Annotated in this window: 49 protein-coding genes and 1 pseudogene; 30 read left to right on the forward strand and 20 right to left on the reverse strand. The window is 69.9% G+C overall.

The window, feature by feature from the left end:
• Positions 1–92 precede the first annotated feature (92 nt).
• Positions 93–317, reverse strand: coding sequence for a helix-turn-helix domain-containing protein (locus tag DEI86_RS17040; protein WP_375342178.1), 225 nt, complete (start codon positions 315–317; stop codon positions 93–95).
• A gap of 85 nt (positions 318–402) precedes the next feature.
• Here DEI86_RS17040 and DEI86_RS14405 point away from each other — a divergent pair, with 85 nt between their 5' ends.
• On the forward strand, positions 403–921 hold the full coding sequence (locus DEI86_RS14405) for a GrpB family protein (protein WP_181439797.1): 519 nt from the start codon (positions 403–405) through the stop codon (positions 919–921).
• Between the two features lie 178 nt (positions 922–1,099).
• Here DEI86_RS14405 and DEI86_RS14410 read toward each other — a convergent pair whose 3' ends face one another.
• The 4 genes from DEI86_RS14410 to DEI86_RS14425 all read right to left on the reverse strand — a co-directional run bounded on the left by DEI86_RS14410 (position 1,100) and on the right by DEI86_RS14425 (position 3,814).
• On the reverse strand, positions 1,100–1,510 hold the full coding sequence (locus tag DEI86_RS14410; RefSeq protein WP_111048202.1) for an ester cyclase: 411 nt from the start codon (positions 1,508–1,510) through the stop codon (positions 1,100–1,102).
• 78 nt (positions 1,511–1,588) lie between these two features.
• Positions 1,589–2,518 (reverse strand): VOC family protein, encoded by a 930-nt coding sequence (locus tag DEI86_RS14415; RefSeq protein ID WP_181435011.1) that lies wholly within the window; start codon positions 2,516–2,518, stop codon positions 1,589–1,591.
• Positions 2,519–2,756: 238 nt separating this feature from the next.
• Positions 2,757–3,179, reverse strand: coding sequence for a DUF6069 family protein (locus DEI86_RS14420; RefSeq protein ID WP_220037227.1), 423 nt, complete (start codon positions 3,177–3,179; stop codon positions 2,757–2,759).
• Between the two features lie 122 nt (positions 3,180–3,301).
• Positions 3,302–3,814, reverse strand: coding sequence for a MarR family winged helix-turn-helix transcriptional regulator (locus DEI86_RS14425; RefSeq protein WP_111014260.1), 513 nt, complete (start codon positions 3,812–3,814; stop codon positions 3,302–3,304).
• A gap of 91 nt (positions 3,815–3,905) precedes the next feature.
• Here DEI86_RS14425 and DEI86_RS14430 point away from each other — a divergent pair, with 91 nt between their 5' ends.
• The 12 genes and pseudogenes from DEI86_RS14430 (at position 3,906) to DEI86_RS14485 (ending at position 16,716) form a co-directional block, all read left to right on the forward strand.
• On the forward strand, positions 3,906–4,268 hold the full coding sequence (locus DEI86_RS14430) for a DoxX family protein (RefSeq protein WP_111014261.1): 363 nt from the start codon (positions 3,906–3,908) through the stop codon (positions 4,266–4,268).
• Between the two features lie 46 nt (positions 4,269–4,314).
• A complete protein-coding gene (locus DEI86_RS14435) occupies positions 4,315–4,887 on the forward strand; it encodes an NADPH-dependent F420 reductase (protein WP_111014262.1) in 573 nt (190 codons plus the stop codon).
• On the forward strand, positions 4,884–5,747 hold the full coding sequence (locus DEI86_RS14440; protein WP_111014263.1) for an SDR family oxidoreductase: 864 nt from the start codon (positions 4,884–4,886) through the stop codon (positions 5,745–5,747). The genes DEI86_RS14435 and DEI86_RS14440 overlap by 4 nt, the downstream gene beginning before the upstream one ends.
• 189 nt (positions 5,748–5,936) lie before the next feature.
• Positions 5,937–6,011, forward strand: a pseudogene (locus DEI86_RS17045) (hypothetical protein); the annotation flags it as partial.
• 54 nt (positions 6,012–6,065) lie between these two features.
• Positions 6,066–6,563 carry a hypothetical protein gene (locus tag DEI86_RS14445; RefSeq protein ID WP_258376570.1) on the forward strand — a complete coding sequence of 166 codons (498 nt, stop codon included), beginning with the start codon at positions 6,066–6,068 and terminating at the stop codon, positions 6,561–6,563.
• Complete coding sequence (locus DEI86_RS14450) at positions 6,560–8,263, forward strand: MDR family MFS transporter (protein ID WP_111049986.1); 1,704 nt, start codon at positions 6,560–6,562, stop codon at positions 8,261–8,263. The genes DEI86_RS14445 and DEI86_RS14450 overlap by 4 nt, the downstream gene beginning before the upstream one ends.
• A gap of 123 nt (positions 8,264–8,386) precedes the next feature.
• The gene (locus tag DEI86_RS14455; RefSeq protein WP_111049987.1) at positions 8,387–9,307 is read left to right on the forward strand and encodes an alpha/beta hydrolase; all 921 of its coding nucleotides are present in this window, start codon (positions 8,387–8,389) and stop codon (positions 9,305–9,307) included.
• A 65-nt stretch (positions 9,308–9,372) separates the two neighbouring features.
• Positions 9,373–10,911, forward strand: a complete 1,539-nt coding sequence (locus tag DEI86_RS14465) for a sensor histidine kinase (RefSeq protein WP_146244955.1) — start codon at positions 9,373–9,375, stop codon at positions 10,909–10,911.
• The gene (locus DEI86_RS14470) at positions 10,908–11,567 is read left to right on the forward strand and encodes a response regulator transcription factor (protein ID WP_111035784.1); all 660 of its coding nucleotides are present in this window, start codon (positions 10,908–10,910) and stop codon (positions 11,565–11,567) included. Before DEI86_RS14465 ends, DEI86_RS14470 begins: the two co-directional genes overlap by 4 nt.
• A 131-nt stretch (positions 11,568–11,698) precedes the next feature.
• Positions 11,699–12,343, forward strand: coding sequence for a TetR/AcrR family transcriptional regulator (locus DEI86_RS14475; protein ID WP_284183579.1), 645 nt, complete (start codon positions 11,699–11,701; stop codon positions 12,341–12,343).
• 147 nt (positions 12,344–12,490) lie between these two features.
• On the forward strand, positions 12,491–14,308 hold the full coding sequence (locus tag DEI86_RS14480; RefSeq protein ID WP_111049988.1) for an NAD(P)/FAD-dependent oxidoreductase: 1,818 nt from the start codon (positions 12,491–12,493) through the stop codon (positions 14,306–14,308).
• Between the two features lie 200 nt (positions 14,309–14,508).
• A complete protein-coding gene (locus tag DEI86_RS14485) occupies positions 14,509–16,716 on the forward strand; it encodes an MMPL family transporter (RefSeq protein WP_111049989.1) in 2,208 nt (735 codons plus the stop codon).
• A gap of 341 nt (positions 16,717–17,057) precedes the next feature.
• Here the strand turns inward: DEI86_RS14485 and DEI86_RS16350 are convergent, their stop codons facing one another.
• The 3 genes from DEI86_RS16350 to DEI86_RS14495 all read right to left on the reverse strand — a co-directional run bounded on the left by DEI86_RS16350 (position 17,058) and on the right by DEI86_RS14495 (position 18,894).
• The gene (locus DEI86_RS16350; RefSeq protein WP_146244080.1) at positions 17,058–17,249 is read right to left on the reverse strand and encodes a hypothetical protein; all 192 of its coding nucleotides are present in this window, start codon (positions 17,247–17,249) and stop codon (positions 17,058–17,060) included.
• Positions 17,250–17,417: 168 nt separating this feature from the next.
• Positions 17,418–18,011 (reverse strand): TetR/AcrR family transcriptional regulator, encoded by a 594-nt coding sequence (locus tag DEI86_RS14490; protein WP_111010748.1) that lies wholly within the window; start codon positions 18,009–18,011, stop codon positions 17,418–17,420.
• A 55-nt stretch (positions 18,012–18,066) separates the two neighbouring features.
• Positions 18,067–18,894, reverse strand: coding sequence for an SDR family NAD(P)-dependent oxidoreductase (locus DEI86_RS14495; RefSeq protein ID WP_111027260.1), 828 nt, complete (start codon positions 18,892–18,894; stop codon positions 18,067–18,069).
• A gap of 232 nt (positions 18,895–19,126) precedes the next feature.
• Here DEI86_RS14495 and DEI86_RS14500 point away from each other — a divergent pair, with 232 nt between their 5' ends.
• Complete coding sequence (locus DEI86_RS14500; protein WP_111027259.1) at positions 19,127–19,642, forward strand: AAA family ATPase; 516 nt, start codon at positions 19,127–19,129, stop codon at positions 19,640–19,642.
• 79 nt (positions 19,643–19,721) lie between these two features.
• Here DEI86_RS14500 and DEI86_RS14505 read toward each other — a convergent pair whose 3' ends face one another.
• On the reverse strand, positions 19,722–20,363 hold the full coding sequence (locus tag DEI86_RS14505; protein WP_111027258.1) for a GrpB family protein: 642 nt from the start codon (positions 20,361–20,363) through the stop codon (positions 19,722–19,724).
• 163 nt (positions 20,364–20,526) lie between these two features.
• On the opposite strand from DEI86_RS14505, the gene DEI86_RS14510 reads away from it, so the two are divergent.
• Positions 20,527–21,363, forward strand: coding sequence for a sugar phosphate isomerase/epimerase (locus DEI86_RS14510; RefSeq protein ID WP_111049990.1), 837 nt, complete (start codon positions 20,527–20,529; stop codon positions 21,361–21,363).
• Between the two features lie 116 nt (positions 21,364–21,479).
• Here DEI86_RS14510 and DEI86_RS14515 read toward each other — a convergent pair whose 3' ends face one another.
• Positions 21,480–22,892, reverse strand: coding sequence for an MDR family MFS transporter (locus DEI86_RS14515; protein ID WP_111049991.1), 1,413 nt, complete (start codon positions 22,890–22,892; stop codon positions 21,480–21,482).
• A 58-nt stretch (positions 22,893–22,950) separates the two neighbouring features.
• Between DEI86_RS14515 and DEI86_RS14520 the strand changes: the two genes are divergently transcribed.
• Positions 22,951–23,622 (forward strand): TetR/AcrR family transcriptional regulator, encoded by a 672-nt coding sequence (locus DEI86_RS14520; RefSeq protein WP_111050005.1) that lies wholly within the window; start codon positions 22,951–22,953, stop codon positions 23,620–23,622.
• Positions 23,623–23,846: 224 nt separating this feature from the next.
• Here the strand turns inward: DEI86_RS14520 and DEI86_RS14525 are convergent, their stop codons facing one another.
• Positions 23,847–24,491 (reverse strand): NAD(P)-dependent oxidoreductase, encoded by a 645-nt coding sequence (locus DEI86_RS14525; protein WP_111049992.1) that lies wholly within the window; start codon positions 24,489–24,491, stop codon positions 23,847–23,849.
• 138 nt (positions 24,492–24,629) lie between these two features.
• Between DEI86_RS14525 and DEI86_RS14530 the strand changes: the two genes are divergently transcribed.
• Positions 24,630–25,493, forward strand: coding sequence for a PhzF family phenazine biosynthesis protein (locus DEI86_RS14530; protein ID WP_111049993.1), 864 nt, complete (start codon positions 24,630–24,632; stop codon positions 25,491–25,493).
• Here the strand turns inward: DEI86_RS14530 and DEI86_RS16635 are convergent.
• The 6 genes from DEI86_RS16635 to DEI86_RS14555 form a co-directional block, all read right to left on the reverse strand.
• Positions 25,490–25,660, reverse strand: coding sequence for a hypothetical protein (locus tag DEI86_RS16635; RefSeq protein ID WP_181434976.1), 171 nt, complete (start codon positions 25,658–25,660; stop codon positions 25,490–25,492). The two genes, DEI86_RS14530 and DEI86_RS16635, sit on opposite strands and share 4 nt — an antisense overlap.
• Before the next feature lie 165 nt (positions 25,661–25,825).
• Positions 25,826–26,500: a response regulator transcription factor gene (locus DEI86_RS14535; RefSeq protein WP_111010729.1), complete on the reverse strand. Its 675-nt coding sequence runs from the start codon at positions 26,498–26,500 to the stop codon at positions 25,826–25,828.
• A complete protein-coding gene (locus DEI86_RS14540; RefSeq protein WP_111049994.1) occupies positions 26,497–27,843 on the reverse strand; it encodes a sensor histidine kinase in 1,347 nt (448 codons plus the stop codon). Before DEI86_RS14540 ends, DEI86_RS14535 begins: the two co-directional genes overlap by 4 nt.
• Positions 27,830–28,867 carry a type II CAAX endopeptidase family protein gene (locus tag DEI86_RS14545; protein WP_111050006.1) on the reverse strand — a complete coding sequence of 346 codons (1,038 nt, stop codon included), beginning with the start codon at positions 28,865–28,867 and terminating at the stop codon, positions 27,830–27,832. Before DEI86_RS14545 ends, DEI86_RS14540 begins: the two co-directional genes overlap by 14 nt.
• 227 nt (positions 28,868–29,094) lie before the next feature.
• Positions 29,095–29,406: an AzlD domain-containing protein gene (locus DEI86_RS14550; protein ID WP_111050007.1), complete on the reverse strand. Its 312-nt coding sequence runs from the start codon at positions 29,404–29,406 to the stop codon at positions 29,095–29,097.
• Positions 29,403–30,167 (reverse strand): AzlC family ABC transporter permease, encoded by a 765-nt coding sequence (locus DEI86_RS14555; RefSeq protein ID WP_111010725.1) that lies wholly within the window; start codon positions 30,165–30,167, stop codon positions 29,403–29,405. The genes DEI86_RS14550 and DEI86_RS14555 overlap by 4 nt, the downstream gene beginning before the upstream one ends.
• 109 nt (positions 30,168–30,276) lie before the next feature.
• On the opposite strand from DEI86_RS14555, the gene DEI86_RS14560 reads away from it, so the two are divergent.
• A complete protein-coding gene (locus tag DEI86_RS14560) occupies positions 30,277–31,233 on the forward strand; it encodes a helix-turn-helix transcriptional regulator (protein WP_146249520.1) in 957 nt (318 codons plus the stop codon).
• Positions 31,234–31,240: 7 nt separating this feature from the next.
• Here DEI86_RS14560 and DEI86_RS14565 read toward each other — a convergent pair whose 3' ends face one another.
• Complete coding sequence (locus DEI86_RS14565; RefSeq protein WP_111049995.1) at positions 31,241–32,533, reverse strand: permease; 1,293 nt, start codon at positions 32,531–32,533, stop codon at positions 31,241–31,243.
• Between the two features lie 134 nt (positions 32,534–32,667).
• Between DEI86_RS14565 and DEI86_RS14570 the strand changes: the two genes are divergently transcribed.
• The 11 genes from DEI86_RS14570 (at position 32,668) to DEI86_RS14620 (ending at position 46,617) form a co-directional block, all read left to right on the forward strand.
• Positions 32,668–33,312 carry a TetR/AcrR family transcriptional regulator gene (locus DEI86_RS14570; RefSeq protein ID WP_181435388.1) on the forward strand — a complete coding sequence of 215 codons (645 nt, stop codon included), beginning with the start codon at positions 32,668–32,670 and terminating at the stop codon, positions 33,310–33,312.
• Between the two features lie 72 nt (positions 33,313–33,384).
• Positions 33,385–36,024 carry an MMPL family transporter gene (locus DEI86_RS14575; RefSeq protein WP_111049996.1) on the forward strand — a complete coding sequence of 880 codons (2,640 nt, stop codon included), beginning with the start codon at positions 33,385–33,387 and terminating at the stop codon, positions 36,022–36,024.
• A 258-nt stretch (positions 36,025–36,282) separates the two neighbouring features.
• Positions 36,283–38,424, forward strand: a complete 2,142-nt coding sequence (locus DEI86_RS14580) for an MDR family MFS transporter (protein WP_181439799.1) — start codon at positions 36,283–36,285, stop codon at positions 38,422–38,424.
• A 103-nt stretch (positions 38,425–38,527) separates the two neighbouring features.
• A complete protein-coding gene (locus tag DEI86_RS14585) occupies positions 38,528–39,154 on the forward strand; it encodes a TetR/AcrR family transcriptional regulator (RefSeq protein WP_258368646.1) in 627 nt (208 codons plus the stop codon).
• Between the two features lie 70 nt (positions 39,155–39,224).
• A complete protein-coding gene (locus DEI86_RS14590) occupies positions 39,225–40,127 on the forward strand; it encodes an SMP-30/gluconolactonase/LRE family protein (RefSeq protein WP_309146568.1) in 903 nt (300 codons plus the stop codon).
• Positions 40,124–40,747, forward strand: a complete 624-nt coding sequence (locus DEI86_RS14595; RefSeq protein WP_375342179.1) for a YdeI family protein — start codon at positions 40,124–40,126, stop codon at positions 40,745–40,747. The genes DEI86_RS14590 and DEI86_RS14595 overlap by 4 nt, the downstream gene beginning before the upstream one ends.
• 191 nt (positions 40,748–40,938) lie before the next feature.
• Positions 40,939–41,877 (forward strand): ABC transporter ATP-binding protein, encoded by a 939-nt coding sequence (locus tag DEI86_RS14600; RefSeq protein ID WP_309146569.1) that lies wholly within the window; start codon positions 40,939–40,941, stop codon positions 41,875–41,877.
• Positions 41,874–42,851, forward strand: a complete 978-nt coding sequence (locus DEI86_RS14605) for an iron-siderophore ABC transporter substrate-binding protein (RefSeq protein ID WP_111049998.1) — start codon at positions 41,874–41,876, stop codon at positions 42,849–42,851. The genes DEI86_RS14600 and DEI86_RS14605 overlap by 4 nt, the downstream gene beginning before the upstream one ends.
• Positions 42,848–44,890: an iron ABC transporter permease gene (locus DEI86_RS14610; RefSeq protein WP_111049999.1), complete on the forward strand. Its 2,043-nt coding sequence runs from the start codon at positions 42,848–42,850 to the stop codon at positions 44,888–44,890. Before DEI86_RS14605 ends, DEI86_RS14610 begins: the two co-directional genes overlap by 4 nt.
• Positions 44,891–45,037: 147 nt before the next feature.
• Positions 45,038–45,976 (forward strand): NAD(P)-dependent oxidoreductase, encoded by a 939-nt coding sequence (locus DEI86_RS14615; protein ID WP_181439800.1) that lies wholly within the window; start codon positions 45,038–45,040, stop codon positions 45,974–45,976.
• 218 nt (positions 45,977–46,194) lie between these two features.
• Positions 46,195–46,617: a hypothetical protein gene (locus tag DEI86_RS14620; protein ID WP_146244956.1), complete on the forward strand. Its 423-nt coding sequence runs from the start codon at positions 46,195–46,197 to the stop codon at positions 46,615–46,617.
• 541 nt (positions 46,618–47,158) lie between these two features.
• Here DEI86_RS14620 and DEI86_RS14625 read toward each other — a convergent pair.
• Entirely contained in the window at positions 47,159–47,569 is a 411-nt protein-coding gene (locus DEI86_RS14625) for a hypothetical protein (protein ID WP_111050002.1), read from the reverse strand.
• Positions 47,570–47,733: 164 nt separating this feature from the next.
• Between DEI86_RS14625 and DEI86_RS14630 the strand changes: the two genes are divergently transcribed.
• Positions 47,734–48,114 (forward strand): nuclear transport factor 2 family protein, encoded by a 381-nt coding sequence (locus DEI86_RS14630; protein ID WP_111050003.1) that lies wholly within the window; start codon positions 47,734–47,736, stop codon positions 48,112–48,114.
• A 195-nt stretch (positions 48,115–48,309) separates the two neighbouring features.
• Here the strand turns inward: DEI86_RS14630 and DEI86_RS14635 are convergent.
• The coding region (locus tag DEI86_RS14635; protein WP_146244957.1) for a family 78 glycoside hydrolase catalytic domain at positions 48,310–51,935 on the reverse strand (3,626 nt) is incomplete at its 5' end.

Here is a 51,935-nt window from a genome sequence, read left to right on the forward strand (position 1 = left end):
CTCGGCATGGTCCCGCCGGTCGAGTTTGAGCACGACCACTACCGGCACAACCCCGCTCCGATTACCGTCGAGGCGGCACTACCGAGCCTCCACTAAATCCGGGGCGGAACAGATCGTCTCGTGGGACACGTGCATCGGTACCTCCCGGAGCGGGGCACTCGCTCGAACGGGTTCTTCCCGTGAGCAGCTTTGAACCATCGGTATCCCTGACGTGGATGCACTCCGACAGCATCGCAAGCAGCCGGCCTGCTCAGGCCTTGTCCGAGTAGCTCCCAAAATCGTGCCTCACGGGCACGCTGTTCCAGCCTCGATCCCATCTGCAACACTCCGAATCACGGTGGTGTTGCAACGACCAGCTGAACCCACGGATCCACTACCGGACAACCCTCTACAGTGCGAATCGTGCTGGTTCCGTATGATCGTCGCTGGCCCGAGCAGTTCGAGGCTGCCGCTGCCGAGTTGAAGCGGCTGGGCAACGCCGACTGGCTAGTCGAACACATCGGGTCGACGTCCATTCCGGGCCTGAGGGCGAAGCCGATCATCGACCTTGCTGTTCGGATCCGTGACCGCGGCGACTTCGACGCTCACCGGGACCGCCTGGAAGCTAGCGGATGGCATATCGGCAGCGGGGTTCGCTCGCACCTCGTGATGCTGTTCGAACGCGAGGGGCAACGCACCCACATCGCCCACTTCTTTCCAGCTGTTGAGTGGGAAGAGAACAACCAGCGCATCTTGCGCGACTGGCTGCTGTCGCATCCTGCCGACGCGGCGTACTACGAGTCCGCGAAGATTGCTGCCGCCGCCGCGGCGCGCGGGCAGAGCGCGTCCTACAACTCTGCAAAAACAGCGGTGATTCAGGGCATAGTCGATCGAGCGCGGGCCGAGCGGGGCCTTCCGTCGGCGGCCGTCTACGACAAGTGACGACGCCGCTGCCCGCAGCCGGATCGGCTACTGAAACAGCTGGCGGAGTCGAAGGTGACCGGATGAGCCGGGGGAGCTGTGCTCGACCCCGGCTCATCCGGTGCGGTCCCGCCAGCGATCATTCCGCTTTCGCCGACTGTCGAGTGAGTCGGCTATTGCATCAGCTCGTGGACGGTGCTCACTGAGCGGTGAGCTGGCTCATGAAGGCGGACATGTCGCCGATGGCATTGTGCTCGACGATCTGGCCGTCGCGGATGACGTCGACGGCGACGGCTTCGAGGCGGGTCGCGTTGCCGTTGGCGGGGATGCCGAACAGGTCGCCGTTGCTGAAGGTGCCTTCGAGGACCCAGTGGGTGTAGACGGTGTCGCCGTCGGCGGCCTGGCCGAGGATCGTCATGGTCTGGTCGGGGACCGCGGTCTTCGCGGCGAGGTCGGAACCCATCCACATGTCCCTGTTCATCGCGCCGCCGTTGGTGTGGTTGGCGAGCTCCTGGGAGATGTAGGTGTCGAACGCGCCCTGCAGGTCGCCGCCGTTGTAGGCGTCGTAGAAGGTGCGGGCGATGGTCTTGTTGTCGTCGGTGGTACTCATGGTCTTGTCCTTCGGCTGGGAGCGGTCACTCACGAGCTTGTGGGTGAGGTCGTGTGATGCCCGGGCTGCGGGCGGTGGTCAGTTGGCGGAGAGCAGCAGCGTGTTCAGGCTCGGGTCTCGGACGAGGAAGCCGGCGTCGGATTCCTCGATGGGTCCGTCGACGGTTCCGAGGACGTGGTCGAGGCGCTCGTGGGTGTCGAGGCGGAGGGTGAAGGCGCGCATGCGGGCGGTCCCTGCGGGTGATTGCGGTGCGCCGACGCCTTGCCAGGTGTTCACTGCGATGCGGTGGTTGAACGCGCCGCCACCACCGAGGTCGCCCATGTGGAAGCGGGGTGCCCACACGGCCTGGTTGAACCCGAACGTGCGGTAGAAGTCGTATGCGGCTTCGAGGTCACCGACGTACAGGTGAACATGGCCGATCTTCGTGCCCTCCGGCACGGGAAGGGTGGTGTCGTCATCGGGCAGTGCGGCGAGGACGGCGCGGACGTCGAGCGGTTCACGACCGTTGGAGCGAGTGCCGTCCTGGCGGATCACGGACGGCCCGTTGTCGTCCATGCGGAACTCGAGGAGACGTTCCGGCGTCTCGAGGGTGATCTCGACGGTGATGCCGTCCGGGTCGAGGAGGTAGATCGCCTTCGACATGATGTGGTCGGTCGGCGAGATCTGCCAGCCGACCCGGATGAGGCGGAGCAGGATCCGTGCGAAGTCCGCTTCTGTCGGCGGGTGCACGGCGAGGTGGTAGAGCCCGCTGTGGCCCTGCAGGAACCCGGTCTGAGCGCCCGGGTGCAGGGTGACGAGCGTCCGCGCCTTCGTACCGAGCTCGACCTCGTCCTGGGACTCGGACCGCAGGACGAGACCGATGACATCGGTCCAGAACGCGGTGGAACGGCCGAGGTCGGTGACCTCGAGGTGCACGGCGCCGAACTCCGCGACCTCACGGTCCGGGGTGCCAGGCGCGGCCGCGTTCGGGGCGGGGCGCGGGTCCGAAGAAGTGTCGAGGGGATTCATTGCTGCTCCTGCAGAGTTCGACGTCGGCGTGGGTCCCGGGCCGCGCTGCTGCTGCCCGAACCCGGAGTTACTTGAAAGATCAAGGAACGAAGACCACTGTACGCCATTTTGTTGAACAGTCAACCATCTGCTGCAGATCATTCGTGATGGCCCGTGGCAGCAGTAGCGGGCCTGGACACAGGACGCCCGCCAGCCGAGCGACGAAGGCGTCGCATCGGCTGGCGAGCGGAAAGAGATGTCAGCGCGCGATCGGGAGGAACGTGCGGTAGAGCGGCACCGCAACCGCCGTCGTCACGAGGTGCATGATGCCGAGCGCCACGCCCGCGGTCATCATCGCGGAGTCACCACTGACGGCGAGGAGCACGTCGGGGATGAGGGAGAGCACGAGCACGACCGGGACGAGAATCGCGAGCACCCGTCCAGCCGATCGCGTGCGGCTGATGAGCGCCCACCCGATCGCACCGACCAGGACGCCGACGACGGTGAAGGTGACGTACGCCGGCGCCGTCAGGCCCTGTACTGCCGTGTCAGCACCGGCCGCCAGGGCGCTCACGGCGATGATCGCGTTGGCGATACTGCCGATCACGGCGGCGAGGACCGTCGCGATGAGAACTCCGCGAACCCTGCTCGGGCGGCGGGTGGTCGTGTCGATCGTGCTCATGGGACTTCCGTTCTGAGAGGGGCGGCCGCATCGGATGAGCGGGCACGGCGGAGCAACGGACTGACGGGTGCCAGTCCGAGCGGTCGGGGGTCTGTGGAGTGGGCGGCCTGTGGAGTCGTAGGTCAGTCGTGAGCCCCCGGCGCAGCGGCGGCGCGCGCCGCCGGCCCGCAGTCGGCGTCCGGTGTCAGGAGGTTCGCGGCGATCGGCCGCAGGATCGCTGCAAGATCACCGACCCGCTCGGGCGGGATGGCGTCGAAGAACGCCCGCCGAGCCTCCTCGACGTGATGCGGTGCCGCTCGCTCGATGAGCGCTCGACCCTCGGCGGTCAGGGTGGCTACGAGAGAGCGCTTGTCCGTCTCGGACGGCACTCGACGCACCCACCCACGCTTCTCGAGCTTCGTCACCGCGTGCGACAGACGGGAGAGTGAGCCGTTGGTGAGGAAGGCGAGGCTGCTCATCGGGGCGCTGTCATCGGGCGACTCGCTCAGCATCGAGAGAACGTTGTACTCGAAGCGGGTCATCCCGAAGTCACGCTTGAGCTGAGCGTCGAGGGCCGAAGGCAGTAGCTCGATGATCGCAAGGAGATCCATCCAGGCTGCCGCCTCGGTCTTGTTGAGCCAGCGCGGTTCGTCCATGCGCACATCGTCGCAGAAAAAACTTGACCGTTCAACAAAACGGTGTGTACTGTCGCTCTCGTTACTTCAACGTTCAAGCACAAGGAAGATCATGCTCATCGCACTCTGGATCATCAATGGCCTCCTGGCGCTCGCGTTCCTCGGAGCCGGCCTGATGAAGCTGGCACGCCCGACCGAGGCCCTCGCCAGCAGCGGGATGGGCTGGGCGGCCGACTTCGCCAGCAGCCACGTCAAGCTCATCGGCCTCGCCGAGGTTCTCGGCGCGATCGGTCTGATCCTGCCGCTGCTGCTCGGTATCGCGCCGATCCTCACCCCGATCGCTGCGATCCTCCTCGCGGTCCTCATGCTCGGCGCCGTGGTCGTGCACCTGCGCCGCAAGGAATCTCCGGCGGCGCCGATCGTCCTGATGATCCTCTCGATCGTCAGCGCGATCCTCGGCTTCATCGCCCTCTGAACTCACCCTCTCCAACCGCACCACCTCTGAAACAGGAGCACACATCATGACCAGCATCAGCATCCTCGGTACCGGCAACATGGGCACCGCGATCGCCTCCGTCTTCTCCGACGGCGGCGCCACCGTCGAGTCCATCAAGCACTCCGACGAGCCCACCTCCTTCGCCGGCGACATCGTCGTCCTCGCCGTTCCGTACGCGGCCCTCCCCGAGATCGCCGACAAGTACAAGGCCGCCCTCGGCGGCAAGACCGTCGTCGACATCACCAACACCGTCGACTTCGCCACCTTCCAGCCCGTCGCCTTCGACGCCGGCAGCGGCGCCGCGGACCTCGCCGCCCGCCTGCCCGAGTCCCGCGTCGTCAAGGCGTTCAACACCAACTTCGCCTCCGCGCTTGCCGCGAAGAGCGTCGGCGGCAAGAAGACCGCCGTCCTCATCGCCGGCGACGACGCCGACGCGAAGGCCGCCCTCCGCGAAGCGATCACCGCCGGTGGCCTCGACGCGTACGACGCCGGCCCCCTCGCCCGCGCCCACGAGCTCGAGGGCATCGGCTACCTCCAGATGGGCCTGGCCGTCTCCGAGCAGATCGGATGGACCGACGGTCTCGGGGTCATCAAGTGACGATCGCCGTCACTGGCGCGACCGGTCAACTCGGCCGCCTGATCGTCGAGCACCTCCTCGCCCGCGGCCTCGCTGCCGATGACGTCGTCGCGGTCGGCCGCAACGCCGACCGCCTCTCGACACTGTTCCTCGACCACGGTGTCCGCACCGCAGTCGCCGACTACACCGACCCGGACGCCCTCCAGGCCGCGTTCCACGGCATCGAGACCCTGGTGCTCGTCTCCGGCAGCGAGGTGGGCCAGCGTGTCCCACAGCACACCAACGCCATCCGCGCCGCGGAACAGGCCGGCGTGCAGCACATCGTCTACACCAGCGCTCCCCACGCCGACACGTCGACGCTGTTCGTCGCACCCGAGCACAAGGCCACCGAGGACCTCCTCGCGGCCTCACCCGTCACCGCGACCGTGCTCCGGAACAACTGGTACAACGAGAACTACGAGCAGGCGTTCGCCCAGATCGCCGCGACCAGCCAGTGGCTCGCCAGCAGCGGCACCGGCCGGATCGCCTCGGCCTCCCGCTCCGACTACGCCGAAGCGGCAGCCGTCGTCGCCGCAACGGACGCGCATCGCGGCGAGACACTCGAGCTCGCCGGCGACACCGCCTGGGACGGCGCCGAGTTCGCCGCCACCGCCAGCCGTGTCCTCGGACGCGACGTCGCGTACGCCGGCGTCTCGTCGGAGGAGCACCAGGAGGCACTCGTCGCTGCAGGTCTCGACGAAGGCACGATCGGGTTCCTCGTCGGCCTCGACGCCGCCGTCGCCGACGGCGCGCTCGACGGACCCTCGACGGTCCTCTCCACGCTGATCGGTCACCCGACCGAGACGCTCGAGGAAGCCTTCCGCCGCTTCCACACGGCCTGATCCACCCGCGGATCCACGACGCTCCGTGGTGCCGGATACTTCCGTCCGTACCACGGAGCGTTGTCGCATCCATGCCGCACGGCCGGCGAAGTCTGCACCTCCAACTTCAAGTAGTTGCACTGTGCCTCGCAAAGTGCAAAGCTGCAGAGTGTGAACACATCTGAGCGGACGCGACTGCTTCGCCGTCGCATGATCGCCACGGCCCGTCGCCGGACGATCGCGGACGGCCTGAACGGGTTCACCATCGAGCAGCTCTGCGAAGAAGTTGGTGTGTCCCGCCGGACGTTCTTCAACCACTTCGCGTCGAAGGAGGACGTCGTGCTCGGGATCGAGCTCGGCGTCGAAGACGACCTGCTTGCCACCTTCGCTGCGGGAGCGGCGGTCGACCCCGACCTCGCCCCCTTCGAAGCGGCGGTCGCCCTGGCGATCGAACATCTCCATGTCGTCGGCCTCGACCGCGGCGAAGAAGCCCTCATGCGGGACGTCCTGGAACGCGAGCCCTCCCTCGTAGCGCGATTCGTCACCGCGACCGACCGGCAGATGAACCTCGTCGGCGACGCCATGCGCTCCCGATTCGGATGGACAGACCCGGCCGACGACCGCGGGCGGCTCGTTGCCGAGATCATCGGCGCACTGCTCAAAGCGACCGCGTGGCGGTTCTTCGCCGATGACGACGGGCCGCCCTTCGAGGACATCCTCCGCGCCAACTTCCGCCTTGTCGCAGCGATGGCGAACTCGGACAGCCCCGCTGTCCCGGCCAGCAGTGCGCCGCTCTCGGCGGCACACTCGATCAACGAACTGGAGCACACCCCATGAGCTCGACCAAGAGCGCGAAACGGGCAGGACGGTCCGACGGGCCACTCCTGCTCACCCAGCGCCGCATCTGGACCATCTTCTCGGCGCTCATCGCGGGCATGCTGCTGTCGAGCCTCGACCAGACCATCGTGTCCACGGCGATGCCCACCATCGTGGGCGAGCTCGGCGGTGTCGCGCACCAGGCGTGGCTGACCACGGGCTACCTGCTGGCCTCCACGATCGTGATGCCGATCTACGGCAAGTTCGGCGACGTCCTGGGTCGGCGGAACCTGTTCCTCATCGCCATCGCGCTGTTCACCATCGCATCGGCCGGCTGCGCGTTCGCCGGTGACTTCACGCAGCTGATCGTGTGGCGTGCGGTGCAGGGCCTCGGCGGTGGCGGTCTGATGATCCTGTCGCAGGCGATCATTGCCGACATCGTGCCCGCGTCGCAGCGCGGCAAGTACCTCGGCCCGCTCGGTGCGATCTTCGGCCTCTCGGCGATCGGCGGCCCGCTGCTCGGTGGGTTCTTCGTCGACCACCTCACCTGGAACTGGGCCTTCTACATCAACATCCCCGTCGGGATCGCCGCGTTCTTCATCGCCTGGTTCGCACTCACCCTGCCGACCAAGAAGGCCGAGAAGAAGATCGACGTCCTCGGCGTGCTCCTCATGTCCGCCGCCACCACCTGCCTGGTGTTCTTCTCCGAGTTCGGCGGCAACAAGGACCACGGCTGGGACGCCCCCGAGACCTGGGCCTGGTTCGCCGGCCTCGTCGTCGCCGCGGCCCTCCTCGTGCTCGTCGAGTCCCGCGTCGAGGACCCGGTGCTCCCGATGTCGTTCTTCCGCAACCGTACCTTCCTGCTCGCGACCGGCATCGGCCTCGTGCTCGGCATCGGCATGTTCGCCGCCATCGGGTTCGTCCCCACGTTCCTGCAGATGGCGTCCGGCACCTCGGCCGCAGTCTCGGGGCTCCTCATGCTCCCGATGATGGTCGGCCTCATCGGCACCTCCGTCGTATCCGGCAACCTCATCACGAAGACCGGCCGCTACCGGATGTTCCCGATCGTCGGCACGATCCTCGTCGCCGCCGCGATGCTGTGCTTGACGCAGCTGGCTGCGGACACCCCGATCTGGCTGATCTGCGTCTACCTGTTCATCTTCGGCGCCGGCCTCGGCCTCATCATGCAGGTCGTGGTCCTCGTCGCACAGAACGCCGTACCCGCCGAGCAGGTCGGCACCGCCACCTCGACGAACAACTACTTCCGCGAGGTCGGCGCCTCCCTCGGCACCGCCGTCTTCGGTGCACTGTTCACCGCACGTTTGACCACCTCGCTGACGGACGTGTTCCGCGGCGCCGGCGGTTCCGCGACGGATGCGGCGTCCTCGGCGGGCAGCATCGACCCCGCGACCGTGGCGAAGCTCCCCGAGGCGGTGCAGAACGGCATCGTGAACGCGTACGCCGACTCCCTCGCGCCGGTGTTCTGGTACCTGCTGCCGTTCATCGCCGCCGCGTTCCTCCTCGCGCTGTTCCTGCCGCAGATCAAGCTCTCCGACACGGCCGGCATGGTGGCCCGCGGCGAAGCGATCGGCGGCGCAGAAGCCGACGAACTCGAGAAGGCGCGACAGGACGCCGCTGCAGCCGGCCAGCCGGCTGCAGCCGCAGCCGCAGCCGCCTCAGGCTCGGACACCGTTCGAGCCGGGACCCGTCGCGACAAGTAGCCGGACAGAAGGAGGGGCCGTCAGCGGCGGCTCCTCCCTCCATCCCCGGCCCGCGATAGGCACCGACGAACACGCTCGACCCGCACGCCTGCACCAGTAGCCACGCCACAGAAAGAGACCATCATGGCCGCCCCTCTCGGCATGCGCGTCCGCACCTGGGCGATGTCAACGCTCGTCACACGAATCATCCGGGCGCCGAAGGTGGAGTTGACCTCCCGAGCGGTTCCGGACAACGAGATCGTGCACATCCCCACCCGTCACGGGTCAGTCCGCTGCTACATCACACGGCCTCCCGCGGACGCCCCGCTCGCCGCCAACGGTGCCACCCCGCCGGTGGTCATCAACACCCACGGTGGTGGGTTCGTGATCGGGAACCCGCTGCAGGACAACCACCTCGCTCGAGGGATCGCGGGCGAAGTCGGCACAGTCGTCGTCAACGTCGACTACAGCACAGCTCCCAAAGCCCGGTTCCCACAGGCGTTGGGGGAGTGCTTCGACGTGCTCAGGTGGGTCGCCCGCTCTGGGGACACCATGGGATGGGACGGCACCCGGATCGCGGTGACTGGCAGCAGCGCCGGGGGGAACCTCGCCCTCGGCACCCTCACGCAGACCACCCGCGAGCACGGCCCCGCTGTTCGCGCTGCCGCCCTCATCGTGCCCGCCGTGGACCTGTCGATCCCGCCCGCCGAAGCGACCTTGCTGATCGAGAAGCCGTTCGTGAACGCCGGGATGCTCGAGATGGTCGACACGGCCTACCCGCTGGAGGACACCGACCGGAAAAATCCCCTGGTCTCGCCCAGCTTCCTCTCCGACGCCGAGCTCCGGGCACTGCCACCGACCCTGGTCGTCACCGCGGAGCACGACACGCTGCGCCCCTCCATCGAGGAGTTCACCGCGCGAGCGGTAGCCGTCGGCGCGCCGGTCGAGACCCGACGGTTCGACGACGTCGACCACGACTTCTACTACGCAAGCTCCACGCCGAAAGCGACCCTCGACACGCTCATGGCCGCGTTCACCGCGCACCTACTCGAACACCTCCGCTGAACCGCGTTGCACGCCGTGCAGCGTCGGTGGATCCGTCACCGGGAGATCATGCCCCACGCTGCACTTTGGAGGAGCATCGAAGCGGCCAGCACCATGAAGCCGGCAAACCGCAACACGGCGCTCGTGGCGGCGACCGCTGCCCACACCGGCAGCAACGGGACCCGTGCAATCGTCCCAGCACGAGAGGTGTGGTTCCGCTGGTCAGATTCGTCGTCGAGCTCCGCCGGCGTCGAGATGAACATCGCCGTCCGGGCGGGGCGAGCGGGAAGAAGCGTGGTCGTGAGGTGTCCTTCCATCGGTGCGGCTATGGGGACCAGCATCACCGCAGCGACACCCGTCGGCGTCGTTCCCCAGAACCGAGGAACCTGATGCAGATGGAGTACAAGACCGGCACCGGCCTACCCCAGACTCAGGGGATGACCGTTCCGACGCCCGGCGGGCCCGCGACGCCGCGCCCGCTGTGGCTGCGCACGCAACCCGTGCTCGAGCGCCTCCCGCTCTGGGTGAGCGTGACCGCGATGATCGTGGAACTGGTCGTCATCGTCACCAACGGCGACGGTCTGCTCGCCGGCATCGGCGCACTCGTGACCCTCGCCGGCGCGCTCGTCGCCGCCCGTCTACCGCAGGTCGGACTCACGTTGACGATGGCGGGCGTCGTCGTGGTGATCGTCGGAGGGCGGGAGCCGATCGGCGAGTGCACCGTCGTGGTGTTCGTCCTGTTCGCACTCACCTTGCGCGGCTTGCCGCCAACGCGCAGCATCGGGATCACAGCGCTGGCGATGGCCGTCATCTTCGGACTCGCCAGCTTCCTCTCCGCGGGCCGCGCGGTCGGTCTCGACGCCGTCGCGGTCATCGTCGCCGTCGTCGCCGGTGGTGCCGTGGGCGCGGCACTTCGGCTGCAGCGACAGTACTGGGAGTCCCTCGAGCAGCGCACCCGCGACGCGATCGCGACACGGGAGGCCGAAGCCGAACGGCGAGTGGCCGAAGAGCGGGTCCGCATCGCCCGCGACCTGCACGACATCGTCGGCCACCAGGTCGCCGTCGTGAGCATGCACATCGGCGCGGTCGAAGTCACCGCCGGCCGCGACGACGCCGCGACCCAGCGATCGCTGGTCGCGGCGCGCACCGCCGTGCAGTCGATCCTCAGCGACACGCAACGCACGCTGGCGATGCTCCGCAGCGACGACGCCGACCACGACGACGCGCGCCGACCGACACCCGGCCTGTCGACGATCGACGAGCTCGCCGCCTCGTTCCAGGACGCTGGCCTATCGATCGACGCGCAAATCACCGACCAAGCTCGCCGGGTGCACGAGGCCGTCGGGGTGACGGTGTTCCGCGTGGCGCAAGAAGCGTTGACGAACGCCCACCGGTACGGCACCGGTGAGGCCGCGCTGACGGTGCTGACGGACGAGGCTGATGTGGTGATCAGCGTCACGAACCCGGTCGCGTCCACGCCGCCGACCGCACACGGCAGCGGATATGGACTCATCGGTATGCGCGAACGCGTTGAGTCCGCCGGCGGAACCCTTCAGCTTGGCACCGACGAGGATGTCTTCACCGTCACAGCACGAATCCCATGGAACGAAGGAGCCAGCTCGTGACACACGTGCTGTTGGTCGATGACCAAGAGATGATCCGGCTCGGACTGCGCACCATCATCGACGCGCACCCGGACTTCACCGTCGTCGGTGAAGCAGCGGACGGGTTCGCCGCCCTCACCTTCCTCAACGATCACGACGTCGATCTCATCCTCATGGACGTCCGCATGCCCGGGATCGACGGCGTCGAAACGACGCGACGGATCCGGGAGCGGATCCCGTCCGAGCAGACCCGCATCGTCGTGCTGACCACCTTCGAGCACGACGACACCGTCCTCGCCGCGCTCCGGGCCGGCGCGAACGGGTTCCTCGGCAAGGGCGTCGGACCAGCCGAGCTCATCGTCAGTCTGCAGGAAGTCATCGCCGGGGGAGGTGCCCTGTCCGCAGCAGCCTCTGCCGCGCTCATCGGGCACGTCACCGACAGCCCGGGCCGCGTCATCGACGCCGACCTCGCCGACCGGTTCCTCGCTTTGACCGCCCGCGAGCGCGACGTGGTCCTCAGCATCGCGGCGGGGCACGACAACGACACCATCGCCTCAGAGCTGTTCGTCTCACCGTTCACGGTGAAGACCCACGCGAGCCGTGCGATGGCGAAGGTCGGCGCCCGTGACCGGGCCCAACTGGTCGCGTACGCCTACCAGGCCGGCCTTCTCGCCTGACCCGGCCGCGCGCATCACGCGGACGCAATGACCGTTCGGGAAGCCCTTCGGGAACATGGACGGTCGTTAGGCTCCTGGGAACGGGAGGAGCCGCCATGACTGATGCCCAGCAGAGGACCCGAGCGTCACGTGTGGCTGCAACCCGGGACGCGATCCTCACGGCGGCCGAGCAGCTCTTCGGTGAGTACGGCATCGCACACGTGTCAGGACGGCAGATCGGAGAGGCCGCCGGGCAGGGGAACACCGCGGCGGTCGGGTACCACTTCGGAGGCAAAGCAGATCTCATCCGCGCGATCCTCGCCCGGCACCAGCACGCCATCAACGCGCTCCGACTTGCCGAACTGCAGCGAGTCGAGGGGCGGAACGACATCCGCGACTGGATCGCCTGTTTCGTGCGTCCGACGACCACCCATCTCGAGTCCCTGGGATCACCGACCTGGTACGGCCGGTTCAGCGCGCAGGTCGCGACGGATCCCGCCTGGGCTGACATCGCGATGGACGAAGCTCGAGAAGCACCGGGGCTCATGCGCATCGCGCAGGGTATCCAGCGCTGCCTCCCGGACCTCCCAGCGCCGGTGCGTGTTGAGCGGATGACGATGGGCCGAATCCTCCTGACGCAGGTGATCGCGGAACACGAACGCGCGCTGGAGCGAGGCGGTGCCCGCATCTGGGCGAACTGGTCCGCCGTGGCGGACTCTCTGATCGACGTCGTGTCGTCCTTGTGGCTGGCCGAGGCGGTGACGTCTCCGCGCGCTGCCGGGCAGTCGCCATCCTGAGCGCGGTCCACCCTTCGGGGGACCCCCTTCGCAGTAGGTGGAAATCTCCCGGGAGTGTAAATCAAGCGATTGAGTTAAAAAGGGTACGGCGATTGACTCGCTGGGGCGGCAACAGCTGTTGCCGCCCCGCCCATCTCAAGGAGCACGATGACGGACATCGCCACGGACAGCAGCATGCGCGAAGCGGACCTGGAGGCGTTGCGCGCCCGGTACCGGGTCGAACGCGACCGACGCATCCGTCCTGACGGGCTCCGGCAGTACCAGGGCATGCGCGGCGCGTACGGGTACTGGGCGACGGACCCGTACACGCGCCGTTCGGATCGTCCGGCGAAGACCGACCGCGTCGAGGTGCTCATCGTGGGCGGCGGGTTCGGCGGACTCCTGACCGGGGCGCGGCTGCGCCAGGCGGGCTTCACGGACATCCGCATGACCGAGGAGGGCGGCGACTTCGGCGGTACCTGGTACTGGAACCGGTACCCGGGCATCCACTGCGACATTGAAGCCTCCGTGTACATGCCGCTGCTCGAGGAAGTCGGAACCGTCCCCACTCGCCGGTACGCGCCCGGCGAGGAGATCCGCCGGCACGCGATGGCGATGGCGAAGCACTTTGACCTGTACGACGACGTGCTCTTCCACACCCGGGTCACCGACCTCCGCTGGGACGACGACACCGCGGACTGGGCAGTCCGGACCGACCGCGGCGACACGATGCGCGCACGGTACGTCATCGTCTCCTCCGGGTCGCTATCTCAGCCCAAGCTCCCCGCGATCCCCGGGATGGAGAACTTCAGGGGACACACGTTCCACACGAGTCGGTGGGACTACGGCTACACCGGTGGTGACCAGGCCGGGGGGATGACCGGCCTTGCCGACAAGCGCGTCGCGGTGGTCGGGACCGGTGCGACGGGCATCCAGGTGATCCCCCTCGTCGCCGAGGACGCTGCGCACCTCACCGTTTTCCAGCGGACCCCGTCGAGTGTGGACGTCCGCGACAATCGCGATCTGCCCGCGGACTGGACCACGGGCCTCCCGACCGGATGGCAGCAGGAACGCATGGAGAACTTCCTCGCGGTCGTCTCCGGCGAAGAGACCGAGGTGGACCTGATTCAGGACGGCTGGACCTCCACCGCGGCGCTGCAACGCACGATGCTGACCGGGCAGACGGAGGACACGCTCGACCCGGAGGAACGCGACCGGCTGATCGAGATCGCGGACGCCCGCAAGATGGACCAGATCCGTGCACGCGTCGATGCCGTCGTCACGGATCCGGCGACCGCAGAGATCCTCAAGCCCTGGTACCGGTACATGTGCAAGCGGCCGACGTTCAGTGACAAGTACCTGCAGGCCTTCAACCGGCCGAACGTGAGCCTGGTCGACACCGCCGACACCGGAGGAATCACCGCCATGACCGAGACCGGTGTGGTGGTCGGCGACAAGGAGTACGAGGTCGACGCCGTCGTTTTCGCCACCGGGTTCGAGACCGGCGTCTCGGGCGTCATCTCCGGAACACTGCCGGTGCACGGCCGGGACGGAACGCAACTGCTCGAAGCGTGGGCACGAGGCCCCCGGACACTGCACGGATTCGTGTCGCACGGCTTCCCGAACCTCTTCCACCTCGGAGCGCTGCAGAACGCGAACTCTGTGAACTTCGTGCACATCCTGCAGGAGCAGGCCACGCACATCGCCGCGATCCTGGAGCACGCTCGCGACGAGGGCGCACGGCAGGTCGAGCCCACCGTCGAAGCCGAAGACCGGTGGTTGGCGACGATCCACGAGGTGGAGGTGGACAACGCGGCGTTCCTGGCGGAGTGCACGCCCGGTTACTACAACGGCGAGGGCACCCGGAAGCGTGGGGGCGGCGGGTACAGCCCCGGGCCCGTCCGGTTCCACCGCCTGCTCCGGGAATGGCGGCAGACCTCGATCGACGAAGTCCTCGTGCCCGAGCTCGCCGTCACCAACTCCTGACCCGATCACTCCACCCAGATGGCCGCCGCTCAATGAGCGTCGGCCCGCCGATGTCGCGCCTACTGGTTGTGCAAGGAAAGGGCGGGATCTACTGCAAATGGAGTAGCCCGAACGGTGCGAAAGGAGGCCGTGTCGAAGCGCTCGGATCGGGATCGTTGACGTTGTTCGCACATCGCAACCACGACGACGAAGGAAACCGCATGTCCACGTTCCTGTCCCACCTCGGGCGCTTCAGCGCCCGGTTCCGATGGCTGGTGATCGGAGCGTGGCTCCTGATCATGGCCGTGCTGATCGGCATCTTCATCGTCGGTAGCGGCATCGACAAGGGTGCCGCGACCACGAGCATCCCCGACACCAAGGCCTCCCAGGCGTTGGAGCGGATGAACAAGGAATTCCCTTCCAAGACTGCCTCGGACACCGCGTCCCTGCAGCTGGTGTTCCAACCGAAGTCCGGCAACGTCACGGACGCGACGACTGCGAAGCAGCTCGAGTCGTTCCTCGCGAAGGCTCGGACGGTCGACGGCGTCAAGTCCGTCAGCGACCCACTGAACGCAGAACAGCCCTACATCTCCAAGGACCGCACGGTGGCCGTCGCCACGATGACCTACGGGGACCTGACGAAGAAGCAGGAGACGAAGTACTACGACGCAGCCCTCGAGCTGCAGGAGAACGCCCCTCCGGGGCTCGGTGTCGAGCTCGGCGGGAACCTCGTGCCCCTCGGCGCCCCGGCCACCAGCCCGAGTGAAGGCGCCGGCGTCATCATCGCGTTCGTCATCCTCGCGATCACGTTCGGATCGCTGCTCGCTGCGGGCATCAATCTCCTCGTCGCTGTCTTCGGCGTCGGTGTCGGCCTCATCGGTGTCCTCGCCTACGGCGCACTCACCCCGATCGGTGACAACGCGATCATCCTCGCAACCATGCTGGGCCTGGCAGTGGGTATCGACTACAGCCTGTTCATCCTGTCCCGCTTCAAGACCGAGCTCCGTTCCGGTCGGAGGGTCGACGACGCGATCGCTCGCGCAACCGGTACGGCCGGCACCGCCGTGGTGTTCGCCGGCATGACCGTCGTCGTCGCGCTCGTCGCGCTCATGGTCGCGAACCTCAGCTACATCACCGAGATGGGTGTCGCCGCAGCGTTCGCGGTCGCCGTCGCCGTCCTGCTCTCGCTCACCCTGCTGCCGGCACTGATGCGGTTCATGGGCGTCAAGGCGCTGTCGAAAAAGCACCGTGCGGCGCTGCAGCGCGGGGAACTCTTCACCGACGACGGCCCGCAGAAGCGCGGCGTCCTCCGCTCGTGGGGCAGCTTCGTCGTGAAGCGCCCGATCGTGTCTCTCCTGGGCGGCGTCCTCGTCCTGGTCGTCGTCGCGCTCCCCATGCTCAGCATGAAGACCGCCTCCAACGTCCCTGGCGGGTCCGACCCGGAGTCCACCGAACGCACCGCCTACAACCTCATCGTCGACAAGTTCGGCGGCATCCAGAGCCCCCTGATCGTCCTGGCTGAGGGTGACAACATCACCTCGAAGACCGCCGCGATCGAGAACGAACTCACCGGTCTCGACGGCGTGCAGCGGGTCGTTCCCGCTCAGGTCAGTTCCGACGGGGACTACGCACGTATCACCGTCATTCCGACCGAGGGACCGATCGACGACTCCACCAAGGACCTGGTGCACCAGATCCGCGACGACGCTGACACCATCAGCGGAACGCACCTCGAAGTCACCGGTGAAACCGCGATCGGCATCGACTCCGACGACCAGCTCGCACGTGCGCTGGTGAAGTACGTCATCGTCATCGTCGTCATCTCGATCATCCTGCTCATCGTCCTGTTCCGGTCGCTGCTCATTCCCGTGATCGCGACCCTCGGATACCTGCTCTCCGTCGGCGCGTCGTTCGGGGCGAGCGTCGCAGTGTTCCAGTGGGGGTGGCTGGACTTCCTGCCAGCACCGCAGGGCGACCCGATGCTGAGCATCCTGCCGCTACTGCTCGTCGGAGTGCTCTTCGGACTCGCGATGGACTACCAGGTGTTCCTCGTCTCCCGCATCCAGGAGATGTACCGCAAGGGCCGTGACCCCAAGCAGGCCATCCGCGAGGGCTTCTCCCGATCCGGTCCCGTCCTCGTCGCTGCGGCGAGCATCATGATCGTCGTCTTCGGCGGGTTCGCCACCGGGGAGTTCGCGATCGGCGCCTCGATAGCGTTCGGGCTCCTCGTCGGCGTCGCCGCGGACGCGTTCATCGTCCGCATGGTCCTGATGCCAGCCGCGCTGTCCCTCCTCGGCCGCTCCGCCTGGTGGATCCCCAAGTGGCTGGACAAGGTCCTCCCCGACGTCGACGTCGAAGGCCACGCCCTCGACAAGCACGACGCCGCGACACCCGCCGCGCAGGACCAGCCACGAGTCCTCGTCGGCTGACACTCCGAAGGGCCCCGGTGAGCACACCGGGGCCCTTCGTCCTTCCTACACACACCGAAAGCGACCAGCTGATGCAGCATCACGTCCGCCCCGAAGACATCCATCTCCCCCCGACTCAGCCCATCGACATCACCGCCTACCTTGCAGCGGAAGCAGATCGTGCGTTCGCCGAGAAAGGCTCCGCACCAGAGCTGAACGTTCAGGATCCCGAACCGCCTTGCTGAGCGCGATATCAGCAGACCCGCTGCTCGAGCGGTGCGCGGTCAACGACCGTGGGTGAAGTAGCCAGACGAGAAACCCCGTCGCAGGGCAACGCGGGAAGACGTTCGGTAGTTGGTCGGCTATCGGGACGCAGGCCGGCCGTACTTGGCGACGATTTCTCGCCTCGCCTGGTCTCGAGAGAGCGCTCCTTGCAGCACCCGGCGGACTCGCTCGATGGCGTCTGCATCGACCTGTAGGCCCCGTGCTCGCAGCGCCAACTCGATGAAGGCCACTTCACCTTCGACGTCGATACGGCTCTCGTTGCTCGCCATGGACCAACTGTGCCCCCGACTCCGATACACGATGCTCAGCCGTGGCGCGCAGTACGAGCCGCAGTAGCCTGATCCAAGACCTTCATACAAGACTCTCGAAGGCGGAGCTCTCCTCACAGCGTGGGGGGATTGGCCTTCTGAACCGGCGGCTCCCAGAGATTGCTCAGGCTAAGTGAGTGCGTACCCGTCGGGAGGCACCGGCAACGTTGCCGCGACGAGATCTTCGACGAGGGTTCCATCGAGCGGGCGGCGGGTGACGAGGCACCATAGGACCATCGCCAGGAAGACCTGCGTGACCGTGTCGATCCTGAGGTCCGGGGGGAGCGCACCAGCCTCCACCGCCAGTCGCAGTCGTTCCGCGAGCCGCGTGCGGGCGGCAGTCGTGATCCGTTCGTCGTAGTTCGCGGAGAGGTCAGCATCTTCGGCAACAGCCGCGATGATGGCCTGGAGTACGGCGGCTGCATCGGGGTCGTCGTAAACACGCGCGACGGCCAGCATCCACGCAGTGACGTCGGCGTGGACGTCATCGGAGACGGCAACGGGACCTACCGGGAGGATGCCGCCCGCGGTGACCATCTCCGAAACCAGCGCCGCTTTCGTCGGCCACCATCGATACAGGGTTTGTTTGCCGACGCCAGCTACCGCGGCGATTCGCTCGAACGACAGCGTGTCCCATCCACGGCTGGCCAGCTCCGAGCGTGTCGCGTCGAGGATCGCCAAGCGTGTCTCTTCATTGCGGAGTCGTCCTGTGCTCTTGGCCATACAGCCATCCTCGCGGCATCACGACTCCGGCCGGCGCGGCCAGCCGTGGTGCGGACTACTGAACGGAGACGCCGCCGTCGCTGGAGAGGACGGCACCGTTGATGTTCACACCGTCCTTGCTGAGCAAGAACGTGATCGAGGCAGCGAGCTCGGCGGGCGCCGCGATGCTCGGTAGCAGTGCGAAGAACGGCGCCAACCGCTCCTGGCCCTTCTCCGAGAGCTTCGAGGAGGAGCCGATGTTCGTGGCGACCGCGCCCGGAGCGACAGCGTTGACACGCAGTCCTCGCTGCGCATACATGAACGCTGCGGAGCGGGTCAGGCCCAGGACCGCGTGCTTGGACGCGGTGTAGGCCGCTCCTGAACCGCTACCGAGGAGCGCGGCGCCGCTGATGATGTTGACGACGGAGCCCCTGCCGGCTTCGAGCATGACGGGCAGCACGGCTCGGGTGAGCTTGAAAGTGCCGGTGACGTTGACGCCCATCACGCGCTCCCAGACGGCGTCGCTCGTCTCGTCGATGGGGGAGAAGTCGTCGGCGATGCCGGCGACGTTGGCGAGAGCGTCGATCTGGCCACCGGCGGCTGCGACGATCGCGTCGACGTCTGCCTGCGAGGTGATGTCGCCACCCACCGGCACGATGTCGGCGTCGGGCAGTTCCGCAAGCAGATCTGAGAGGCGGTCGGCGGTGATGTCGACGGCCACGACCCGCCCGCCTTCGCGTGCAACGCGTGACGCCGTGGCACGACCGATGCCGGACGCGGCCCCGGTGACGATGACGGTCTGGCCTGAGAAACGACCCGGAGTGATCTGCTCAGTCCAGGTGGAAGCCTGCGTGGACTGCGGAACCACGTTCGTGTGGCTGTCGGGTGCGGTGGAATCGGACATGGAGGTCTCCTGTCGACAGTGACGAGGGTGAGCTAGGTGGTGATCACCAGGCTTGTCGAGACAAATCGTCTCGACTTCAAGAAATCGTACGCCTGGCGTCGACGCCCTTCCGACACGTTCCACCCTGGGGCTCAACGCGCTCCGGACACCTGTACGAGCATCCGGCCACCCTCCGGTGTGTCCAGTAGCCGATGGGCTTCAGAGATCCATCGCCGAGGGCTACCGTGCCCTCGTGGGGAAGCGGAACTACCTCGTCGAAGGCGTCTCCGGAACAGGGAAGACGTCGGTGTGCCACGAACTGCGTCGCCGTGGTTTCCCAGCGATCGACGGCGATCGAGAACTCGCCTACCAGGGGGACCCGAAGACAGGGGCGCCTGTCGATGGTGTGACCGGGACAGCCGTTCACCACCACCACATCTGGCAGGTAGACAGGGTCCGCTCGATCGCGGCGGACCAGTCAGATCCGGTCACCTTCTTCTGCGGAGGATCGCGCAACGTCGAATCGTTCATCGACGTCTTCGACGACGTCTTCGTCCTGATGATCGATCGGGCAACGCTCGAGCGACGCCTGGAGGCGCGGGGCGATGACGAATGGGCCGGGACGGGCCGGCTGGAAGAGCGGGCCCTCGTTCACGCACTCCATGCGACCGGCACCGTGCCGCGCGATGGCGTGCACGTCGATGCCAGTCAGCCGCTCGATGTCGTCGTGGACGAGGTGCTCCGCCGGTGTGGCCTGTCCGAGTGGTGAGCGCGTCCTGCGTGATCACGACGCGTCATCCGCTTCCGCGCACCGCCGTGAGAGCGCTTGCCAGCGTGGCCAGGTCTCTCTAGTCGCCTTCGATGAAGCCGGCGGCCGCGAGGGCGCGCTCGTAGATCTCTCGGATGACTGCGGCCTTGCGGGCGTTGTAGTCCGACATGCGTTGCGCTGGCTGCTGTGCGGCCTGACGCTTGACGGTCGCGTAGCGTTCGCGATCCGCGGTGTCGTGTCGGAGCCAGTTCCGGAACACCACGTGCTTGACCAGCTCCGGACTGTCCGGCCCGAAGACGTGCAGGTTCACGGGGATCCCGGGAACCGGCGCTGCCGCCCGGTTGCTTGCAGGGGCTCCCTGGAGGAGGCGATGCTCGTGCCACCAGGGCTCGCGCACCGTGAGGACGAAGCCCGCTGCTTCCAACCGCGGCAGCCAGACACGTTCGTCGGAGGGATCTGCGACCGTCAGGTCCAGGTCGAGTACCGGTTTCGCCGCGAGCCCAGGAACAGACGTGGACCCGACGTGCTCGACACGGAGCGCGCGAACGTCGAGAGCATCGATGATCAGGTTGCTCACCGTCGATGCGAGCTGCGGCCATTCAGGGTCCGGGTCGACGACACTGATGACGGTGGCCTTCGGCGGGACCACCCACGGGCTGGCTCCCGCCGGCACGGGCGGCTCGTCGAAGTCGAGAATCTCAGCGGTCGTCGGCACGCCCATAGTCAACCCGATTGGTCGGCGCATCGGTCGATGACCGGGTCGCCAAGGGACGATCCATGCCGTGTGGAGGCCGATGGCCGAGATCGACGGCGGCACAAGCGGTTCGAGCAGGCCCGACGTGACGAAGATAAGTCCTCACCACCAGCGTCTCGGAGCGGACCCCATGACCTCACTGCTCGGCCTGTCCACCTACGCGTACTTCTGGCGCATGTCGGATCGGGTGCCGTCGCCGATGTCCCTCGACGACGCACTCCGCGACGCCGCCACTCACGACGGTGTCGACCTGTTCCAGATCTGCGACCACGCACCGCTCGACACGGCGTCGGACGAGCGGCTCGCCGGGATCCGCTCACTCGCGGACGAGCTCGGGCTGACGCTCGAGGTCGGCACGCGCGGGACCGACCCGGAGCACCTCGCCCGGTACCTGCACGTCGCTCAGCGGCTCGACGCGGCGCTCGTCCGGTCGATGTGGAGTGCCGGCGACGACGAGCCGGACGCCGTCGAGACCGACCGGCGCTTGCGGGCCGCGCTGCCGGCGTACGAGGAGGCCGGGGTCACCCTCGCCCTCGAGACCTACGAACGTGTCAGCTCGGTCGAGCTCGTCGCGGTCGTGTCCGCGATCGGGTCGCCGAACCTGCGGATCTGCCTCGATCCCGCGAACACCGTCGCGAACCTCGAGCACCCGGCCGACGTCGTCGCCCGGTGCGCTCGGTACACGGCGAACTGGCACGTGAAGGACTTCGACTTCACCCGATCGCCGGGCTGGGTCGGGTTCCAGTACACCGGCGTCCCGTTCGGCACCGGTCGGCTCGACTACGACGGCATCCGGGCGGCGATCGAGCCCGACGCCCGTGGCATCAACCGTGTCATCGAGTTCTGGCTCCCCTGGCAGGCCGACTCGGCGGATGACTCCACCGGGGACGCCGCGTCGAGGAGCATCGCCGCCGAGACGGACTGGGTCGGCTCGACGGTCGCCGCCCTCACCGCAGCCCGCGCGTGACCGACCTGAGCATGACCGGAACGTCCCGGACGTCCGCCGGCTGGTCCACGCGATCCGCACGAGCGGCTTCGCGACCGCCAGCGCGCTGAACAGGGGCGTTGCGGAGTGCACCACGGTCAGCGCGACGCCCTCGGGAGGAACGCAGCCAGCACCAACGGCACCGCACTGAGCCCGAGCACCCACCAGAACGTCGCCCCGAAGGCACTGGCCACGGCGGCCGGCGACCCCGCGGAAGCCAGGAAGTGCTCGAGGACCACCGCGACCACGGTGACGCCGAAGGGCGCCCCGACGCGCTGCACGATGCTGAAGGCGGCACTGCCGCGTGGGGTCTCGTCGTGGCTCAGGCTCGCGAACGCCAGGGTCATCACCGGGAGGGACGCGGCGCCCATCCCGACTCCCTGGACGAACTGCGCGACGAGCAGCAGGACGGAGTGACCATCGACGCCGGCGAGGGCGAAGGGGACGATCCCGAGCATGAGGAGCACCACGCCACCGCCGACGACCAGGCGGCCGTCGAGCTTCGCAGTGAGTCGGCGGCTGAGCACGATGAAGAGCATCGTGCCGAGGCCCTGCGGGATGAGCAGCAGGCCGGTGTGCAGGACGGAAGCGCCGCGGACCTGTTGGTAGAACAGCGGCAGGAGGAACATCAGGGCGTACATCGAGAAGCCGCCGACGAACGTGATGACGCTCGACAGGCCGAAGCTCCGACGTGCGAAGACGCGGACGTCGACGAGCGCATGGGTCCGGTTACGGAGCGCGGAGGCGACGAAGCCGACCAGGAGCGCGCCTCCCGTTGCGAGCGGGAGCCAGACGTCGGTCGCGGCGAACCCGTGGTCCCCGGTGAGCCGGCTGACGCCGTACGCGATGAGCGCGACCGCGGGGGTGAGGAGCACGAATCCGAGCACGTCGAACCGGCTCCCGCGCTGCGCGGGTGCGGACGGCAGGAACAGCGGGCCGAGCACGAGAGCGGCCAGGCAGATCGGGATGTTGACGAAGAACAGCCAGTGCCAGCTGACGGATTGCACGATGGACCCGCCGATGATCGGCCCGAGGATCGGCGCGAGCTGCCCGATGAGCCCGATGGTGGCGATGGCGCGGCCGATGCGCTCGCGGCCGGCCGCGCGGGTCAGGATCGTGATCGTCACCGGGAGCACCAGGCCGCCCCCGACGCCTTGCAGCACCCGGAACACGACGAGTGACGGGAGGGACCACGCGAGTCCGCAGAGCAGGGAACCGACCATGAAGGTCGCGACCGCGACGATCCACGCGGTGCGGGCGCTGAGGCGTTCGGACACCCAGCCGGACACCGGGATCACCGACACGAAGGCCAGGAGGTACGCGGTCGCGACCCACTGCGTGCGGGCGACCGACTCGTGGAACGTGTGGTGCAGGTGGTCGAGCGCGATGTTGACGATGGTGGTGTCGAGCAGCGTCGTCAGGGCGCCCAGGACCAGCACGAGGCTGATCAGGGTGAGCCGCCGGTCCGTGACCGGGCCGGGAACGGCCGGAGCCGTGAGGGAAGTGGTCATGTGGCGTAAACTACACGGTACAGTGTAGGAAGTACACCCGTCGGTGTAGTGTGGCGTGGTGGCTGCCGCGACCCCTCAGGACCCGACATCGAAATCGACATCGAAGACCATCCGTGCCGGGCAGGCGCACAAACGGAGCGCGATCCTCGCGGCAGCGCGGGATCTCTTCGTCCTGGACGGTGTCGAGCGCACGAGCATGGACGCCGTCGCTGCGCGCGCGAGCGTCTCGAAGCGGACCGTGTACGACTACTACGGCGACAAGCGCGGGCTCCTCCTCGGTGTCGTCGTGGCTGCGGGGGAGTCGCTCGTCGAGACGCTCCGGCGGGCCATCGCGGACCACCTGGCCGACGACGCTCCCATCGCCGACCAGGCCGCGCTCGAATGCGCGCTCGTCGGGTTCGCCGTGCAGATCGGCGAGACCATGCTCGGTTCTGCGGACTACGGGAGCACCATCAAGCTCATCGGTGACAACCGCGCGATCCTCCCCGAGCTCGCGCACCACCCCCTCAACTCGGCACCGGAAGCGGCGCTCGCCGAGCGGATCGCACACTTCGCGGACGTCGGTCTGCTCGACGTGGACGATGCGTTCCTGGCGGCCGACCACTTCAACGCCCTGACCACCCTGCTGGCCATGAACATCCGGTTCCCGGATCAGCTGTCCACGGACGCGACCCGCAGGACGATGGCCGACGGAGTGCACGCCTTCATGCGGGCGTACGGCGCGCGCTGAGCCCCGGCGGCAGCACGGCGTGCTCGTGGTGACGTCGTCGTGGTCGTCGAACACCGGTCGTCCGGTCGAACACCGCGATCCCGGTGTTCGACCGGACGCGAGGTGTGCAACACGGTCGTCCCGCGGGTGCAGCGCCTCCTGTCCGATGCACGGCCCGGCGACGACGCGCGTCCGCCGAGCGCCATGGGACGCCGAGCGCCGTCGGATGCCAGGCGTGGCCGGCGTCAGTTGGCGACGTTCACCTGCGTGCGGTGCAGGTCCGTCCGCTCGATCTGGTCGACGAAACCGATGGCGTAGTCCTGCGCGGAGATCGCGCCGCCCTCGGCGACCACGGCGACGTCGGTGCCGACCCGGTACGAGCCGGTGCGCTCGCCGGGGGCGAAGGAGCCGAACTGCAGGGGCGGGCTGACGAACACCCAGTCGAGCGCCTCGGGGGCGGCGGGGAGGTCCTCGAGGACGAGGGCCGCGCCGCTCTGGACCTCGTGGTGCAGCTCGGCCGGGACGGCGCTGAGGTCCTCGACGTACCGGGGCGCGCCGGGTGCGGGGCGGAGCGACGAGAACCCGCCGACCACGAACAGGCGAGCACCGGCGGACGCGGCCAGCCGCGCGATGGTGCGGTTGACCTCCCGGAAGGTGTCGGTGAGGTCGCCGCGCGGCGCGAGCGCGGCGGCGACGACGTCGGCGTCCTCGATGACCGAGGCGAGGACGGCTTCGTCGCTGGCGTCGCCCTGCACGTACCGGACGCCCGGGACCTGGTCGGTCGGGAGCGAACGGCTGAGCGAGGTGACCTCGTGACCACGGGACGCAGCCTCGGCGACGATCGCCGATCCTGCGTAGCCGGTGCCGCCGATGACGGAGATGCGGGACATGGGAGCCTTTCGGACGGAGGAGTGCACGGGCGCGACGAGCCGGCCCGATTCCACGGTAGGAGCGCACGCGAGAGAGCGGAAGTAGGCACTCCAGGGTGCCTGTCGCGCCCCGCTCGCCGGGGCCGGTAGACATACGGCATGAGCACCGCACCCAGGACGCTGCAGTTCCGCGCCTTCACGACGACGAGCGACGACCCGCGGTCCGGCAATCCGGCGGGGGTCGTGCTGCACGCCGAGACGTTGACCGACGCGGACATGCTCGCGATCGCCGGCGAGCTCGGACACAGTGAGACCGCGTTCCTCACCGCCGTGACGCCCCGCTCGGCGCGGATCCGCTACTTCACGCCGCGGGCGGAGATCGCGTTCTGCGGCCACGCGACCATCGCGTCGGGCGTGGCGCTGGCGCGGAACGGCGCCGAGGGCGTGGTCGACCTGACCACGAACGCCGGCGTCGTGCCGGTCGCGGTCCGTCCGGACGGCGCGACCCTCACCGCCGTCGCGACGACCGTCGCACCGCTCCCCGACGCGGTGCTCGGCGAGCTGCTCGACGCGCTCCGTCTGTCGTCGACGGACCTCGACCCGGCGCTGCCACCGGCGTTCCTGTCCGGGGGCAACCCGCACCCGCTCGTGCCCGTCCGCGACGGCGTCCTCGCCCGGCTCGACCACGACGGCGACGCGGTGCTCCGCCTGCAGGACCGGGAGGGATGGGACGGCACGATCGCGGTCGTGCACCGGGTCGACGCCACGCGGTTCGTGAGCCGTCACCCGTTCCCGCGCGGCGGTGTCCGCGAGGACCCGGCCACGGGGTCGGCTGCCGCCGCGCTCGGTGCCTACCTGCGGGACGGCGGCCACGTGGCGGTCCCGGCGGTGCTCACCGTCGAGCAGGGTGCGGAGACCGGACACCCCTCACGCATCACCGTCGAGGTCCCCGCGACGGGTCGCATCCGGGTGAGCGGGACGGTGGAGGAGCTGGCGGGGCCCGGTCTCCGGCCGACTGCCTAGACCCGCGACGCGCCGCCCCGCACGAGTCGGATGACGAGCAGGATCGCGGCGACGACCAGGACGATGATCCCGACCGTGATCAGGAACTTCAGGGTCGCGACGAACGCGCCGATCAGCAGCAGGATGATGCCGATGATGGCGAGGGTGACCCACAGGGCGTGGTTCATGATGTGTCCTTTCGAAGGGGTGACGTGCCCTTCTCGGCCGGACGGTACGCGTTCCCCGGCGTCGGCGACCGCCGTCCGCGCGAAGTCGGTCCGACCTGATCGATCCCGCGCGCGTCTTCGTGGATCCTGGGTCCGGCAGCCGCACACTGGTGCGTCCTGCTCCGGTCACCGCTCCGCGTCGGGCACCGTCACGACGCGGTTCTGGTACGCCCAGACGACGGCCTGCAGCCGCGATCGCACGCCGAGCTTCGGCAGCATCCGGGCCAAGTGGGACTTCACCGTCGAGACCTCGACGACGAGCGCGGCCGCGATTTCCTCGTTCGACATGCCCTGCGCCAGGAGCATGAGCACGTCGCGCTCCCGCTCGGTCAGCAGCTCGGTCCCTCGCCCGCGTGTCACGGGCTGGAGCGCGCGCCGTTCGACGAACTCGCGCAGCACCCGGCGGGTGAGCGCCTGGTCGAGCGTGCCGTTGCCGGCGGCCACCTGCCGGACGGCGGCGACGATGGTGTCGGGGTCCGCGTCTTTGAGCAGGAAGCCCGACGCACCGGCCTCGAGCGCGCCGAACACATAGTCGTCGAGGTCGAACGTCGTCAGCATGAGGACCGGGATCGGGGGATCCGCCTCGGGACCGCACAGGGCCCGTGCGACCTCGATGCCGTCCACGACGGGCATGCGGATGTCGAGGCACGCGACGTCCGGGTGCTCCGACCGTGCGAGGGCGAGTGCCTCGCCACCGTCCGTCGCGACGGCGACGACCGCGATGTCGGGTTCGGCGTCGAGCAACGCGGACAGACCGGCGCGGACGAGGGGCTGGTCGTCCGCGATGAGGACCCGGATCACGACGGCACCTCCGCTCCGACGGCCGGGGCGTCAGGACCGCTCGCCGCCCGCGGGACGACGAGGCGGACCTCCCACCCGCCGTCCTCCGTGGGACCGTACCGCAGGTCGGCGCCGACGAGGTCGGCTCGTTCGCGCATGCCGATGAGCCCGTGACCGCCCGAGGAGGACCGTGGTGCGGCCTCGCGTGCCGGTCCGTTCCGCACGACGACGGTGACGTGGGTGTGCTCGCGGTCGTCGAGCTCGACGGTGGTGGCGGCACCCGGGGCGTGCAGGGCGGCGTTCGCCAGGGCCTCCTGGACGGTCCGGTACGCCGCGAGCTGCGCGAGCGGACCGACGTCCGAGCCGACCGACGGGCTGGTCTCGGGCTCGCCCCGCAGCACCCGCAGCGTGACCCGGCCGTGCCGCTGCGCCCGCGCGACGAGGTCCGGGACCGCCGCCAGGGTCTCGACGGACCGCTCGGCCAGGGTGTCGTCGCGGAGCAGCCCGACGAGCCGCCGGAGGTCGTCGAGCACCGCCGTGCTCTGCTCCCGCACCTGGCGGACGGCGGCGTGGGCACGCTCGGGGTCGGTGTCGATCTGCCGGTCGATCACGGCGGCCATGAGCGCGATCCCGGACAGGTGGTGCGCGGCGATGTCGTGGAGCTCCCGCGCCATGGCGGCTCGCTCCCGGGACACGGCCGCCTCGACGCGCGCGTCCTGCTCGCGGACCACCGCGTCCCGCTCCCGGAGCACGGCGTCCTGCTCCCGGACGACCGCGTCCCGCTCGCGGACGACCGCGTCCCGCTCGCGGTCCCGCGCGGCGCGGATGTCCAGCCGCGCGCGGACGACGAGCGTCACGAGCAGGGGCAGCCCGATCACGGCACCGGCCTGCGCCGCACCCTGCACGACCGCCTGGACCGGCGTCCCGCCGTAGCCGGTGAGCTGCCAGACCGCCTCCTCGATCCCGACGCCCACCGCCGCTGTGACGAGGGCGGGCCACAGCCACGCGAGGGGCTGCCGGAGCACCGCGAGCACGACCGCCACCATCACCGCGAGCGTCGACAGACCGTGCAGCACGGACGGGGCCACCAGCACGAGGACGGCTGCGAGCACCGCGACGGCCACGAGCGTCGTCCGCGGTCGGTTCCGCGCCCACAGCAGCACGCACGCCTGGGCCGTGAGCACGGCGGCGACGACCCACCAGGACGGGTCGGCGGGCGAGGCGAACTGGATCTGGGCCGAGTCCGGATCCCCCGCCGCCATCGCGGGTGCGCCGAGCAGGAGCGCGATCACCGCGACCGCGTCGGCCGCGGCGACCAGGACGTCCACCCGCCGCACCCGCGGGCGGGCCTCAGCGGTGACCATCGCTCGAGTCTACGAGTGGCGACGCGGAGGGCGTCGGGGCAGCAGCGGGTGCGGTGCCGGCCACGACGGCGGAGGCGGGGTCCTCCGCCGGGCCGGTGCCGGGCCTCCCGGCCGTGCCGACGACGGGACCGCGGTAGCCGAGCCGGCCCCGCGTCGCGACCACGATGACGACCGCGCCGATGGTCGAGGTGATGAGCAGCGCGAGCAGCATCGTCTCGGCACCGATGCCCGGGAACATGTCGCTCCACAGGACCGACGCCGTGGTGTTGACGCTGACGTGGAGGAGCACCGCGAGCGGCAGGCTCTCACCCGACCGGTTGAACACCCACGACATCACGACGGTGAACGCCATGCAGAACCCCACGAACACGAGCGGTTGCGTCCAGTGCGCGGTCGGCCATCCACCCCAGTCCGTCAGGAACAGCGGCAGGTGCCACAGCCCCCAGAGCGGCCCGAGCACGAGCGCGGCCCGCATCGGGCCGAACCGGCCCTGGAGGCGCGGCAGGGCGAAGTCCCGCCAGCCCGGCTCCTCCGCCAGTCCGGTCGTCACGACCTGGAGGAGCAGCGCCGGCACGTAGGCCGCCAACGCCAGCGCGGACGGTGCGTGGACGACCCCGCCCGCGAACGGCAGCCCCGACAGGACGATGAGCACCGGAACGCCGAGCAGCACCGTCACGTACCACTGCCACCGGACCCGCCACCGCCACAGCCGGCCGGCCCACACCCGGAGGCCCGCACGACCGTCCGCCGCGGCCGTCACGACGAACGCCGCGGTGACCGGTCCGAGGAGTGCGCCCGGCAGGACACCCGACAGCTGCGCGGTGCCGAGGACCTCGGGGAAGTGGAGGTCCCAGATCCCGAGACCGTGGGGCGACAGGATGTAGGGCAGCCACACCAGCCAGCTCGTCCCGAGGGCGAGCACGGCGAACGTGCGGAGCGGGTTGCGGGCGACGACGCCGCGGAGCCCGCCCGGAGCGGGCCTCGTGCTCCTGCGGTCCGTCCCCGGTGCGCTGATGGTGGTCATGGTGCCTCCGTCGGTCAGGTGGCCGCGGTTCGACCACATCCCGACGGTAGGAATCGCGGGTGCCCGGCCTCGACGGGCGGAGGGACGCAGCTCGCGATCTCCATCGGAGGATGCAAGGGGCCGGTCTGCGCCCCTCCGTCGATCCTGCGCATGCCGACGACGAGTGCGCATGCGCCCCCATGTCCCGTTGTCGTCCGCGTGAGCACCTGGCGCGGGCAGACGCCGCTTCAGGACCAGCCGAGCGTCCGCAACACCGCGGCGGTCACGGCGGCCAGCGCGACCACGACGATGAACGGCGCCCGCAGCACGAGCGCGACGATCGCCACGACGAGCCCGGCCGCGCGCGCGTCGAGCACCAGGTGCGTCGCGGTCGAGAACGTCTGCAGGACGACGAGCGAGGCGAGCAGGGCGGCCGGGAGCATCTCGCTGACGCGGGCGACCCGGGGCTCCTCGAGCACGGCCGGGGGGACGGTGTAGCCGGAGAACTTGAACCCGTACGCGATCGCCGACGCCGCGATCACCGCGATCCACGCGGTCACGACGCGGCCCCGGTCGCATCCGGCCGGGAGGGCCGCCACCGGTCGGGCCACCACCACGCGATCACCGCGCCCACGCACGCGGCGGCGAGGACCGGGAGGCCCTGTGGGATCACCGGGATGAGTGCGGTCGTCACGATCCCGGCGACGATCGCGATGGCGACCGGTTGCCGTGCCCGCAGCCGCGGCCAGAGGAGTCCGATGAACGCGGCCGAGGCGGCGGCGTCGAGCCCGTAGCGCTTCGGATCGCCGAGCGCGGACCCCGCGAGGGCCCCGACGAGCGTCATGACGTTCCATCCGATGTACACGCCGAGGCCGGTCACCCAGAACCCCAGGCGACGGAGCGGCCGCGAGGACTGCGCGACCGCGACCGCCGTGGACTCGTCGATCGTGAGCTGGGGGACCACGATCCGACGCCACCCGCGGGGGAGCATCGTCGGACCGAGTTGGAGCCCGTAGAGCGCGTTCCGGATGCCGAGCAGGGAGGCGGCCGCGATCGCCGCCCCCGCGGTGCCGCCGCCGCCGAGGATCCCGACGAGTGCGAACTGCGACCCGCCGCTGAACAGGAGGAGCGACAGCAGGCAGGTCTGCACGACGCTGAGGCCGCTCGCCACGCTCAGCGCGCCGAAGCTCACGCCGTACAGTCCGGTCGCGACGGCGACCGAGACGCCCTGGCGGACGACGGCCCGCCGAGCGGTCGTGACGTCCGCCGCTCGCTCGGGGCCGTCGTGCTCGTCGGCGGGGGTGGGGGAGCCGTCGGTCATGCCCTCAGGATGCCGCAGGCCGGCTGCGCCCGGGCGCGCCCGCGTGTCCCAGACGCGCAGTTCTCTGTCAACCCCGGCGTCCGGGCGCCACGGCTGCGATCCTTGGATGATGGCAGAGGACGTGGTGCGACGCTCAGTGGTCGCCGGGCAGGACATCGACGATGCCCGTGCCATGTACGAGGCCGCGTACAACGGACGGCAGTTCCACATCGAGCCGACCGAGCGCGAGTTCGGGTACCGATACACGATCGCCGGGGACGACGACGTCACGCTGCGGGGGAACCGGTTCACGGGGTCGGTCGAAGGCACCGTCCAGGTGCAGGGCGAGTACGTGGTCACGTGGATCACCGCGGGGACCGGCGCGATGGACCTCGAGGGGACCGGCGACCTCACGCCGCTCGAACCCGGGCAGCCCGTCCTGTTCACCACCGGTGGCCAGAACCGGTTCGCGTTCGCCGACTACAAGCAGAACCTCGTCCACCTCGACGGCCGGTACCTCGAGCGGGTCGCGGCGGAGGTCGAGGGCCACGACGGCGGGCCCCTGCGGTTCCGACACGGTGGCCGACTCGAGGACCACGCGCTCCAGCGGTGGACGGCGGCGGTGCGGACGGTGAACGCCGTGGGCGCGAGTGCGGACGCCAGTGCCCTGCTGCGGAGCGAGGTGAACCGCCTCGCCGCGGTGTCGCTCCTGTCGACGTTCCCACACGAGGCGACCTCCCTGCCGCCCGAGCTGCTGCTCCCGCGCCACCGACGGGTCCGCACGGCCGTCGAGTTCATCCACGCGAACGCCCATCTGCCGATCACGCTCACGGACGTCGCCGCGGCGGCGAACGTGAGCTCCCGCTCCCTGCAGCAGGCGTTCGAGCGTGCCCTGGCCACGTCGCCCACGCGGTACCTGCGGCAGGTGCGCCTGGAGCGGGTGCGGGCCGAACTGCTCGAGCAGCACCCCGAGGACGTGTCCGTCGGCGACGTCGCACGCCGTTGGGGCTTCGTGCACCTCGGCCGGTTCTCGGGGGCGTACGCAGCGGCCTTCGGGGAGTACCCGCGCGAGACGCTGTACCGCTGACGGGCGGTCAGTGGTGCGGGTGGTGCCCGCCCACGTCGTGGTGCGCGTGCGCTTCGTCGTGCCCGTGCCCGTGCCCGTGCCCGTGCTCGTGCCCGTGCTCGTGCTCGTGCCCGTGCTCGTGCTCGTTCGCTTCGTGGTGCTCGTGCGCGTGGCCCCCGTCGTCCGGGCCGCCGCCCATCATCCGCAGCATCGACCACGAGCCGCTGCGGACGAACACGACGAGCAGGACCGCCGCCACGACCAGGAACAGGATGTCCAACCAGGTGGTGTAGTTCCACCTGATCCCGGTCTCGGCGATCGCCAGGTGCCGACCGGTGGGGACGAGGCCGAGCGGCGTGAAGACGAGCTCGACGACGTACCCGGCGAGCACCATGGCGCCGTAGAGGACGCCGGTGATCCGGAGGGCGGCCGCCCAGCCGTAGTACTTCCGGTAGATCACGATGATCGGGATGATGAGCAGGTCGGCGAAGACGAAGCTCACGACGCCGCCGAAGCTGATCCCGCCGTTCCAGAGCACCGCCGCGAGCGGGACGTTCCCGACCGAGCACACGAAGCTGACCATGGCGATGACCGGTCCGATGAGCGGGTCGAGGAAGAACGCGACCGTCGGGTCACCGTGCAGGAACACCGCCTGCAGCCATGCCTTCGGCACCCAGGCCTCGAACGCCCCCGCGATGAGGAGCCCGATGACGATGTCCCGGAGCACGGCGGCCCAGTCCATGACGAAGTACTGGGACACCGACGTGATGCCCGGTCGGGAGAACAGGCGTCGCCAGAACCCCTGGTCACCGGCGACCGACATGTCCATCGCCGCGTGCCCCTCCATCGAGCCGGCGAGGCCCCGCTCGGCCTGCTCCCGTGCGGCGTCGACGATGCGACCCCGCATCCAGAGTCGGAAGCCGAGCGCGACGAGCACGATCATGACGGGGCCGCCGATGAACTCGGCGAGGGTGAACTGCCATCCCATGACGAACGCGAGGACGAGGCCGAGCTCGACGACGAGGTTCGTCGACGCCACCTCGAACGCGATCGCCGCGGTGAGGCTCGCGCCCTTCCGGAACAGGGCCCGGGCGAGCGCGACCGCCGCGTAGGAGCACGAGGAGGACAGTGCTCCGAACCCCGTCGCCACCGCGATGGCACGCGGGGAGTCGTCGTGCATGAGCCGGGTGATGCGTTCGGTCCTGACCGCGGCCTGGATCACACCCGACAGGGCGAACCCGAGCACGAGGGGCCAGAGGATCGTCCACGCCATCGTCCCGGCCGCCGCCAGGGCGGCACCGATCGCCTGCAGGATCATCATGATGACAAGGTACCCCCTGGGGGTAGTCGAGACCAGATGGTTCGCCTGTGACCCGGTTCACCCGGAGGTCACGGACCTGAGTGTCGGATGGACGTCGTTGCACTCCGTGCATCGGTGCACCTAGTGTCTCCGGAGTGACCACGCGGACGAGCATCGACCGCCGGGCCGTGCTCAAGGCCCGGCACCGGGCGGCGATCCTCGACGCCGCCCGCGCCCTGACCGCCGAACGGGGCGGTCCCCGGTTCAGCGTCGACGAGCTGGCCGCCCGCGCCGACGTCGCGCGCCGCACGGTGTTCAACCACTTCTCGTCGATCGACGAGGTCGTCCTCGCGCTCTGTGGCGAGCTGCTCACCGTCGTCCTCGACGACTTCGTGGCGACGGCCACCGCGACGCCCGTCGGCAACGGTGACCGGGCCTCCATGTTCGACGAGATCGCCGAGTGGTTACGCGTCGCCGACCTGCCGACCGCGATCTCGTCGATCGTGCGCGTGCTCGGTGAGCCGCCCGAGGAGGACCGCCGCGGCCGTCTGCTCATCGACGAGGCCTTCGACCGGTCGACCGCCGTCCTCGTCGACGAGGTCCGTCGCCGCAACCCGTCGGCCGACCCGCTCGACGCCGAACTCCTCGTGACCTCGCTCATGAACGGCGTCGTCGTGATCTCGAAGCACTGGGTCCTCCGCACGGGTGCGAGCACTGACGGCGACGGCCGCGCACAGTGGGACGCGTTGCTCGGCCGACTCATCGACAGCGTCCGCAGCGGCTACATGCCCCAGCACTGACCACGAGGGGTCCACCGGCGTACCCCGATCCCAGCAGCACCACCACCGCACAGAAAGGAACGGGGCACCAGCATGGCCGGTCTCCTCTACCGCCTCGGACGCTTCGCCGCGCGCCGACACTGGTCCGTCGTCGTCGCCTGGATCGTGATCCTGGCGCTCGCCGGGGTCGGGTACAGCCTGTTCGCCGGGACGATCTCGTCCTCGATCACCATCCCGGGGACCGCGACGAGCAAGGTGACCGACGAGCTCGCCAAGAAGTTCAAGTCCGCCAGCGGGGGCAGCGGCACGATCGTCTTCCAGACGACGAGCGGTGACGCGTTCACGGCCGACCAGAAGTCCGGTATCAAGTCGTTCCTGTCGACGATCGACGGGTACAAGGGCGTCCGGGCGACCACGAACCCGTTCACGACGCAGCAGCAGCTGGCCGACCAGCGCCAGCAGGTGCAGGACGGCAAGCAGAAGATCGTCACGGGCAAGCAGCAGCTCGCCGACGCGCAGGCGCAGATCGACGCGGGCCAGAAGCAGCTCGCCGCGGGACAGCAGCAGATCGACGCCGCACAGCAGCAGCTCGACCAACAGAAGGCGCAGGCCCAGGCTGCCGATCAGCTCGCGGCGGTGCAGGCACAGCTCACGGCCGGCCAGGCGCAGATCGACGCGAACCAGCAGAAACTCGACGCGAGCAAGGCGACGCTGGCGACCAACCAGCAGAAGGTCGACGCGAACCGGAAGAAGCTCCAGCAGAACGCGACGAAGCTCGACCTGAGTTCGCAGTTGCTCGACCTGTCGAAGAACATCCGCTTCGTGTCGTCGAACGGCAGTGCCGCGGTGGGCACGGTGTCGTTCCAGAAGGCGACGATCGCGGTGCCGCAGACACTGAAGAACAAGATCGTCGACAAGTCGGAGCACGCCGGCATCGACGGCGTGCGGGTCTACCCGTCGAACGACATCGCGCAGGGTGTTCCGAGCATCCTCGGCCCCGGTGAGGTCGTCGGCATCGTCATCGCCGCGATCGTGCTGCTCGTCATGCTCGGCACGGTCATCGGCGCCGCGCTGCCGCTCGTCAGCGCGATCCTCGGGGTGGGCGTCGCCACGCTCGGTGCGATGTCGTTCTCGGGCCTCGTCGAGTTCATCTCGGTGACGCCGGTACTCGGGGTGATGCTCGGCCTGGCCGTCGGCATCGACTACTCGCTGTTCATCCTCAACCGGCACCGGTCCCAGCTGAAGCAGGGCATGGAGCTGCATCAGTCGATCGGTCTGGCGAACGGCACCTCGGGCAACGCGGTCGTGTTCGCGGGGTCGACGGTGATCGTCGCGCTCCTCGCGCTCAACATCACCGGCATCCCGTTCCTCGGGCTCATGGGCACGGTCGGCGCCGTCGCGGTGGCGGTCGCGATCCTCGTGGCGATCAGCTTCACGCCCGCGATGCTGAGCCTCGTCGGCTTCCGCATCCTCCGTCGGAAGGAGCGCGCGGCGATCGGGCGCACCGGCTCGGTGCGGATCCCGAACAAGCCCATGGCGACCTGGCGCGCGATCGTCACCCTCGTGGCCGGCGTCGCGGTGCTCGGGGTCGTCGCCCTGCCCGCCATGCACATGCGCCTCGGGCTCCCGACGGGTGCCGCCGAGGCCACCGACTCGAGCCAGTACAAGGCGTACAAGGTGCTCGAGCGCGAGTTCGGTGCCGGTCAGAACGGCCCGATCCTCGTCGTCGCCGACCTGCCGCACAAGGCGACCGGCAACGACCTGCTCCGGCAGGAGGTCGCCATCGGGCAGAAGATCGCCGACCAGGGTCACGTGCACGCCGTCGCACCGATCGGGGCGTCGTCGGACGGGACCGTCATCGCGTTCCAGGTGCAGCCCACGGGCGGACCCTCGAGCGTGTCCACGGAGAACCTCGTGCACGACCTCCGCGGCCTGTCGCCGGTCAAGGCCGACGGGGGGAACGTCCACCTCGGTGTCGCCGGCAACGCGAGCGCGAACATCGACGTCTCCGAGAAGCTCGCGGACGTCCTGCCGCTCTACCTCGTGGTGGTCGTCGGACTCTCGCTCATCATCCTCATCATCGTGTTCCGGTCGTTCCTCGTGCCGCTCACCGCGACCGCCGGCTTCGTGCTCTCGCTCCTGGCGGCGTTCGGCGGCCTGACCGCGATCTACCAGTGGGGCTGGCTCGGCCAGGTGTTCGGTGTGCACGACCCGGCACCGATCCTGAGCTTCCTGCCGGTGATCGAGGTGGGCGTGCTGTTCGGGCTCGCGATGGACTACCAGTTGTTCCTCGTGTCGGGTATGCGCGAGGCGTACGCCCACGGAGCCCCGGCGAAGATCGCGGTGCAGCGGGGCGTCCACGCGGGCCGGGCGGTCGTCACGGCGGCGGCGATCATCATGATCTCGGTGTTCTCCGGCTTCATCTTCTCGGAGTCCTCGACGATCCGACCGATCGGGTTCGGGCTGGCGTTCGGGGTGCTCGTGGACGCGTTCATCGTCCGCCTGCTGCTCATCCCGGCGTCCATGCACCTGCTCGGGCGCGCGGCCTGGTGGTTCCCGAAGTGGCTCGACCGGATCGTGCCGGACGTCGACGTCGAGGGTGCGAAGCTCGAGCGGGGCATGCCCTCCCGCGGGGACGACACCCACGCGGAGCACGGCCACCACGCGGCGCCGGTGGTCGAGGACGCCGCTCCGGCGGTCGCCCACCACGAGCACCCGGAGCACCGCGCCTGACCGCGTCCGCTCGCGCTTGAGGGGCGCTCGCATCATCAACCCGGGAGGCGGGACCTGCGTCGAGCACGCGGGTCCCGCCTCCCGTCCGTCGCGTCCCGCGAACGCGGGGTGCAGTGCTTGCACTATTGCGGGTTGTGCAAAGCTGCGGCAGGTGTAAAGTTGCATGCACTGCAAGGTTGTATGCCACCGTCGGCACCCCGACGAGGTCGGCTCCCTGCAGGCGACGCACGCATCTCCACACCCATCCGAAGGACCGCAATGTCAACCGCCTCCGCTCCCGCGCAGGTCCGGCGCAGTGCTCCAGGATCGGCGCCCGCATCGGGCTCGCCGATCATGAGCCACCGCCAGATCCTGCTCGTCATCTACGGCCTCATGGCCGGCATGTTCCTCTCGTCCCTCGACCAGACGATCGTCGGGACCGCCATCCGCACCATCGGTGACGACCTGCACGGTCTCAACGAGCAGGCGTGGGTGACCACCGCGTACCTCATCACCTCGACGATCACCACGCCGATCTACGGCAAGCTCTCGGACCTGTTCGGGCGCCGCCCGCTGTACATCTTCGGCATCTCGGTGTTCGTCGTCGGGTCGCTGCTGTCGTCCTTCTCGACCTCGATGCTCATGCTCGCCGCGTTCCGCGCGTTCCAGGGCATCGGTGCGGGCGCGCTCATGTCGCTGCCCCTCGCGATCATGGGCGACATCCTCGCGCCCCGTGAGCGCGCGAAGTACCAGGGGTACTTCCTGGCCGTGTTCGGCATCTCGTCGGTCATCGGCCCGCTCGTCGGTGGTCTGTTCTCGGGTGCCGCGCAGATCCTGTTCATCACGGGCTGGCGCTGGGTGTTCCTGGTGAACGTCCCGATCGGCATCGCGGCGTTGCTCATGGTCATCGCGTTCCTGCACCTGCCGAAGACCGGCGAGAAGCGCACGCCGCGGATCGACTGGTGGGGTGCGACCTCGGTCATCGTGACCCTCGCGCCGCTCCTGCTCGTCGCCGAGGAGGGCCGCGACTGGGGCTGGGGTTCCGCCGGCGCCATCGCCTGCTACGCCGTGGGCGTCGCCGGACTGGTCGGGTTCCTGGTCGTCGAGACCCTCATGAAGGACGACGCGATCATCCCGCTCAAGCTGTTCCGCTCGGGCGTGTTCTCGATGGCGACCGTCATGGGCTTCCTCGTCGGGTTCGCGATGTTCGGCGCCATGCTGACCATCCCGTTGTACCTGCAGATCGTCACCGGGCTGTCCCCGACGGCGTCCGGCTTCGCCACGCTGCCGATGATCGGTGGCCTCATGATCGCGTCGATCGTGTCCGGCCAGATCGTGTCCCGCACCGGCAGGTACCGGATCTTCCCGGTCACCGGCACCGCGTTCACCGCCGTCGGCTTCGTCGTCCTGACGTTCATGACGATCGACAAGCCGCTCTGGTTCCTCATGATCGGCATGTTCTTCATCGGTCTCGGCCTCGGCCAGCTCATGCAGACCATCACGCTCGCCAGCCAGAACTCGGTCGAGCCCCGGGACATGGGTGTCGCCACGAGCTCGGCGACGTTCTTCCGGCAGATCGGTGGAACGCTCGGCACGGCCGTGCTCCTGTCGGTGCTGTTCTCCCTCATGCCGACGAACATCGTGACCGCGATGTCGGACAAGACGGACCTGTCGAGTGGCCTGAACGCCGCCCTGACCCCCTCGGTCGCGAACGCGTCGGAGAACAAGGGCGTGATGAAGCAGATCTGGACCCCGATCGTCACCCCGATCAGGAGCAAGCTCCAGGACGCGCTCGACCAGGGCACGACCGCCGCCAAGGCCGCCGCGGACAAGGCCGTCACCCAGCAGGTGACGGCCGCCGTCCAGCAGCAGGTCACCGCCGGCACCGTCCCGGCAGCGGCCGCGCAGACCGTCATCCAGCAGCAGGTCGCCGCCGCCGAACCGGCCGCCGAGCAGCAGGCCCTGGCGGCTGCCGCGAAGCAGGCGCACGCCTCGGTGTCGAACGGTCGGCTGACGATCGACTACAGCGATGCCAGTCAGCGGAAGCACGTCGTGAACGAGGTCGCACCGGCCATCGCGAAGCAGTTGCGGAAGGGCACGTCGGGCTCGAGCAGTTCCGCGAGCGAGACGAGCGACACGTCGTACCTCAACGGCGCGGACGCGCGGCTCACCAAGCCCTTCATGACCGGCTTCAACGCCTCGGCCGTGTCGATCTACTGGGTCGGCCTCGGCGTGATCCTGCTCGCGTTCGTCCTCAGCTGGTTCTTCAAGGTGCCGCCGCTGCGGCAGCGGTCCGCACTGCAGGAGCAGGCCGACAAGGACCAGACGGCCGACGACCTCGAGGTGGAGGCCGTGCGCGCCGCCGACCTCACCGGCTCGTTGACCGCCCCCGCGACCGGGTCGATCCCGGTCTCCAAGTAGGGCAGGACCGCGGCGCCGTCGCCGTCCGACAGGACGGGGGCGGCGCCGCACCGATCCGGCGCGACCGCTGCCGGACGACCACGACCACCAGGACGGAGACGACGTGGACACCAGCGCCACGCTCGACACGGCCGCGATCGACATCGCGGGCGTCGACCCCGAGTCATCCACGCTCCGGGCCCGCAAGAAGCGGCAGACCCGCGGGCACATCCAGGACGCCGCACGCCGCCTGACCGCCGAGCACGGCCTCCACGGTGTGACGATCGACGCGATCTGCGCCGAAGCCGGTGTCTCGACCCGCACGTTCTTCAACTACTTCCCGTCGAAGTCCGCCGCCGCACTCGGGCTGCCGGACCTCCGGATCGACGATGCCCAGCGGGCACGGTTCGCCGCTGGGGAACCCGACGCCCTCGTGTCCGACCTCTGCGCTCTCGTCGCGCACGTCGTCGCCGAGACCGGCGCCTCACCGCACGAGAAGGCTGTCATGAAGGACCTCATCACCGAGCAGCCCGAGCTCATGCCGGCCGTGCTCAAGTGGATGGCGGACCTGCGGAAGGACCTCGTCGCGATCGCCGCCGGTCGCGTGCCCGAACGGACCGCTCGACTCGCGGTGACCCTCGTGCTCGGAGCGCTGCTCGAGGCCGTCCACCAGGGCGGCAGCACCACCGATCCGGACTTCGCGGACCGGATCGCCGCGACCGTCGCCGAGATCGGGGCGCTCGCCTCCTGACCGTCGGACCCGACATGCGCCAGCATGGAGCGGACGGGTGCGTCGCGCCCGTGCGTTCGAAGGAGAACCCGTGCCGCTGACCGACCTCGTCCCCGATCCCGGCGCCGTCGAGCGCATCGCCACGGGGAGCACCTGGGCCGAGGGCCCCGTGTGGATCCCGGCGACGCGGACCCTCCGCTGGTCCGACATCCCCGGCGACCGCATCATGCAGTGGCACGCCGACGACGGCACCACGAGCGTGTACGCCGACCGCGTCGAGTTCACGAACGGCCGGACGCTCGACCGGGACGGCAGCGTCGTGCAGTGCTCCCACGGCCGGCGACGCGTCGAGCGGGACCGCGACGGCGTCGTCGAACCGATCGTGGCGAGCTGGGACGGTGTCCGGTTCAACTCCCCGAACGACGTGGTCGTCGCACCGGACGGCACGATCTGGTTCACCGACCCCGACTACGGGATCACGCAGTCGCGTGAGGGCCACGCCGGGTACCTGGAGTACGGGGACCACGCGGTGTTCCGGTTCGACCCCGCGACCGGCCGCGTCCGCCCGGTCGTGCTCGACGTGGAGGAGCCGAACGGGTTGGCGTTCTCACCCGACGGGACGACGCTCTACGTCGCCGATTCGTCCGCATCCGAGGGCTCGGACGTCGGGAACCGGTGGATCCGGGCGTACGACGTCGTGGATGGCATCCGGTGCAACAACGGCCGCGTCTTCGCCCAGTTCGCGGTCGACGAGGGCGTCCCCGACGGCATCCGCGTCGACGAGGACGGGAACGTGTGGAGCTCGAGCGCGCAGGGCGTCATCGTCGTCGCACCCTCGGGGGACCGGATCGGGACCGTGCCCGTCCCCGAGGTCGTCGCGAACCTCTGCTTCGGGGGCGACGACGGCACGACGCTGTTCATCGCGGCGACGACGTCGATCTACCGTGTCGCGACCACGGCGCGGGACGCCCACGAGATCGCCCTCCGCCCGTGAGCGGGAGCGCGGCACCGGGTCCGGCGGCACCGGGTCCGGCGGCACCGGGCCCGGCGGTGCTCGTCGTCGCCGACGCCGCGGCGTGGCGCGCCTGGCTCGACGCCCACGAGGACGACCCCGACGGCGTGTGGCTCGTGCTCGCGAAGAAGGGCACGGTCGACCCGACCTCGCTGACGTACGACCAGGCCCTCGACGAGGCCCTGTGCAGCGGCTGGATCGACGGGCAGAAGCGGGGGAACGACGCCGCCACGTTCCTCCAGCGGTTCACGCCACGGCGCCGGACGTCGCTGTGGTCGCAGCGGAACATCGGGCTCGTCGCGGCCCTGACGGCGCAGGGGCAGATGCGACCGCGTGGCCAGGCCGAGGTCGACCGTGCCCAGGCCGACGGGCGATGGGCCAGCGCGTACGCCGGGTCGGCGGCGATCGCCGAGCCGGAGGACCTGACAGCGGCGCTCGCGGCATCGCCCGCGGCGGCCGAGCGCTTCGCGACGCTGAACCGGCAGAACCGGTACGCGGTGCTGCACCGGATCACGACGGCGCCGAGTCCGACGGCCCGGGCGAACCGCCTGGCGAAGCTCGTCGCGATGCTCGAGCGCGGGGAGACGCCCTACCCGCAGTGACGCCGGGCGTGCGGACCGGCGAGTGCGCGCGTGGACGACGAAGCGCGCGCGTGGACGACGAAGGGCGCGCGTGGACGACAGCGCAGTTGTCGTCGGGGCGCGCGGTTCGGAGGTGCAACACGAGGGCGATGCGCGTCATGTGTCGCGGAGCCCTTGCGGAGGAGGGGTGAGGTTAGGCTACCCTCACCTACGTGACCGACGACCGGACCGAGGCGGCCTCACCCGCGCGTGCGGTGCGACGCTCATCCGTCGCCCCCTCCGGCCTCGACGCCACCGGCATCACCGTGGCGTACGACCGCGTCGACGTCGTGCACGCGGCCGACCTGCGGCTCCGCCCGGGTCGTGTCACCGCGCTCGTCGGTCCGAACGGCAGCGGCAAGTCGACGCTGCTGCGCACCCTCGCCCGGCTCCAGCACGCCCGAACGGGCAGCTTCACGCTCGACGTCGACCGTGCCGACCAGACCGACCGCACCGACCGCACCGACCGCGCGAGCGTGCCCGACCAGGTCGACGCCCTCGCCCTGGCACCGGCCCAGTTCGCCCGCCGCGTCGCGCTCCTGACGCAGGGCCGCCCGACCCCCGGCGGCCTCCGCGTCCACGAGGTCGTCGCGTTCGGCCGGCACCCGCACCGGACCCGGTGGACGCGCACCGATCCGGGAGGCCCGGCCGCCGTCGCGCACGCCATGACGGTCACCGGCGTGGCCGAGCTCGCGGAGCGCCCCGTCGACCAGCTCTCGGGCGGACAGCTCCAGCGCGTGTGGCTCGCGAGCTGCCTGGCGCAGGAGACCGGGGTCCTCCTGCTCGACGAGCCGACGACGTACCTGGACCTGCGCTACCAGGTGGAGCTGCTCGACCTCGTCCGCGACCTCGCCGACGAGCACCGGATCGCCGTCGGCATCGTCCTGCACGACCTCGACCAGGCCGCGGCCGTGGCGGACGACGTCGTCCTGCTCGCCGACGGCCGCGTCGTCGCCACGGGCACCCCGGCGGACGTCCTCACCTCGACCACCCTCAGCACCGTGTACGGCATCCGGATCGAGGTGGACGTCGACCCGGCAACGGGCGTCGTCCGCACCCGGGCCGTCGGCCGGCACCACGACCGATCCGGAAGGCTCCACCCCACTCCATGAAGCGCATCATCACCGCCGCGGCCCTCGCCGTCACCGCCGCCGTCGTCCTGACCGGATGCGGGACCACCGAGGCGACCTCGAGCACGTCCTCGTCCACCGCGGGCGCGATCACGATCACCGACGCGACCGGCACGAAGGTCCAGCTCGACGGACCGGCCACGAAGGTCGTCGGCACCGAGTGGAACGTCGTCGAGGACCTCGTCGCGCTCGGCGTGCAGCCGGTCGGCGTCGCGGACCCGAAGGGCTACGGGAACTGGGACACCGCCGCGCCGCTGACGGGCTCACCGAAGGACATCGGGACCCGCGGCGAGCCGAGCACCGACACCATCGCGTCCCTCGCGCCCGACCTCATCGTCGCCACGACGGACCTGTCGGCCGCGACCCTGAAGCAGCTCCGGGCGATCGCGCCCGTCGTGGCCGTGCGGTCCGCCGACGCCTCGCACCAGATCGAGCAGATGACGACCGACCTCGACATGATCGCGACGGCCACCGGGCGGCAGCAGCAGGCGGCGAAGGTCATGGACCGGTTCCACGACGCCGTCGCCGCGGGCAAGGAGGCGATCACGAAGGCGGGGCTCGCGGGCGACGACTTCGCGTTCGCCGACGGCTACGAGGTCTCGAACCAGGTCACCATCCGGCCCTACGCCGACGGCTCCCTGATCGGCGACGTCACCGAGGAGCTGGGACTCCACAACGCCTGGGACGTCACCGGCGACGGGAGCTACGGGCTCGGCAGCACCGACGTCGAGGGGCTGACGAAGCTGCCGTCCGACGTGCAGTTCCTCTACCTCGCGAACGACGCGGACGGCGGCGACGTGTTCACGAGCGCGCTCGGGTCGAACGCCGTGTGGAAGTCCCTGCCGTTCGTCGCCGCGGGTCACGTGCACCGGCTCCACGACGGCATCTGGCTGTTCGGTGGCCCGGCCTCCATGACCGCGTACGTGCACGCCGTCGTGGCGGCGCTCAGGAAGTGACGCTCCTGGCGCCGCGGCGGCCGGTCACGGTCACCGCGGTGCTCCTGGCCGGCGCGGTCCTCGTGGCCGCGCTCGCCGTCGTGGACGTCACGCAGGGCTCGGCGGCCGTCGGGCCGGCGGCGGTCTGGAGGGCCGTCACCGGTCATGCGGACCAGGGCGACGCGTCCGTCGTGGTCGCGTCGCGCCTCCCGCGGGCGGTCGCGGGGATCCTGGTGGGCGCCGCGCTCGGCGTGGCCGGGTCGGCCCTCCAGGCCATCAGCCGGAACCCGCTCGCCGCTCCCGACACGCTCGCCGTCGATGCCGGCGCGTACGTCGCGCTCACCGTCGTCGGGGTGACGGGCGTGCACCTGCCGCTCCTGGCCTCCTCGGGCGTCGCGTTCGTCGGCGGGCTCGTCGCGGCGGGCGTCGTGCTCGCGCTCTCCGGACTCGGGTCGGGCACCGTCCGGCTCGTCCTGGCCGGCAGCGCGCTGGCGCTCGGCGTCGGGTCCGTGACCTCCACGCTCGTGCTGCTGTTCCCCGAACGGACCGAGGGGCTGTACCAGTGGAGCCAGGGGAGCATCGCGCAGAACGGCATGGGCGGTGTCGCGCAGATGGCGCCCGTCGTCGCGGTGGGCATCCTCGGTCTGCTCGTCGTCGGACGGCGCATCGACGTGCTCGGACTCGGGGACGACGCCGCACGGGGCCTGGGCGTCGGCGTCCGACGGACCCGCGTCGTCAGCGTCGTGCTCGCGGTGCTGCTCGCCGCGGCGTCGGTCACGCTCGCGGGGCCGATCGGGTTCGTCGGACTCTGCGCCCCCGCGCTCGCCAGGCCGCTGACCCGACGCGTCGCCGGACTCACCCGGGCGGTCGTCGCGCTCCCGCTCGCCGGGCTCGTCGGCGCGGTCGTCGTCCTCGGGTCGGACGTGCTGCTCCGCGCGGTGGTCGGTGGGGACGCCGCCGTCGGGGTCCCCACCGGCACCGTCACCACGTTCGTCGGCGCGGTGTTCCTCGTCGGCCTCGCCTTCCGCGCCCGCGCCGCCGGGGAGACCACGACCGCGGGGGACCGACTCCGGATCCCGAGCACGGTCGTGTTCGTGCTCACCGTCGTCGTGCTCGCCGCGGTGCTCGTCGGCACCGTCATCGCCGCGGTGCTGCTCGGCGACGCGAAGCTCCTCCTCGGCGACGTCGTCAACTGGGCCACCGGGCGAGCCGGGCCGATCGTGTCGTACGTGCTCGACACGCGTGTGCCGAGGGTGCTCGCCGCGCTCCTCGCCGGGGCGGCCCTCGCGCTCGCCGGCACCGCCGTGCAGGCCGTGACGCGGAACCCCCTGGCGGAACCGGGGATCCTCGGCGTCTCCGGAGGTGCCGGGCTCGGTGCGGTCCTCCTGCTCACCACCGTGCCCGTCGCGGGGTCGTGGGGCGTCGCGGGGGCGGCGCTCGCCGGGGCCGGGGTGGTCGCGGCGGTCGTGTTCGGGCTCGCCGCGCGCGGGGGCTTCCGGCAGGACCGGCTCGTGCTCATCGGCATCGGGGCCTCGGCGGCGACCACGGCGCTCATCGGGCTGCTCATCGCCCTGACCGATCCGTTCAACGCGACGAAGGCCCTGACCTGGCTGTCCGGCTCGACCTACGGGCGGACGATGCCCGACGTCGTCCCGGTCGTCGTCGCGCTCGCACTCGGACTCGTGGTGGTCGGCCTGCGGCACTGGGCGCTCGACCTCGTCTCGCTCGACGAGGACACTCCACGCTTGCTCGGGCTCCGGCTGCCCGCGACCCGGCTGCTGTTCCTCGTGACGAGCGTCGTGCTCACCGCCACCGCCGTCGCCGCCGTCGGCACCATCGGGTTCGTCGGACTCGTCGCCCCGCACGCCGCCCGGGCCCTGGTCGGTCGGCGGCACGCCCGCGTCGTCCCGGTCGCGGTCCTGCTCGGCGCGGTGCTCGTGTGCCTGGCGGACCTGCTCGGGCGGACCGTGATCGCCCCCGCGCAGATCGGGGCGGGGCTGCTGACCGCCGTGATCGGGACACCGTACTTCGTGTGGCTCCTGGCGCGGTCCCGGACCTGAGGTCGTCCGGCCGCTCCGAGCACCCTCATGCCGTCGGTCGAACACTTTGCTTCCGGTTGCACACCCCGATCGAGGTGTTCGACCGGCAGCGGAGTGTTCGACACGCGGCGGGGCATGCTCAGGGCCGGCGCGTGCGAAGGTGATCGCGTGCACGACGAGCGCCAGCCCGAGCCCACGCCCACGACCACGACCTCGACGTCGCTCGGGGTCGTCGGGATCGGTCGGATGGGCGCGGCGCTCCTGCCGCACCTGGTCGCGCTCGGGCCGGTCCTCGCGCACGACATCGACCCCGCCCGCGAGCCGGACGTCCTCGCCGCCGGGGCGCGCTGGGCACCGACGCTCGCCGAGCTCCTCGCCCGCGTGGACGTCCTCGTCACGGTGCTCCCCGGACCACCCGAGCTCGGTGCCGTCATGGCGGAGGCGCTGCCGGGCCTCCCGGCCGGTGCATTGTGGCTGGACCTGACGTCCGCTGATCCACGGACGACGCGGGTGCTCGCCGCCGTCGCGGCGGGCCACGGCGTCGATGTCGTGTGCGCGCCGATGGGTGGGCCCGTCGCCGACGCGACGGCGGCAGCCCTCACCCTGTTCGCGAGTGGGAGGCCCGCAGCGGTCGAGCGCGCCCGTCCCGTCCTCGACGCCCTCACCGTCCGCGGTACCGTCCGGCACGCTGGTGACCGGTCCGAGGACGGGCAGGTCGTCAAGCTGCTCGCCAACGCGCTGTGGTTCGCCCACGCGTCCGCGGCGACCGAGGCCATGCTCGTCGGGCAGGCGATGGGGCTCGAACCCGAGCACCTGCACGCCCTGCTCCGCACGAGCGCCGGGGGCAGCGTGTTCATGGACCGGCACCTCGACCGCCTGCTCGACGGGGACGACATGACCACGTTCGGCGTCGACCGGGTCGTCGAGGAGCTGGATACCGTCGCGGGGCTCGGGCGCGAGGGCGGGGTCCCGATGCCGGTGCTCGACGCCTCGGCGGACGTGCAGCGCGCGGCGCTCGCGCGGTACGGGCCGGCGCTCGGGGAGCTGCTCGGGGCGCGGTGGCTCGAGGAGCGGGCGGGGCGGCGGTTGCAGCGACGTGCGACGTGAGCGGGAGCGGAGTCGGGGAGGACGGGAGGCGCCGTCGCTGACGGCGATGGTCCTGACCCGCTCTGGCTGCGACCGGATGGCTGAGTGGATCTTCAGCGCTTTGATCCGGATAGGCAAACCAGCTCGAATACCGGGAACCATCGGGGCTCTTGCATTCTTGCCGCCCCTGTTCGAGGTACACATCAACACGGAGTAACGAGCAGTACCGGTACGAAACAGTGGCACTCCGCTATTCCGCTCAGCTACGTTCAGCGTCATCACAGCCGGTGGGGTTGTGCGGCTGGATTGAGTTCGGGGAGCTGTTGCGATCGTTCATGTCGCTTCGCCGTTCGCGTGCGCGGTGGGTCACCGTGGTGCTGTCGTTGTTGGTTGCGTTGCTCGGGTCGGTGCTGGTGTCCGCACCGGCGCACGCGTTGAATGACATCGGGACCGGTGGGCAGTTCGTGCCCGCGAGGGGCCGGGTGTGCCTGTACGGATTTGGGATCGGGAAGTACTGGACGTACAAAATCCAGTCGACGACGCAGGATCGACAGAAGAAGTACAAGGCGGTCACGCAAACTAGTGGAGTGCTCTCGGCATTCAAGCCCGGCTCCACCGCGTTGGCCTGCGAGATCGATACTGGGATGCCTTACGGTGCGTAGAGTACTGGCAGCAGTCGCCGTGCTCATCGCGATCGCGGTGGGAACTTCAGGGTGCGCCACGCAAAAATCGCTTGACGAGTACCTCGGGCAGCCTCTCTCCTCCCTGGGTGGACGCAATTCGCCTCAAACGATAGCCAGGCAAGTCGTGCATATACCAGGTGAACTGAGGCGCCGCGAGGATGGGCTCTCAAGTCCGTACATCATAGTTGCGATCTGCTCGACGTCGGTTCCAGTGAAGGACGCTCGTCAGGTCACGGTTGCGGTCGTGCGCATGGCTCGGATGAGCGCGACCGCCGTGAAGCGGGCGAAAGCGGGAAAGTATGAGGCCCTAGTTACTTGCGGTAGGGGCAGTAAGCGACCTTGAGTCCACTCCAAGTAGTCGACGACTGGTCGGAGGATCTGCGATTCAGCCCCCACTCCACTATCCACAACCGGTAGCGCGAACCTTCTCTCGTACTATGTCGGTCAGTTACTGGGCGAATAAACATGCAATCAGTCCCTTCGCTATTGCGGACTTGACGATCACTAGTCTCTGACAGGCTCAGAAGAGCGCCCGGGTGCACTGGGCGCTCTTCTGCCGCATCCGGTTTTCCGGCTCTTCGCAGACGAGGGTGTAGCCGTGGTGTGAGCTGTGGGGGCTGGAGCGGGGTCGAGGTCCCCCGATGATGGAAGTTCTCAAGCTGCCCGTCCGGAAGACCTCGACGTGTCCCACGCTACCTTCGCGCTGCCCGACCTCACCACGTTCTGCCGCCTCGACGAGCTCGATATCGAGGCCGTGCGCGGTCGCCACGAGGTCCTCGAGCGCCCGCACGCACGCGTACCGGACGAGCCGGGTCTCGTCGAGCTCGACCAGCCCGTAGCCGTGCCGGAAGGCGGCGGCCTGCTCGTCGGTCAGCGGGGTGAACAGCACGCTGAACACGATGAGGTGCAGGTCGAGCTGGCGCGGGGCCACGACCGCGTCGTCCCAGTCGAGATGCCCTTCCGCGCGTCCTTCCGCCGGTTGGTCCAGCCCGATCGATCAAAGTCCCGGGGGACGGGCACTGCTCCTTCCCAGGTGCGTGCACCCCGGTTCCGCGCCAGACTGACCGGACACCGATCACCGACCGGAGGACCCCCATGGCCAGCGTCGACGACCTGCTCACCGCCAACCTGCACGCCGTGTTCGGCCAGCGTGATGCGTCCGCCCGTGCTGCCGCCGCCCAGGACGCCTACGCCGACGACGTCGTGTTCACCGACCCCGAGGGCTCGGTCACCGGTCGCGACGCCCTGCTCGGCAAGGCCGCGGGACTGCTCGACGAAGCACCCGCCGAGTTCGTGTTCGCCGAGGACGGCCCGCGCTACGTCAGCGGGACCGCGGGCGCGCTCGCCTGGGCGTTCGGACCCGCCGATGCCCCGGTCGCCCGTGGCATCGACGTCATCACCGTCCAGGAGGGACGCATCACGACGCTCCTCACGATCCTCACCGACGAGGCACCGCCGCTCACGCCGACCATCTGACGGCGGGAGGGGCGGTGCGGGCCGCCCCGGGCCTCCCGGCCGGCGGCCGGAGCCAGCGGTGTCCTGCCGCCGCTGTCCTGGTCCGTGCCGTCCTGGCGGTGACGCGTCCGAGGGCGACGGCGCCGTTGTCGTTCGACAGCGGTCATGTCGAGAACAGGCGGAGGGAGCCTGGCCGGGGAGCGCGGCGGGCCTGGGTCAGCAGAGGCCAGCCAGGGTCGCGTCCGACCCCGCGCTCGTCGCGGACACGGTCGAGACCAGGTGGCAGCCGGACGGCAGGCCCGACACGACGAGGGAGGAACCCGACCGGGTCGCCGGGGTCGCGACGCCGTCGACCCAGACCGTCGTCCCGGACCCCGCCCCGACGGGCAGGGTGACCGCGCTGGTCGTCGTGGACGGGACGCGCAGGGCCAGGTCGACCGCGCCTCCCGACCGTTGCTGGTAGGCCGCGGCGATGGTGCCGCGCACCGTGGGCTCGGTGACCGAGGCGTGGTCGACGGCGCCGGGCTGCGGCGCCACCGAGAACGACGCGTACCCGGGCGCGGTGGGCACGATGCCGAACAGGCCGGTCGTGACGTCGGAGACCGGCGACGCGGCCCACGGGTGCGAGTAGGTCGTGTTGGCCTTGAGGGACTTGTCCCACGCCTCCATCGTCGAGCCCGCGCCGACGCGCACCATGTTCATCCAGCTCGTCTTGTCCGTCGCCGTGAGCAGCGCGTCCGCGGCCGATCCGGCGCCGGCCGAGTAGAGACCCGGGAGCAGGAACGCGGCGCAGTAGACGCTGCAGGCCATGCCCTTCCCCGTCACGTACGACGCCGCCCGCGGGACGTTCGCGGGATCGACGACGCCGAACGCCAGGGCGAACGCGGTCGCTTGCACGGCCTCGTGCGCGATCGGCTTGTTCGTCCCCGTGGTCAGGCCGTCGCGGTAGGCACCCTTCGTGCCGTCCCAGAGCCGGGCGTTGATCGCGGTCCGGAGGGACGCCGCCTGGGTCCGGTAGCTCGCCGCGTCCGCGGTCTTCCCGATCGCGGCCGCCATCTCGGCGAGGTCGACGAGGTCCCGGTAGGTCAGCGCGTTCACGACCGTGTCGGTGTCGGTCAACTGGTAGCCGTCCCGCTCACCGGCAGGCCAGTCGACGATGTCGTCGGCGTCCGCGTGGTCGACGAGTCCCGTCGCGTGGCTGATCGACCCGGTCAGCGGGATGGTGCGGAGCGTGGCGTAGTCGGCGCGGATCTGGGTCGTGTCGCCGCTGGCCTCCCACGCATCGTGCACCGCGAGGACGTCGTACAGGCGCCACTCGGTCGGCCAGGTCGGGTGGGCGAGCAAGTAGTCCACCGAGTAGGTGCCGAGCGCTCCGTCCGCGGACAGGGCCTCCTGCGCGGTCTGCTCGATGTACGCGTCGGCCTCGTACGCGCCACGCTCGCGCTCCCAGGAGTCGACGTACAGGTCCAGCGTGTCGTCGATGATCGTGTTCCGCGACAGCTGCCACACCGCGTCGAGCTTGCTCGACGACGACGAGAACGTCGCGGCCGTCGCGTCGATCGGGTAGCGGAGCACCTCGGCCTGCAGGTCGTGCGCCGTCACCGCCTGCGGCACGTTCGACACCTCGACGTACCGGAACACCCGGATCCCCCAGGAGCGCAGGGTCTGGGAGCCGGTCTTGAGGGTCCAGCGGTCCTCCCACTTGTTGCCGGCGGTGGTCTGGTACTGGACGGACCCACCACCGCTGGCGAGGACCTCGCCGTAGCGGATGTCCACCGTCCGCGTGTCCGGGCTCGTCATCGCGAGCCGGAGCCCGCCGATCCGCGTCTGGCCGAAGTCGAGCAGGTAGTGCCCGGTGCCGAGCCGCGTGATGGTCGTCGGGGCGTCGTCCTCCTGGAGCATCGTCGCGGTCGGCGTCGGGGTGAGCGTGCTGGTCGCGAACGCGCTGCGTGCCTGGGCGAGCGTCCACGCGTGGTCGTCGAACCCGACGGTGTCGAAGCCCGACGGGTACTGGCGTGCGTCGATGTCCTCGACGGGAGCGGCGTAGTAGGACGTACCCACCGAGCCGGCGGCGGGGAACACGCCCGTGCCGGTGCGCACCCGCCAGGTGGGACCGGTGCCGACGCGGGTCTCGGTGCCGTCGGTGTAGTGCACGACGAGCTCCGCGAGGAACCGGTGGTCCGACGTCGTGTACAGCAGGGCCCCGATCGCGTTGGTCGCCCCCGCGTGCAGCAGGGACGTCACGTCGTAGCTGTCGTAGCGGACCTCCTTGCCGACCGACTGGGTCGGACCGGCTCCGACGAAGCTCCCGTTGACGCTGATCTTGTACACGTACTGGCGGGACGGCGCGGGGGAGGTCGCGGTCGCCGAGAGGGTCGCCCACGCGATCGTCCGGGCCGGCAGCGTCACCTCGTCGCGGGCGAACAGCCAGTCCGACACGGCACCGGAGCGGATCAGGCAGGCCGCCGAGGTCGGGAACGTCGCCTTGCCGCCGGACACCGTGCCGCAGGGGACGTCGGCGTTGCTCGTGAACGTGTTCCGGTACAGGACGCTCGAGCCTGGGCTCGTCACGGTCAGGCCCGAGAACGTCGTCTTCTCCTTCGAGCCGTTCCGGTAGCCGATGACGCCGCGTGTGTCCGTGTGCGAGGTGCGGGTGTCGACCAGTCGGCCGGCGAACCACGTCCGGATGGTCGAACCGGACACCTGGACCTTGATCGCGTACGCGTGCCCCGAGGTGACCTTGGTGCCGAGCGGGATCTTCTTCGTCGTGAGCTTGCTGTACTTGCCGGCCACCTGCACCTGCGGGACGAGGCTCGACGTGGCGGTGTCGAACTGCCAGAGGTAGCCGTTCTTCGCGTCCTTCGCCCGGAACACGACGCCGGTCGGCTGCGCCGTCGCGACGTAGGTCTCGGTGAACGTGTAGTTGCTCCACGGGTCGAACAGGCACGAGCGCGAGGTCGACACGGTGAGGACGCCGTGCGACTCCCGCCCGCAGCCGAGGTCGGCGACGGTGCTCGACGACGACTGCGACCAGAGGGTCGCGCCCGTGCGGTCCGCGACGGCGAGCGATCGGAAGGTGGCCGACTCGTGGGTGCCGGTCTGCACGCCGATCCACCCGCTCGCGAACGTCCCGTCGGTCCGGGTGTCCACGGTCGTGCCGCCGATGGTCGTCGTGATCGTGTCGCCGCCGAGCGACACGGTGAACGCGGTGTCCCGGCCCACCGCCAGGTCGACGCCCTCTGCGTGCAGATCGACCGTGCCGAGCACCCGGTAGGCGCCCGCCCGCCGGACCTCGGCGACCAGGCGGTCGCTCGCTGCCTGGAACTGCCAGAGGTAGTAGTCGCTCGCGTCGGTCCCGCGGAGGAGGACCGTCGCGGCGCTCGCCGTGATCGTGAAGTGCCCGGACAGGGTGTAGTTCGACCAGGTGTTCGACGGGGTCTCGGACCAGATCGCCCGGGCTCCACCCCAGTCGCCGCCGAGCGCGGTGCCGAACGTCGCCGGCGTCGCCCACGGCGAGGTCGCGCCCGCGCCGTCGACGACCTGCACCGAGAACCACGAGCGGCTCCCCGCGGTGAGGGTCGGTCCGGCGTAGGACACGTTCTGGCTCGCGCCGGACGTCACCACCCCGCTGTCCCAGATGTCGCCGGTCCCCGCTGCGGCGGCGGCACTCGAGTCGGCGACGACGATGCGGTAGGACCGCTGGTCGGGCGCGCCCGCCGGGAGGCCCGCGGCGGCACGCTCGAGCACGGCCGGCTGCCAGGAGAACCGGACGGGCACGCTCGGGTCGACGTCCATCGGTGCGCTGAGGCCGTCGACGGTCAGGTGGGTGGGGGCGGTGGGGA

This window comes from Curtobacterium sp. MCBD17_028, from assembly GCF_003234875.1.
Classification (GTDB): Bacteria; Actinomycetota; Actinomycetes; order Actinomycetales; family Microbacteriaceae; genus Curtobacterium.

What these genes read in the sequence shown, in the direction of transcription:
- DEI86_RS17040 (WP_375342178.1), bottom strand. Translation starts at nt 317, where the DNA reads ATGGGATCGAGGCTGGAACAGCGTGCCCGTGAGGCACGATTTTGGGAG.
- DEI86_RS14410 (WP_111048202.1), bottom strand. Translation starts at nt 1,510, where the DNA reads ATGAGTACCACCGACGACAACAAGACCATCGCCCGCACCTTCTACGAC.
- DEI86_RS14415 (WP_181435011.1), bottom strand. Translation starts at nt 2,518, where the DNA reads ATGAATCCCCTCGACACTTCTTCGGACCCGCGCCCCGCCCCGAACGCG.
- DEI86_RS14420 (WP_220037227.1), bottom strand. Translation starts at nt 3,179, where the DNA reads ATGAGCACGATCGACACGACCACCCGCCGCCCGAGCAGGGTTCGCGGA.
- DEI86_RS14425 (WP_111014260.1), bottom strand. Translation starts at nt 3,814, where the DNA reads ATGGACGAACCGCGCTGGCTCAACAAGACCGAGGCGGCAGCCTGGATG.
- DEI86_RS14430 (WP_111014261.1), top strand. Translation starts at nt 3,906, where the DNA reads ATGCTCATCGCACTCTGGATCATCAATGGCCTCCTGGCGCTCGCGTTC.
- DEI86_RS14435 (WP_111014262.1), top strand. Translation starts at nt 4,315, where the DNA reads ATGACCAGCATCAGCATCCTCGGTACCGGCAACATGGGCACCGCGATC.
- DEI86_RS14450 (WP_111049986.1), top strand. Translation starts at nt 6,560, where the DNA reads ATGAGCTCGACCAAGAGCGCGAAACGGGCAGGACGGTCCGACGGGCCA.
- DEI86_RS14455 (WP_111049987.1), top strand. Translation starts at nt 8,387, where the DNA reads ATGGCCGCCCCTCTCGGCATGCGCGTCCGCACCTGGGCGATGTCAACG.
- DEI86_RS14480 (WP_111049988.1), top strand. Translation starts at nt 12,491, where the DNA reads ATGACGGACATCGCCACGGACAGCAGCATGCGCGAAGCGGACCTGGAG.
- DEI86_RS14485 (WP_111049989.1), top strand. Translation starts at nt 14,509, where the DNA reads ATGTCCACGTTCCTGTCCCACCTCGGGCGCTTCAGCGCCCGGTTCCGA.
- DEI86_RS16350 (WP_146244080.1), bottom strand. Translation starts at nt 17,249, where the DNA reads ATGGCGAGCAACGAGAGCCGTATCGACGTCGAAGGTGAAGTGGCCTTC.
- DEI86_RS14490 (WP_111010748.1), bottom strand. Translation starts at nt 18,011, where the DNA reads ATGGCCAAGAGCACAGGACGACTCCGCAATGAAGAGACACGCTTGGCG.
- DEI86_RS14495 (WP_111027260.1), bottom strand. Translation starts at nt 18,894, where the DNA reads ATGTCCGATTCCACCGCACCCGACAGCCACACGAACGTGGTTCCGCAG.
- DEI86_RS14505 (WP_111027258.1), bottom strand. Translation starts at nt 20,363, where the DNA reads ATGGGCGTGCCGACGACCGCTGAGATTCTCGACTTCGACGAGCCGCCC.
- DEI86_RS14510 (WP_111049990.1), top strand. Translation starts at nt 20,527, where the DNA reads ATGACCTCACTGCTCGGCCTGTCCACCTACGCGTACTTCTGGCGCATG.
- DEI86_RS14515 (WP_111049991.1), bottom strand. Translation starts at nt 22,892, where the DNA reads ATGACCACTTCCCTCACGGCTCCGGCCGTTCCCGGCCCGGTCACGGAC.
- DEI86_RS14525 (WP_111049992.1), bottom strand. Translation starts at nt 24,491, where the DNA reads ATGTCCCGCATCTCCGTCATCGGCGGCACCGGCTACGCAGGATCGGCG.
- DEI86_RS14530 (WP_111049993.1), top strand. Translation starts at nt 24,630, where the DNA reads ATGAGCACCGCACCCAGGACGCTGCAGTTCCGCGCCTTCACGACGACG.
- DEI86_RS16635 (WP_181434976.1), bottom strand. Translation starts at nt 25,660, where the DNA reads ATGAACCACGCCCTGTGGGTCACCCTCGCCATCATCGGCATCATCCTG.
- DEI86_RS14540 (WP_111049994.1), bottom strand. Translation starts at nt 27,843, where the DNA reads ATGGTCACCGCTGAGGCCCGCCCGCGGGTGCGGCGGGTGGACGTCCTG.
- DEI86_RS14545 (WP_111050006.1), bottom strand. Translation starts at nt 28,867, where the DNA reads ATGACCACCATCAGCGCACCGGGGACGGACCGCAGGAGCACGAGGCCC.
- DEI86_RS14555 (WP_111010725.1), bottom strand. Translation starts at nt 30,167, where the DNA reads ATGACCGACGGCTCCCCCACCCCCGCCGACGAGCACGACGGCCCCGAG.
- DEI86_RS14560 (WP_146249520.1), top strand. Translation starts at nt 30,277, where the DNA reads ATGGCAGAGGACGTGGTGCGACGCTCAGTGGTCGCCGGGCAGGACATC.
- DEI86_RS14565 (WP_111049995.1), bottom strand. Translation starts at nt 32,533, where the DNA reads ATGATGATCCTGCAGGCGATCGGTGCCGCCCTGGCGGCGGCCGGGACG.
- DEI86_RS14575 (WP_111049996.1), top strand. Translation starts at nt 33,385, where the DNA reads ATGGCCGGTCTCCTCTACCGCCTCGGACGCTTCGCCGCGCGCCGACAC.
- DEI86_RS14580 (WP_181439799.1), top strand. Translation starts at nt 36,283, where the DNA reads ATGTCAACCGCCTCCGCTCCCGCGCAGGTCCGGCGCAGTGCTCCAGGA.
- DEI86_RS14605 (WP_111049998.1), top strand. Translation starts at nt 41,874, where the DNA reads ATGAAGCGCATCATCACCGCCGCGGCCCTCGCCGTCACCGCCGCCGTC.
- DEI86_RS14630 (WP_111050003.1), top strand. Translation starts at nt 47,734, where the DNA reads ATGGCCAGCGTCGACGACCTGCTCACCGCCAACCTGCACGCCGTGTTC.